Raw genomic sequence first — 55,222 nt, 5'->3', positions numbered from 1 at the left:
TCCTCGAAGACGGCCTGGTGGATGCCGAGGGAGACGGCCGTGAGGTTGGGGCGGCCGTAGAGGATGCTGGAGGAGTAGGCGACGGCCAGGCCCTTGCCCTCGCCGCCGAGCAGATTCGCCGCCGGTACGCGGCAGTTGTCGTAGATGATCTCGCCGAAGCTGAAGCCGTGCAGCCCCATGGCGGGCACCTGTTCGCCGAGCGAGAAGCCGGGGCGGTCGGACTCGACGAGGAAGGCCGACAGTCCCTTCGAGCCCTCGCCGGTGCGTACGACCACGCCGTGCACGTCGCCGACGTGGCTGTTGCCGACGAAGACCTTGCGGCCGTTGAGGATGTAGTCGTCACCGTCCCGGACGGCGGTGCTGCCCATCCCCAGCACATGGCCGCCCGACTCCGGTTCGGTGACGGCGATGGTCGGGAGACAGTCGCCGGCGGCGATGCGCGGCAGCCACTTCCGCTTCTGCTCCGCGTTCCCGAAGTGAATGATCTTGGCCACACCGAGCTGGGAGGCCTGAACCATGGCTCCCATAGCACCGCATACACGGGCGAGTTCTTCGATGGTGATGGTCTTGGCCAGGTGCCCGGCGCCCATTCCGCCGTACTCTTTGCCAATGGTCACGCCGATCCAGCCCTGCCGGGCGATGAGACTGGACAGCTCGTGCGCCACCGTGCGCGACTTCTCCATCTCCGCTATCCGCGGACGTACCTCACGTTCGGCGAACTCGCGCACCCGTTGGCGCAGGTCCTCGTGCCACCCGCTGGTGAAATAGCGTTCCACAACCCCTCCTGCACGCTGCCTCCGTGTCCGGCTTGATCCGGAGGTCGTTCGTCGGGCAGTGGTTCGTCGCCCTTGGGCGCCTGCCCGAAATATTGTCTACTTGTCGACCCATCTCAGCCAAGATCACCTTACGAGGTTGACTGAAACCCGGCGCCTTGAGGGAATCCCAACTGTGCGATATGGGCCACGACATGGTCTCATCCGGCCATGTCACGAAGAGAAACCAACCAAGGGCGAACAAGGTGCACCCAATACGGACAGAGGCCTGCCCACCAGGCACATGCCGGACAGACGTAGCACAGCTCACATCGACAATCAGTCACGTTCCGGCTGACCGATAAGTGGGCCTGCCCGGTTTCCTGACCTACGTTCAACCGACGAACATCAGCCACATCCGCGGGGAGGAGGCGAAGGTTCCGTCGCACCAACCTGCACTTACGTCACTCCAGCCCCACGGCTCACACGACGAACCGTTCGGTCGCACGGCAGGGCAGGCCCACCTCGCCCCGCCCGCGAGGGCTCGGCTCAGCACTGCTGCTCGTACTGGAGGCCCGCGTACCGCCGCGCGGCGATGTCCTCCCGTGTGCCCACGATCAGGTTCATGGTGAATACGTCGTAGTCGATCGCCTGCCCGGCCAGCTGAGCGAGGAGCACGAGATCGCCCTCGTCCGGTGCCATGTCCCACGGGTCGGAGAACCCGCCGATCCGCACGCAGACCCCGGGGCGACGCCCGCCGAAGGCCAGGTCGAGGACGGCCTCCTCGAAACCGTCCAGCGCGTCCTCGTCCCCCTCACCGTCCAGGAACGCGCTGGTCTGCGGGCCCCCTTCCCACTCACCGTCGAAGGTCAGGCCGGACACGGGATACAGGGTGCGTGGTTCATAGACCCTGGACTCCACGGCCTCACCGTTGAGTTCATACGTCGCGGAGCGCTCCGTGGTGCGGACTCCGGCAGGTATGTGGAGCACCGCGGACGACTCCGGCGGGTACTCGATCTCGGTGAAGAGCAACAGGTGCCCATCGGCAGGCAGTTCGATGTCCAGGACGCCGTGAGGCAGGGCCGCACAGTCGACGCTCAGCACCAACGGCTCTCTCCCGTCAGGCCAGTTCACCCCGTCCGGCAACGCGGGAAGCCCACCCGTCCGTGCGGCGGGGCGGGCGTTCTCCCGACGGGACTCAGGCACTTCGTCGTACGGCACCAGATAGAGGCACGACCGCGACCGGACCATCAACTCCCTTACGACAGGCCCCGGAACGCCGTGCTTGGCGGCCGCCTCCAGAAGGAGCCGTTCGTCGATCGATGTCATGCCGGCGATCGTGCCATGGGTCACTGACAGGCCTCGGGTCGCCATGAGGGTGACGTCGTTCCGCTGAGCGGACCCGTGAACGACACACCTCCGACAGTGCATCACGCTGGCCACCGGGCCCTGACGGCCATGGGCCGGCCCGACGGCACAGGCCACTCGGCATGCGGGGAACAACCACAAGGGGGAGTCATGAGAGAAGCATCGAAGCCGGCACGTCGTCGCGTGCTCGCCAGGGCGACCGCCGGGCTACGGACGGCCCGCTCGCCCAAGGCGGCGGTACTGGTCGCGGCGGCGCTGTTGGCCACCGCCTTCGCGGTGACACCTGCCTACGCGGACGATCCCGGGCTGAACTGCGCGGCCACGGCGACCGCCTCGATATCGGTGACGCCGTCACCCGTGCTCTACGGCCACAACGCCCTGGTGCAGTGGAGCGCGGACTGCGTCTCCAACACGGCCGAGGACTCACTGGAGATCAGCGGGCCGGGCTTCGACCCGTCGACCACGGTCTTCCCGGTCGGCGGCGACTCGCAGTCGGTGTTCATCGACCGGACCGGAACCGTCGGCTGGAGTGTCACGGTGGTCGACACGTCGTCGGACACCGGCTTCAGCAGGGGGCTGGCCTCCGTCTCGGCTTCGGTCACCGGCGTCACGACCGTCCCCGACGTACTGGGTGACACACGGGCGCAGGCCGGCCAGGAACTCTCGGCCGCCGGATACGTGCTCGGCGTCGTCGGCAGCGTCGTCGACTGCGACAACGTCAACCGGGTGAGCTCGCAGAATCCGAGTGTGGGCACCGTGCTGCTCCCGGGTTCCCCGGTCGCGATCACGATCGGCAGGAAGCCCTCCCCGCCTGCCCAGTGCCCGTGATCCTGCCGGATCCACACCCGCCCTGCTTCGTACCGGGCGAGCCGTCCGGATCCGCAGACGGTCCGATCATGTGTCCCGCCTGCGGAGGGACGTTTCGAAGAGGATCGAAATCGTTCTCACGGCCAGCCAACTTTGGGCAAGTCGGTCACCGACAACGGATACACGAACGACGTGTGGGTCAGCACCGGCAAGAAGGGCGACACCTACTCGTACTGGGTCGGCGCCGTGTACCTGAAGGGCGACAAGTACGCCAACACTGACTCAAGTACGCCAACACTGACTGGCTGGACAACTGCGGCAACCGTTGACGCCCTGAGCCGATGAGCACCGCACTCTTCAGCCGATGCGCGCTCCCGCGCCGCCCACACGGACCCGCGGGTCGCCCGCGCGCAGCGTCACCGTGAGTTCGCCGGGACGGCCGAGGTCCTCGCCCTGGTGCAGGGTGAGGACGGCGTCCTCGGGGACCAGGCCGAGTTCCCGCACGTACGCACCGAACGCGACGGCCGCGGCGCCGGTCGCCGGGTCCTCGACGACACCGCCGACGGGGAACGGGTCACGGACGTGGAAGACGGTGGCCGACTCGCGCCACACCAACTGGACGGTGGTCAGGTCCAGGTGGTGCATCAGGGTTTCGAGGCGGGCGAAGTCGTAGGCGAGATCCGCGAGTCGGGCGCGCGTCGCCGCCGCGAGAACGAGGTGGCGGGCGCCGGCGAAGGCGATACGGGGCGGGAAGGCGGGGTCGAGATCGGCGGCCGGCCAGTCGAGCGCGGCGAGCGCCTCCGTGAGGTCGGCGGCGGTGATCTCCTCGATGTGCGGTTCGACGCTGGTGAGCGTGGCCCGGAGCGTCCCGCCCTCCTCGACCACCTCCACCGGCACGGTGCCCGCACGCGTCGCGAACACCAACTCCCCCGGGCCCACCCGCTCGGCGAGCGCGACGGCGGTCGCGACGGTGGCGTGCCCGCAGAACGGCACCTCGGCCTTGGGACTGAAGTAACGGATGCTGTACGCCCGCCCCTCGTCATCGCCGAGTCCCTCCGGGGGCGCGGTCAGGAACGCGGACTCCGAGTATCCGAGGTCGGCGGCGATGGCCAGCATGGCGCTGTCGTCCAGAGCGGTGGCGTCCAGGACGACGCCCGCGGGATTTCCGCCGGCCGGATCGCTGGAGAAGGCGGTGTATCGGAGAACCTCGGGCTGTGGCGCACTCGTCGTCATGCTCGTGGCAACCGGGGCGGGCCCGCGGCCATTCCCGCACGTGAGCGGAGACAGTGGCGCGCTGCGGAGGCGGTGCCGTACAGCAGCTACTGCTGCGGGAGAACCGCCGGCTGCACAGCGGAACACTGAAGGCGCTGGGCAGTGCACGAGGCTGTGCTGCCGGGAGCGCCTCCGGTTCGGTGCCGGGCGCCTGATCGAGGCTCGTCGGTCAGGCGCCCGGGCTGTCCGAAGTGACGATCACTTCTTGACGACGGACTCCACCCAGCTGATGAAGTTCGCCGTGGCGTCACCGGTGCGCTCGGCCATCGTGTGTGCCAGGGCCCACACCGTGGCGAAGTCGACGTCGCGGATGCCGTAGTTCTGCAGGGCCAACTGGAGGTTGAGCTCGGTCGTGTTGGCCGTGTCGCCCTGCATGATGCCGGTGCGGATGCGCCAGTGCCGCGCCACCTTCGACTGCCGGTAGCCGGCGAAGGCGGGCGAGAGGTAGTACATCGGGTTGTACGCCTCGGCCCGCCAGGTGATGTCCTTGCCGACGCTGTCCTTCTGCGCGAAGTCGCTGTCGTACGCCGCGGCGCCGTAGGCGGAGTTCCAGTCGGACTACGTGGCGTACGTCGTCTGGTTCGCCTTGATGACGTCACGCGTGAGCGGCGCGAAGTGCGACGGAGCGTTGAGCCCCATCGCCGTGCCCTCGGCGATTCCGAACGCGGCCAGGGCTGCGACGCCCGTGGCGCTCCGCATCACGGTTCTGCGGTTCATGTCCACCGGTAGACCTCCTTGTGCAGCGTGTTGCGTGGTCACAGCCGTACCTGGGCACCACCCGGGCGACACCGCGGGCAGGTCGGGCTGTGCGGCTCATACGAGTCCCAGACTGTAGGCCGGGAGCGTGAGCCGGACCCCAAGATTGTTAACAATTTTGATGATAATTCTGTTAGAAGAAGCGCCCCGAGGGTTCCGGGAGGCGCGCCGCCTCCTGCCGCCTACGTCGTCAGCGCGCCGACAGCTCGGTCGCGGTGAAGCGCTCGAAACCCGCGTGGTAGGCCGTGCCCCGCGGGTCGGTCGCGCTGTAGTGGAAGACGGCCACACCGCAGCCCCGCGCGTCGAAGGCGGCTCCGGTGTACGCGGCGACCCGGGTGCCGTCGACGGCGAGCTCCACCTTGATCCGGCCCTCGCCGGCCGAGGAGCAGGTCATCGACATGTCGACCTGCCGCTGGCTCTCCACCTTCAGGCCCACGTCCGCGAGGTCGACCTCGACGACCCGGTCGTGCTGGAACTTCCCCTTGAACCTGAACTCCCGCACGATCAGGGCTTCTTGATCCGTCGTCAGGTAAGTCGCCCAGCGGGAGCCCTTCAGGTAGTCCCCCGAGCCGTCGCACCACAGCCCGACCCCACCCTCGCCTCCGTACCACTCCGTCTGGGTGCTCAGCCGTACCGCGAACGAGGACGGCTCGAAGGGCGCCTGCGGCCACACCTCCAGCTCTGGCCGGGGATCGACCAGCATGGTCCCGCCCTTGTGCGTGATCTTCGCCAGGGTCGGGTCCTTGTACGACCAGTCGCCCGAGTCGGTCAAGTCATCGGTGTACGAGAGGAGTTGAGAGCTCGCAGATCTCGTCGACCTCCCGGACGACGAGACCGTCGAGGACACGGCGGCCGATCCATGGCCCTGCGGGCCGCCCTCCGTCGCTGATCCTCCCGAAGTGGTGCTGAGCACGATGGCGAGCAGCACCGCCACCGCGGCGCTGCCGGCCGCGAGCGCCCACAGCCGCACCTGCTTCGCGCTCGTGCCGCCGCCGCTCCTTCGTCCGGGCGGGTGCGATGGCGTACGAGGCTCTGTCCGCGCGTCCTCCGTCGCCCCCGCTAGCCGGGTCACGAGCTGGGCGGCGGTGGGGCGTTCCGCCGGGTCCTTGCGCAGACAGTCGGCGATGACCGAACGGACCGGCTCCGGCACCGCGGTGAGATCCGCGTCCCGGGTGCACACGGCGACGAGCACTTCGTAGTCGCTGTCCCCGTCGAAGGGATGCCGCCCCGTGGCGGCGAAGTACAGCGTGCCGCCGAGGGAGAACACGTCGGAGGCGGCGGTGACCGGCAGCGACTGGACCTGCTCGGGCGACATGTACGCGGGCGAGCCGAGCACGCTGCCCGGTGTGGTGAGCGCCGACTCCAGCAACCGGTCGTCGCGGGCGATACCGAAGTCGATGATCCGCGGTCCGTCCGGTGAGAGCAGGATGTTGGACGGTTTGATGTCCCGGTGCACGACGCTCACCCGGTGCACCTGCGCCAACGCGTGCGCGACGGCCAGCCCCAGGGACTGCAGCCGCCCGGAGGGCAGCGGACCGCTGGCGGCCACATGCTGGTGGATCGTGGGGCCCTGGACGAACTCGCTGACGATGTAGGGGTGCCGCCCGGACAGATCGGCGTCGAGGACGCGGGCCGTGGCGAGTTCACCGACCCGGCTCGCCGCGCCGAACTCCCGGCGTACGCGGGCGAGCGCGACCTCGTCGTACTCCATGCCCGGCAACAGGAATTTCACCACGACCTGACGCCCCGTCCGGTCCCGGGCGAGCCACACGACTCCCTGTCCGCCCCGGTCGAGCTCGCGCTCGCAGACGTATCCGGCCACCGACAACCGCATCCGCGGATCCATGCCCCCGCCCCCAGCCCCGCCCCCGGTTCATGGCTGTCCCTCAGCGTATCGGCAACACCGGGTCCCGACAGGCCCCTTGGCCAGTCACGGGGCACCCACTCCGCCCAACTCCGCGTTTCCGCAGGTCACTTCTCATTGACCGGGGGGGTTCGTCACCGCCCGCGAGGTCCCGCACACCAGTGCCCTCGGTTGGCCGCACGCCATCCCTCTCCATCGCCCTCGACACGGCGGCCACCGTCCTCGCCATGGACGACAGCACCCTCACCACGGTCTCCAACACCCGCTGCAACGCACGCGGTTACGACGTCCAGGCGGTCGTCCTTCCCCCCGCGCCCTCACCGGACGCGGTCGAATCAAACCGGGTCACCGAAGCCGCCACAACCTCTCCCCGCGATCGCCACCCCGTCCACATCAAGGAAGTGCGACGGTAACGGCCGGAGACAGGAATCGCACAGGCGAAGGAGCAACTCCCGGTCACGGAGGCGGAGTCGAAGCCTTCCTGCCCCAGCCGACACAAGGGCCACATCCCCCTGCCTGGCAGCTACTTCTCACCGGCCGTCAACGCCCCCCGAAAGCCACCCGGCTCCCCTCGCACTCGAAAGGCGCCTCACGTGAGCGCTCCCGCCCTTTGTGGAATCCCCGTGCGTCGTCTCGCGACAGCCCTGACCGCCTCCGCGTCCGCGCTGGCACTCACCGCGTGCGGCGTCATCGACGGGGTCGGCGGAGGCGACAGCTCCGCGTCTCCGAAGAAGGGCGACGACATCACGGTGGGACTGCTCCTGCCCGACAAGGACACCGCACGCTTCGAGAGCTTCGACCACCCCGTCATCAAGAAGGAGGTCGCCGCCCTCACCAACGGCAAGGGCAAGGTCGTCTACGCCAACGCCGACGCGAGCCAGGACAAGCAGAGCCGGCAGTTCCAGCAGATGGTGGACCAGAAGGTCGACGTCATCCTGGTGGACGCGCTGGACGCCAAGGCCATCGCGCCGGACGTCCAGAAGGCGAAGGACGCCGGCATCCCCGTCATCGCCTACGACCGGCTCGCACAGGGCCCGATCGCCGCGTACGTCTCGCACGACAACGAACTCGTCGGCGAGATCCAGGCCCGCGCCATCATCACGGCGCTCGGCGGCAAGGCGGCATCCAGCAAGATCGTCATGATGAACGGCGACCCTTCGGACACGAACTACGCGAAGTTCAAGGAGGGCGCCCTCGGCGAACTGGAGAACAAGGTCCGGATAGCCAAGGAGTACGACACCGCCAAATGGTCGCCGACGGTCGCCAAGGCGAACATGAAGAACGCGATCAAGGCCATCGGCCTCGACAACATCGCCGCGGTCTACGCGGCCAACGACGGCCTGGCGGGCGCCGTCATCGAGGCGCTGAAGGACGCGGGCGCCACCAAGATCCCACCGGTGACCGGCCAGGACGCGAACCTGGACGCGGTGCAGCGGATCGTCGCGGGCGAGCAGTACATGACCGCGTACAAGCCGTTCCCGGAAGAGGCCACCCGCGCCGCTGAGATGGCGGTGTACAAGGTCCAGGGCCGCGACATCCAGTTCGACTCCCTGACCCGCGACACGGTCGACAGCCCCACGGAGAAGAAGATCCCCACGATGCTGGTACCGGTGGTCGCCCTCACGAAGGACAACATCGAGGACACGGTGATCGCGGACGGCATCTACACCGTCAAGGACATCTGCACCCCGGAGTACGCGACGGCCTGCGCCGCGATCGGCCTGAAGTAGCAGCCACACTCCGTGCGGCTGACGTCTACGGTTCCCTCCGGCGGTCCCTTGGCGGCGGGGGGAACATCCTCGTGGTCGCGATGCGTGTTCCGGTACGGCAGCCACGGGCGAGGCCTCACGGCCCGGCGATCTCGGGACGGGCAGGCACGGTGCTGGACGAGCGGAGCCGTACAGGGCATCGACAAGAGCAGGAAACCGCATCGGGCCGACACGTCCACAGACGCACTCCGAGAGAACGATCCAGGAAACAGGTGCCGCCGCCCACCCACCCTCGGCTTCCGCCGCCGAGCACGACGAAGGGCGGTCCGCACCCATCGCCGCTCTTGTCCCGGCACCCGGATCCCACCTAACCTGAATTTGTGCCGCAAATAAACAAACCCCGAACGCACAACGTCGTGCCGGGCACCCCCACCGACCTCACCCGGCTCCGCATCACCCTCACCGCCTTCTTCGCCCTCGACGGCTTCATCTTCGCCGGCTGGGTCGTCCGCATCCCCGCCATCAAGGCACAGACCGGCGCCTCGGCCAGCACCCTCGGCCTCGCACTCCTCGGCGTCTCCGCCGGCGCCGTCATCACCATGATGCTCACCGGCCGCCTCTGCCACCGCTACGGCAACCACCAAGTCACCGTCGCCTGCGCCGTGTTGCTCTCCCTCAGCGTCTCACTTCCGCCGCTCACCCACTCGCCGCTCACCCTCGGCCTCGTCCTGCTGATCTTCGGCGCCGCCTACGGCGGGATCAACGTCGCGTTCAACAGCGCGGCAGTCGACCTGGTCAGGGCCATGCGACGGCCGATCATGCCCAGCTTCCACGCCGCGTTCAGCCTCGGCGGCATGGTCGGCGCCGGGCTCGGCGGACTCGTCGCCGGGGTCCTCACCCCGACCCAGCACCTGTTCGGCCTCACCGTGATCGGCCTGTTCGTCACCGCCGTCGTGGGCCGCAACCTGCTGCGCCTCCAGCCCCCGGCGCCCCCGGCATCACCCGCCCCACTGGCTCCACCCCCGGACTCACCGACGGAACCGAAGCAGGAGACGGCCTCCCGTGTCGAACCGAAGCAGGAGGCCGCCCCCCGTCGCCTGAACACCCGCACCCGCGGCCTCGTCTTCACCTTCGGCCTGATCGCCCTCTGCACCGCCTTCGGCGAAGGAGCCCTGGCCGACTGGAGCGCCCTGCACCTGGAGCAGGACCTCGACGCCACCGCCGGTGCCGCCGCCAGCGGCTACTCCTGCTTCGCGCTCGCCATGACCGCCGGCCGACTCTCCGGCACCCGGCTGCTCGAACGCCTGGGCCGCACCCGCACCCTCGTCTCCGGCGGCACGACCGCCGCCCTCGGCATGCTGCTCGGCGCCCTCGCGCCCACCCTGTGGGCCGCCGTCCTCGGCTTCGTGATCACCGGGCTCGGCCTCGCCAACCTCTTCCCCGTCGCCGTCGAACGCGCCGGCACCCTCGCCGGCCCCGACGGAGTCGCCATCGCCTCCACCCTCGGCTACGGCGGCATGCTCCTGGGACCGCCCGCCATCGGTTTCATGGCGGACTGGTACTCCCTCCCCGCCGCCCTCACCAGCGTGGCCGTACTCGCCGCCGTCGCTGCCCTCATCGGATTCCTCACCCGGCACGCCGCAGAGGGCTGATTCCGCGTCACCGGGCGCACCGAACAAGCCAACGAGCGGGCCGGTACGTGCGGTTGGGGCCGACGAGGCGCACGAGTCGCGCCACGGGGGAATAACGTGGGTGTCCACGGCCGATCTTCGACGGTCCGTGGTTCTCACCGCGTACGCACAGGAGCGTCCATGACCGAAGCGGCAGACAACTCCGAGCAGGATGCGCTCGCCAGGTTCGACACCACCGTGCCCCAGTCGGCCCGGATCTGGAACTACTGGCTGGGCGGCAAGGACAACTACGAAGTGGACCGTGTCGCCGGTGACGCGTTCCGCGAGATCTTCCCCGGGATAGAGACCGGAGCACGTGCCGCCCGGTACTTCCTCGCCCGCGCCGTCCGTCATCTGGCCGCCGAGGAGGGCATCCGGCAGTTCCTGGACATCGGCACCGGACTGCCCAGCGTGGACAACACCCACGAGATAGCCCAGCGGGTGGTCCCCGAGTGCCGCATCGTCTACGTCGACAACGACCCGCTGGTGCTGGCCCACGCCCGCGCGCTGCTCACCAGCTCCCCGGAAGGCGTCACCAACTATGTCGACGCCGACCTGCGCGACCCGGTCACCATCGTGCGGGAGGCCGGCAAGACGCTCGACTTCGACAAGCCCGTCGCCCTCATGCTGATGGGCATCCTGGGCCACATCGAGGACTACGACGAGGCGCGCTCGATCGTACGGCGACTGGTGGACGCCCTGCCCTCCGGCAGCTACCTCGTGCACTACGACAGCACCGACACCAGCGAGGCCTACGTCGACGCCATCCGCCAGTACAACGAGGGCGGTTCGATCCCGTACATCCTGCGCAGCCCCGAGCAGATCGCGGGCTTCTTCGAGGGGCTGGAACTGCTCGAACCGGGCGTGGCCTCCTGCTCGCGCTGGCGTCCCGACGACAGCGCCTGGGGCCTGCCGGCGGAGGTGCACCAGTACGGCGGTGTCGCCCTCAAGCGCTGACCCACGCCACCTCAAGCGCCGAGCCCCGCCCCCCGTCTCAACCCCGCCCCCCGTCGGCCCACGTCCTCCCGGATCAAGTCCCCTGGAGGACCGGCCGGTTCAGGTCTCCTGAAGGATGCGATGCAGGATCGTCGGAGTCTCCTCCGGCGGTTCCGCCTCCACCACGAGCCGGTTCATGACGTCCCAGTAGCACTCGATCTCGGTCGGCCGGTCGGGATACAACGCGGTGACCCTCTGCTCCAGGTAGACCATGTCGGGCAGTCGGCCCCCGGGCAGTCGCAGGATGGTCACCGGCCCGGCCTCCGCCGCGTGCCCGCCCGCGAGGAACGGCATCACCTGGACGGTGACCTGCGGGAGCCGGCAGATCTCGATGAGATGCCTCAACTGGGCGCGCATCGTGCCGATACCGCCCACCGGGCGACGCAGCGCCGCCTCGTCGATCACCGCCCAGAGCTGTGCCGCCGGTCGCCGGCGCAGAATCCGCTGCCGTGTCATCCGTAGCTTGACCCGCCGGTCGAGTTCCGCCCCGCCCGCACCCGCGTGGGCGAGCCGGAGGGAGGCGCGGGCGTAGTCCGGGGTCTGCAGCAGGTGGGGAACGCGCTGGACCTCGAAGCAGCGGACCAGACTCGCCGCCTGTTCGGCCCCGAGGTAGGCCCGCGTCCACGTGGGCACCACGTCGTTGAAGTGCTGCCACCAGGCAGGGGAGTTGGCCTCCTCGGCGACGGCCAGCAGGGTGGCTCGCTCGGCCTCGTCGGTGACGCCGTAGAGCGTGAGCAGGTCGGCCACGTCACGGGGTTTGAAGCGGTGGCGGCCTGCCTCCAGGCGGCTGATCTTGGAGCGGGAGGCGCGGATCGCCTCACCGGCGGCCTGGCGGGAGATGTGCCGCTCTCCCCGCAGTTCACGCAACCGCGCGCCCAGTACCAGCCGCGGCACCACGGGGCCGCCCGACAGCCCGTCCAACGGCGTGGTTAAGACCTCATCGGAATCCATGCGCAATCTCCCTGCGGTGAACTGCCCTTGCACGCCCGCGACTTGTACGTCTGCGACTTGCCGCCTGCGAACGCTGAAGCCAGCCATCCTAGAGGGCTGCCGGGCACGCGATCTTCGAGTTGCGGGAATGATCTGTACCTTTACGGCCAGGCCGACACGAAGGCATTTCCTATACGATTTAGCGCGCAGCCGGGCCGGGTGAGAGGCGGGAGCGGGAGCCGCCGGACCCCCAAAACCCTCATCCACCAGACCGGTTCGTGCCGCAAGCCTTGACGCGCCCGGCTTCCTCCCCCACGATCGCCGCATCGATTTCCTATCTGATTCCTATCTGAATCCGCAGGGGTGGGTCATGCGCTTCCCAACCAGATCTGTCCTGCCCGGAGTTGTCGCAGTCGTGCTGCTGGCAACGGGGACGGCGGCCTGCACCTACAAGAACTCTGGTGCGCAGTCCGGCGGTCAGGCCGCGCCGGCCGCCCGGACCGGCGGCGGCGCCGAACTCGGGGACGCCTCCGGGACCAAGGTCGCCCTCGTGCCCGGCGGCGCCCACCCGTACTTCCAGCCCTGGAAGACAGCGGGTGCCGCCGCGAAGAAGACGTACGGCCTCGGAGCCGTCGCCTTCGACGAGACGGCGGAGTGGGACCAGCAGAAGCAGAACAACCTGCTGTCCACGCTCGCGGCGCGCGGCTACAACGCGTTCGGGGTGTTCGGCGTCTCCCCCACGGACATCAACTCGACGTTCGCGGACCTCAAGTCGCAGGGTTTCCCGGTGGCTTCGCTGGGTTCGTGCCCCGCGGGTGACAAGGACGAGGCCGACTTCTGTCTCTCCACGGACGTCCAACTCGCCGCCTACAAAGCCGCGAAGGCGGCGATCGCGGCCATGGGCGGCCACGGCACCCTGGTCCATCTGACCGGCAACAACGTTGACGCCAATACCCAGTTGAGGATCAAGGGCGTCGCCCAGGCCGTGAAGGAGACGGGCGGCAAGGTGAAGCTCCTGCAGACCATCACCGACATCGACACGGACCTGCAGACCGCGCAGAAGGCGGTGTCCGACCTGATGGCGGCCAAGGGCGACCAGATCACCGGCATCGTCGCCACCGCCTACAACCCGGCCGTCGCCGCGGCCGACGTCGTCAGGACATCCGGCTCGAAGGCGAAGGTCATCGCCATCGACGACGACGCCAAGATCCTCAGCGGCATCAGGCAGGGCACGGTCACGGCCACCGTCGTGCAGAACCCGGTCGGCCAGGCCGAGATCGGGATCTGGGCGCTGGCGCTGCTCCAGACGAAGCAGTGCACGGTGCGCTCTCCCGGGGTGGAGGTGGACTCGGGTTCGTTCGTCGTCACCAAGGCGAACGTCGCCGGCTACGACACGGCGCGGCAGGCGAAGACCGCCGAACTGAAGAAGCGGTTCGCGGACAAGATCCTCTCCTGCGGCTGACGGCCGACCACCGCTGACGGCCAAGCACCGCTGATGGCCAACTCCCACGACAGAAACCGGAATTGCCGAATGAGCAGCATCATCACGGCCGCGACCGCCAGGCTGGCCGACATCGCCGTCGAGCAGGACCGTACCGACGCGGTGCAGTCCTTCGTGAAACAGGAAACGGTCCTGGTCGACCTGGAGACGGCGGACGGCCTCGCGGGAACCGGCTACTCCTACACGATCGGCACCGGCGGCACCTCCGTACTCGCCCTGCTGCGCGACCACTTGCTGCCCGTGCTCGTCGGACAGGACGCCCGCAACGTCGAGGCGTTGTGGCAGCGGCTGTTCGCACTGACCCGGGCGACCACCACCGGCGCCATCACCTCGCTCGCCCTCGCCGCCGTGGACACCGCCCTCTGGGACGTGCGGTGCCAGCGTGCGGGCGAACCGCTGTGGCGGCTGGCCGGCGGACACCGCCAGGAGGTGCCGGTCTACGACACCGAGGGCGGCTGGCTCCATCTGAGCGCCGAGGAACTGGTGAAAGGCGCCCTGCGCGCACAGGAGTCGGGGTGGGCGGGCGTCAAGATCAAGGTGGGCCGGCCGCACCCCGCCGAGGACGCGGAACGCCTGCGCGCGGTCCGCGAGGCCGTCGGCCCCTCACTGCACGTCATGACCGACGCCAACCAGTCCCAGACGGCGTCCTCCGTCCTGCGGCTCGCCGCCGCACTGGAGCCGTACGACCCGTACTGGCTGGAGGAGCCGCTGCCCGCGGACGACATCAGCGGGCACGCGCGGCTCGCGGGCGCGACCCGGATCCCGGTCGCCGTGGGTGAGTCCATGTACTCGCTGATGCAGTTCCGCAGCTATCTGGAGGCCGGTGCCGCCTCCGTCGTGCAGGTCGACGCCGCGCGGATCGGTGGCATCACGCCGTGGCTGAAGGTCGCGCACCTGGCGGAGAGTCACAACGTCATGGTCTGCCCGCACTTCCTGATGGAACTGCACGTCAGCCTCGCCGCCGCCGTACCCAACGGCCAATACGTCGAGTACATACCGCAGTTGCGCGCCGTCACCCGCACCGAACTGACCATCCGCGACGGCATGGCCGTGGCCCCGGACGTACCGGGCATCGGCATCGACTGGGACCGGGACGCGCTGGACGACCGGAGGGTGGCATGACGACCTCCGTCAGCCCGCCGGACACCGTCCCGGAGGAGAGGACCGCACCTCACCGCATGCCGTTCTGGGTCAACCAGCGGCTCGGCCTGCTGGTCCTCGTCATCGCGCTCAGCGTCCTGTTCGGCGTGCTCCGACCGGCTTTCCTGGGCCAGCAGTTGGTGCTCTTCCCGCTCCTGCGCGATGTCGCCACCCTCACCGTGGTCGCGCTCGCGCAGATGGTCGCCCTGTCCGTCGGCCACATGAACCTCGCGGTCGGCCGCATGGCAGCCTTCGGCGCCATGTTCGCGGGCCTCGGCTACGACCGTCTCGGCCTCCCCGTGCAGGTCGGGCTGCTCCTGTGCCTCGCCGCCGGTGCCGCCATCGGCGCGGTCACCGGCTGGCTCATCGCCCGTACCGGAGTGAGCTCCTTCGTCGTCACCCTGGCCATGGACTTCGCCCTCCTGGGCCTGGTGTCCCTCATGTACTCGTCCCTCACCGACGACGCCGCCTTCACCACCCACCCCTCCGGCATCGACGCCCTGCGCTCCTACTCCCTCGCCGACATCTGCGCGGGCCCCATCTGCGGCTCCCCCGCCGTCCCGCAGATCGCCCAGTTCACCGTCCTCGCGATGCTCGCCCTCGGTTTCCTCTACGGCTGCACGCGCATCGGCCGGGAACTGCTGCTCACCGGCGCCAATCCGGCCGCCGCGGAGCTGTCCGGCATTCCCACCGGGCGCCGGGTCCTGCTCGCGCACACACTCTCGGGGCTGCTCGCGGCACTCGCCGGGTTCATGGCGGCGGCCGGCACCGGAACCTTCCGCGCCTCCATCGGCGACGACTTCATGCTGCCCTCCTTCCTGGGCGCGGTGCTCGGCGGCACCCTCCTCACCGGCGGGGTGGTGTCCGTGCTGGGCACGCTGCTCGGCACCGCGCTGGTCGGTGTGATCCGCAAGGGGCTCGACCTGCTCGGCGTCGGCCTGGAGAGCCTGAACATCTATCTCGGCTGTGTCCTCCTGCTGGCCCTGTCGGCCGACCGGATCCGCACGGTCGTGTCCTATCGCAAGGTGGTGCGCTCGACATGAACCGCTTGAACGCGTTGCGCGGTCAAGGGAGTTGGGGCGGCGGCGAGACGCTGCGCCGGTTCTCCCGTTCCACGGCGGCGATGCTGCTGTGCGTGGTCGTGGCGGGATACCTGGCGCTGGGAGTGGCCTCGTCCGGCTCCTTCTTCGAGGGCCCCTCGGTGCGGGTCTTCCTCCAGTACCTGGCCACTCCGATTCTCATCGGGCTGGCCCAGATGGTGGCGCTGTGCGTGGGTCAACTCAACCTCGCCGTAGGCGCCTTGGGCGGTTTCACCGCCTGCCTGATGGGCGTCCTCATGGCCGACCACGGGGTGCCCGCCGGAGTCGCCGTGATCGTGGGCCTGTTGACGGCGACGGCCATCGGCCTGGCGACCGGCGTCGCCATCGTGGCCACCCAGATCAACGGGTTCATCGTCACCCTCGCCACGATGACGATCCTCCTGGGCGCGCAGTACCGGCTCACCGGCACCCGTACCGTCGACGGCTACTCCCGTACGCTGCGTGACTTCGGCACGGCGGCGCCGCTGGACATCCCCCTGGTCTTCGTCACCGCGCTCGTCGCGGCGGCGCTGCTGGCCGCCTTCATGTACCGCACGGTCGCGGGCCGGCGGCTCCTCGCCGCGGGTGGCAACCCCCTCGCGGCCCGGCTGTCCGGTATCTCCACCGACCGGCAGATCGTGGCCGCGCATACTCTGTCGGGGCTGCTGATCGGTGTGGCCGCCGTGACCTCCACGGCCTCGCTGCCCGGCGTCAACCGCAGCGTCGGCGGCGACTGGCTGCTGCCGAGCTTCGCCGCGCCGATCATCGGGGGCGTGGCCCTCACCGGCGGTTCAATCGCCGTACTCGGCACGGTCCTTGCGGCCTTCGTGACCCGGCTGATCGACGCCGCGCGAGCCCAGTTCTCGCTGGACCCGAGCTGGGTGAACCTCCTCATCGGCCTGGTCGTGCTCGGTACGGTCGCCGGTGGCCGACTGCACCAGACGCGCCTGGAGAAGTCCGCGACGACCGACGGCGCCGTCCTGCCCCAGACCGGAGGTGCCCAGTGAGCGGCACGGTTCTTCTCGAATGCCACGACCTGGTCAAGGTCTTCCCCGGCGTCCGGGCGCTGGACGGCGTGGGGCTACGGCTGACGGCCGGCACCGTGCACGCGCTCCTCGGCGAGAACGGCGCCGGCAAGTCGACCCTCATCAAGGTCCTCACCGGCGTGCACTCCCCCGACGGCGGCGAACTCACCTGGAACGGCCAACAGATCCAGCTGCGCTCGCCGTTGGAGGCGACCCGTACCGGCATCGGTGTCGTCCACCAGGAACGCAACCTGATCCCGGGCTTCTCGGTGGCGGAGAACATCACCCTGCAGAACCCGCCCTCCCACCGCGGCCTGGTCGACCGCGAGGCCATGACCGCACCGGCCCTGGCCTGCCTCGCGGAACTCGGCGTCGACCTCGACCCGGAGCGGCCGGTGCGTGAACTCTCCGTCGCACAACAGCAGTTGGTGGAGATAGCCAAGGCCCTGTACACCGAGAGCCGGGTGCTGCTGCTGGACGAGCCGACCGCGTCCCTCTCCCCGCAGGAGACGGAACGCCTCTTCGAGGTGATCCGGCGACTGGCCGACCGCGGCGCCTGCGTCGTCTTCGTCAGTCACAAGCTGGAGGAGGTCTTCGCGGTCTGCGACACCGTCACCGTGCTGCGCGACGGCAAGTCGGTCCTGGAGTCCTCGCCCCTGTCGGACCACACCCACGACGACATCGTCGGCCTCATGGTGGGCCGAGCCCACGCGGCGACGGAGATGCGCCCGCGTACGGTCGACCGCACCTCCACCCCAACTCTCGTACTGGACAAGGTCTCCACAGCCGGCGGCCACCGTGACATCAGCCTGGAGGTCCGGCCGGGCGAGATCGTCGGCCTGTACGGACTGGTCGGCGCCGGGCGCAGCGAACTGGTGAAGGCGGTGCTCGGCCTGGACCGCATCACGGGCGGCGAGGTCCGCGTGCACGGCAGTCCGGTCCGGATCACCTCGCCGCGCCAGGCCCTGCACGAATTCGGCATCGGCTACGTCACCGAGAACCGCAAGGAGGAGGGCGTCTTCCTGGAGCAGCCCATCGTCCGCAACATCACGGTGACGGTGTGGAGGAGACTCGCCAAGGCCCTCGGCTTCGTCTCGGCGCGCGAGGAACGGGACGTCGCGCAGGATCTCGTCGACCGGCTCGGCATCCGCGTCTCGGGGCTCGGGCAGAACGCGGGTGAACTCTCGGGCGGGAACCAGCAGAAGGTCAGCCTCGCCAAGTGGCTTGCCGCGGATACCCGGTTGCTGGTCATCGACGAGCCGACGGTGGGCGTCGACGTGCGCACCAAGCGCGCCTTCCACGAACTGATCTGGGACCTGGCGCGCGACGGTCTGCCCATCCTCCTCATCAGCAGCGACCTCGCGGAGATGGTCACGCTCGCCGACCGCATCGTCGTCATGACCGACCACCGCATCCGCGGCGAGATCGACAACGACCGCGACTACGACCGCATGAGCGGCCGGGTCATCCGCCTGATCCACGACCGCGACGCGGTGCGCTCATGAAGCGCGTGGCCCAGGTCATCGCCGTACTTCCGGAAAAGCTCGACGAGTACCGGGAGTTGCACCGCGGGGTGCCGGAGCCGGTCCTGAACCGGCTCCGACGCTGCCGCATCGCCAACTACTCGAACCATCTGCTCGGCGACCGGCTGTTCGCCTACTTCGAGTACCACGGCGACGATCTGGCGGGGGACCTGGCACTGATGGCCGCAGACGAGGCGACCCGGGAGTGGTGGCGCCTCACCGCGCCCTGTCAGACACCGGTTGCGGAGGCGGCGCCCGGCGCGTGGTGGGCGACGGCGGAGCAGGTGTTCCTCATGGAGTAGCCGGCTCGTCGCCGCCGTCCTCGATCTGCCGTTCCAGGCTGCGCGTGAGGTGCTCGGTCATCGCCTCGGCCGCCCGCTCGGGGTTGCGGCGCAGCACCGCGCGGACGATCCGCTCGTGCTCGGCGACGGTCGGTCCCCAGGCGCCAACCACCTTGCTGAGCCTGAAGATGTGCAGGTGCGCGTGGAGTCGTTCCACCGCGTCCGCCAGCAGCGGTCGGTGCGCGGCCTGTCCGATCGCCTCGTGGAAGCGCTGGTCGAGGGCGGCGAAGTCGCGGTACGACGCGTACCGTTCGTTCGGGCTCGGGTGGGCCTGCATCTCCTCGACGATCCGCTCGATGCCGTCGAGCTGTGTCTCGGTGGCGTGCACGGCGGCCAGCGCGGCTGCCCTGGGCTCCAACAGCAGCCGCATTTCGAAGAGTTCGTCGAGACCCTGCCGGGTGAGCAGCTGCGTGGCCCGGTATCCGGAGAGCGCCCGCTTCACCACCAGGCCGTCGGACTCCAGCCGGGCGAGTGCCTCCCGGACGGGAGTCGGCGACACCTTGAGGGTGCGGGCGAGGGCTTCGATGCCGACGCGGGCGCCGGGGGCGATCTCGTGGTCCATGACCATCGCCTTGATGCGCTCGTACACACTCTCCGACAGCGCCTGCCGGACGGGCGGCACACTCCGCTCGTCGCCCTCGTCCGGAACCCCGGCCGCGGAAGGACTGTGCGGCGGCATCCCGGCTCCCCCTCAAGGCACTTGGCGTTCCCGACAGTTTACCCAGGTAGACGGGTTGAGAGGGTCTCCCGCGGAACATCGCCGTCTGGTTCCGCCCGTCACCCCGCCTCCGCGGCTACCGTCGCCGCTCCGCCGCTCTTCTCGTTCAGGTCGAGGCTGCTGCGCAGGCCGACCGGCTTCAGCCGGATCGCGGCGATCACCGCGAGGAGGGCAGCCCCGGCCGAGAGGAGGAAGACCCGCGCGGTGGCGTCGCCGTAGGCAACACGGATGATCTCCTGTACGGCGGCTCGACGGCCTGTGCGACGACCTGATCGCCGAAATGCTGCCCGACCCGTACCGGATCAGCGACGACGCCGCGGACCTCGCCGTCCAGGCTTTCCAGATCGGTAAGCGGCAGGCGGAAGGCGAAGCTGCGGCGATCCAGGCCGCCTGGACCTTCTGACGACGTCACCCGCGATTGATGTGAGGGCCCGTCGGCCTGGCCCGCTCACATGGCTCGTCGGCGGCACCTTGCCCCGGGTATGGATGCCGCGCGGTGAGTGTCGGCCGCCGGCCGTTTCCATTCATCACGACAAAGACCGTTGCGGTACTAACGTCTCGCGGTGCGGCCGTCGTACTCCTCACGGGCGGCGAGGACTTCCTCGATGTGCCCCCCGACCACTCAGTGAGCGCCCTGAGGGGACCTCGCAGCGTCTGGCCGAGCGGGGTCAACTCGTACTCCACCCGGGTCGGCACCTCCGGGTACACCGTCCGCAGGACCAGCCCGTCGTGCTCGAGGGTGCGCAGCGTCTGGGTGAGCATCTACCCGACTGCCAGGGCGAGTAACGCCCCGGCGGTTACAGGCGGGACGCGGATCAAGGTGGTCTGCCTGTCACCGGTCGGGCTTGAGGCCCAAGTGGTCTCCGAGGCCCCCGCTACGGGAGGGCCGAGCCCGATGCGCGGGGTTTGCTGCGGATCGCGCGGGAAGGTCCGAAGTCGCGGAGATCACGCTCGGTTCCGGCGCTGGTCGCCGCTGTGCTCGCGGAGCAGGTCGGTGTGGCGGGCGACGCCGTCCACGCGCGCCGCGAGGTCGGGGTGGTCGGACGCCAGATACGCGTGCGTAACCGTCAGGGGGCCGACGAGGGCGACCGCGTCGTTGTCGGCGAGGGCGGCGGTGAGCTCGACGAGAGGGGTGCGCGCGGCGGCGGGCAGGTCGGTGAGCGCGGTGATCTGGCCGGCGAGCTGGCGCAGGTCCGCCGCGTTGGTGCGGGCCCAGGTGGTGACGCTGCGATCGGCGGCGCGGCGGTCGCGGGTGGCCCGTACCCGCTGCTCGCCCGTGGACCCCGGGTTTCCGGGGCGTACGCGCAGGTAGCGGCGTTCGGCGGCCTGGCGGCTGGAGACGCCGAGGGGGCGGGCGAGGTCGGCCCAGCTGGCGCCCGCCTCCCGGGCCTCTTCGATCAGGCCCGGTTCCCACTCGGCGAGCTGATCGCGCACTTCGCGCAGCAGCAGCAGCGCGGCAAGTGCCTGCTCCGAGCCGACCTGGCCGGGCTCGGGGTGTTCTGTGTCCCGCGATGCCCGGGCGGCGTGCAGGGCCTCGTGGATCGTGTTCAGCGCTGCGGCGGCGAGGAAGGACGTGGGGGTGAGACCGCGGGCGCGGGGGGTGGGCTCATCGTCCATGGTCATGGAGTCTCCAATCGTGGTGTCGTCATCTCGACGACGCTCTACTTGTCATCACTTGGATGACATGTTACAACGATGGCAGGTGACCGCATTGGCGGCAAAGTGCCTGACCTGAACACTGGAGGTGTTTCACGATGTTGATGCGCACCGACCCGTTCCGTGAGCTTGACCGGCTCACCCAGCAGCTCCTGAACACGACCGGCACGTGGTCGCAGCCGACGGCGATGCCGATGGACGCCTACCGAGAGGGCGAGGAGTACGTGATCGCCCTCGACCTGCCCGGTGTCTCCACGGACGCGATCGACATCGACGTCGAGCGGAACATGCTGACCGTGAAGGCCGAGCGGCGGCCCGTCAGCAAGGCGGACGACGTGCAGATGGAGCTCTCCGAGCGGCCTCTGGGCGTCTTCTCGCGCCAGGTCGTGCTGGCCGACACCCTGGACGCCGACCACATCGAGGCGGACTACGACGCGGGTGTGCTGACCCTGCGTATCCCGATCGCCGAGCGCGCCAAGCCCCGCAAGATCGCCATCGGTGGCGGCTCCGCGCGCAAGGAGATCAGCGGCTGAGTTCCCCCTGTCAGCCGCGCCGGAGACGGGGAGACGGCCTTCCCTGCGGCCGTCCCCCGTCCCCCGTCCCCCGTCCCCCGTCCCCCGTCCCCCGTCCTCCGCTTGTCGCCGCACGCAAGGGAGTAGCTATGGCTATGCGATGGGAGGCGTTCCTGGACCAGGTCAAGGAACGCGGCAAGTACGAGACCACCGAGGAAGCCGCGCGAGCGGCCCGCACGGTGCTGGCGCTGCTGGGCGCGCACTTGGTGGGCGAGGTACGGGCGGAACTGGCCGCCCGCCTGCCGGAGGAACTGGCACTCATCCTGCTCAATCCGCTCCAGGCGTACGAGCCGCTCTCCCCCGAGCGCTTCGTACGGGCCACCGCGGCATGGATCGAGGGAGCCACGGAACAGACCGCGGCCTGGGACGTGAGCGCTGTGCTCAGCGTGGCCGCGGACGCCGCGGGCGAAGAGCTCACCCGCCGCATCCTGCTCCAGCTCCCGTCCGGCTACGACTTGCTGTTCGGCCACCCTCAGCGCGGATGACCCACAGGCAGCGACTTCGCTTTCCCTGACGGAACGACACCGGTGGCCGGCGGGCGACCCCCGGCCACCGGTGCAGACGAGAAAGGCAACCACGTCAGCGATGATTACCCAGCAGGAGCCGTGCCCGTCCACCGTGGGCATGACGTTCGAGCAGATGCTGGAAAGGGTGCGGTACGAAGGCGCGTACCCCACCCGCGCACAGGCCGAGGAGACCGTGCGCGCCGTACTGTCCGCCCTCGGGCGCCAGGTCACGGGCGATGAACGCGTGGAGCTCGCGGCCAGGCTGCCGCACGAGGCCGCCGTCACCTTCACATCCGAGATCCCCGCCACCGAACCCCTCACCGGCTGGGACTTCGTCAGGGACCTGGCCTCCCGTACCGGCGGCACGGTGGCCACCACCCGCTGGGACACCGGCACCGTCTTTCACATCGTGGCCCAGCTCGCCGGCAAGGAGCTCCTCAGCCGCATCCTCGCCCAACTCCCGTCCGGCTACGCCCTGCTGTTCGGCCGCGCCGAGCTCACCCAGCCGGCCTGACGCGGCAGCGGCGATACTCCGCGACGGGCGGTCGAGCCCCCTGCGGCAGCACAGCACACCCCACCGCAAGTCCTTGTGTGACGTCAAAACGAGCCGACATCGCAAACCCGGTCAGGAGGTGCCTCCCACAGTCACGTCGAAACGGCTTCCGCCCTCGGATACAAAGCCGGTGAGACGTAGTCGCGGACGACTTCGACGTCGACCGCGGGGAGGCGCCGGCCGGGGTTCCCGTCGGCCATCACGATCGGGACGCCGGGAGGCTCGTCGTGGGCCCGCGCCGCCACCGAGCACCTGCTCTCCCTGGGACACACCACGGTCCGGCACCTCGCGGGCCCGCAGGACTCCTACTCCGCCCGCCACCGGGTCACTGCCTGGCACACGACGCTGAAGGAAGCCGGAGCCCCCGTCCCGCCGGTCAGCCACGGCGACTGGAGCGCCGAGTCCGGCTACGCCATCGGCCGTGAACTCGCCGCCCGGGACGACATCACCGCCGTCTTCGCCGGCAACGACCACATGGCGATCGGCCTGATCCGGGCCCTGACCGAAGCCGGTCGCACCGTGCCGGACGACGTGAGCGTCGTCGGCTTCGACGACATCGCCGAGGCCGCCTACCTCCAGCCACCACTCACCACCGTGCACCAGGACTTCGAGGAGATGGGCCGCGCCTGCGTCGCCGTACTGCTGCGGCAGATCGAGGGCGGCGAGTCGATCGCGGGACTGATCGACTCCGTCGAACCCCGACTCGTCGTACGCGCGAGCACCGCGCCTCCGCCGACACAGCCGAGGACGAAGAAGCCGTAGGAGCCCGTCAGAGCCCTGCCCGGGGACCCTGATACCCCAGGCGGTCTGCCGCCGAGCGACGAGACACCCTTACCGGCCATGGGGACCAGCGGTACAGCCGTTGGCGCCAAGGGCTTGATCTTGGTCGTCCAGCAGTCTGCGGACGCCGCGCGACCCGGACGCGGTCGAACTCGACGACGAAGAGGAGCGATCGTGTGGCCCGATGCGCCGGCACCCCGTCCGGGGCCGGTCAGTCTTCGAGTTCGTGGCGAACACGTCGGGACGGGCTGAACGTGTAGAGGTCGAGGATGTCGGGCGCCTCGGCGAGGCCGGGCCCGCCGTTCTTGATCCAGACAGTGATGTCGGCAGCGGCGCCGGGGTCGTTGACCTGCCCGAGCCAGACCGGGCGTCCGCCGGCCTCGCGGCCTTCGGCGGAGGGCTGGATGACGATGACGTTGGCGCGCTCGCACGCGTCGAGGCAGTCGGTTCGCCGGACCGTCGCGACTCCGGCCAGTTGGGCGCGCAGGTCGGTGAGCTGGGCTTCGTGGTCCAGCCGCGGGACCTTGGCCGGGGTGCCGCAGCAGCAGCCGCGACAGACGGTGACGGTGGGCCGGGCTGCCCCCGGCGCGGGGGCGGTCTTCTTGGTGCGGCGGCTCACCGCATGTCCTGTGCTGCGCGGTTCCAGGCTGCGTCACGCAGCAGACGCAGCCCGTTGAGGCCGACGACGACGGTTGAGCCCTCGTGGCCGAGAACACCGAGCGGCAGCGGCAGGTGGCCCACCAGGTCCCAGACGACCAGGCCGGAGATGAACACCGCGGCGATGACCAGGTTCTGCACCACCAGGCGGCGGGCCGCCCGCGAGAGGGCGATGACCTTGGGGACGGTGGCGAGTTGATCACGGACGATGACGGCGTCGGCGGTCTCCAGGGCGAGGTCGGAGCCGGCGCGGCCCATGCCGATGCCGGTGTGGGCGGCGGCCAGGGCGGGGGCGTCGTTGACGCCGTCGCCGATGACCAGCACCTTGCGTCCGCCGGCCTCCAGGCGCCGTACGACTTCGACCTTGTCCTGGGGCAGGAGGCCGGCGTGGACCTCGTCGCCGGTGATGCCGACCTCGGCGGCCAGGCGGGCGGCGGCGCGTGGGTTGTCGCCCGTCACCAGCATCGGGGTGCTGCCGGTCAGCGTGGTCAGGGCGGCGACGGTCGCGGCGGCGTCGGGACGCAGCCGGTCGGCGACGCCGAGCACCCCGACGGGGACGCTGTCGCGCAGGACCAGGACAGCCGTGCGGCCGCCGTCCTCCAGGTCGGCCGCCACCTCGGCGGCGCGGGCCGAGCCGGTGTCGTCGTCTCCGTCGAGGAGGCGGGCGGGTGCGCCGACCGCAACCGCCTGGCCCTCGACGGTGGCGGTGACACCGACGCCGGGCGTGGAGGTGAAGTCCCGCATGCCGACGATGGCCAGGTCGCGGGTGCGGGCGGCGTCGACGACGGCGCGGGCCAGGGGGTGTTCGCTGGGGTGCTCGGCGGCGGCCGCCAGCGCCAGCAGGGCGTCCTCACTCAGCCCGGAGCCGTCCAGGGGGCGGATGTCGGTGACGCGGGGGGTGCCCTCGGTCAGGGTGCCCGTCTTGTCCAGGGCGACCGCGTCGATCTGCCCGAGACGCTCCATCACCACGGCGGACTTCACCAGGACGCCGTGGCGTCCGGCGTTGGCGATCGCCGACAGCAGCGGCGGCATCGTCGCCAGGACCACCGCGCACGGCGAGGCCACGATCATGAAGGTCATCGCCCGCAGCAGCGCGCCGGTCAGGCCCGCGCCGAACGCGAGGGGGACCAGGAAGACCGCCAGGGTCGCGAAGACCATGCCCAGGCTGTACCGCTGTTCGACCTTCTCGATGAACAGCTGGGTGGGCGCCTTGGTCTCGGAAGCTTCCTCGACCATGGCCACGATCCGGGCGATCACCGAGTCGGAGGCGTCCCGCTCGACCTTCACCCGCAGGGCCCCGGTGCCGTTGAGAGTGCCGGCGAAGACCTCGTCCCCGGCCTCCTTCGCGACCGGCAGCGGCTCCCCGGTGATGGTGGCCTGGTCCACCTCGCCGGCCCCGGTGAGGACACGGCCGTCCGCGCCGACCCGCTCGCCGGGGCGGACCAGGATGGTGTCCCCGACCACCAGGTCCTCGGTCGGAACCGTCGACTCGCTCCCGTCGTAGGCAAGCCGGGTGGCGACGGTCGGTGCGAGGTCGAGCAGACCACGCACCGCATCCCGTGTACGGGTGGTGGCCAGAGCCTCCAGGGCGCCGGAGGTGGCGAAGATGACGATCAGCAGCGCGCCGTCCATCACCTGCCCGATCGAAGCCGCGCCGATCGCGGCCACGATCATCAACAGGTCCACATCCAGGGTCTTCTCACGCAGCGCCGTCAGCCCGGCCCAGGCCGGTTCCCACCCACCGGTGACGTAGGCGGCGGCGTAGAGAGGGCCCCACGACCAGGCGGGTGCGCCGGTCAGCTGGATCGGCAGGGCGATCAGGAACAGCACCAGCGCGGCGGCCGCCCAGCGAGCCTCGGCCAGAGCGAACACCCGCGTACGCCGCTTCGACGCCGTACGCGGAGCGGCAGGAGCTGCCCGATCGGACCGCTGGATCAGGTCAGCAGACATGACAAAACAACCCTTCGCGGGTGGAAGACGGCGACACATCCACCGTACAGGAACATCTGAACAGGTCTTCATACGTGACCAGTAGGATGGGCGGCATGGGCCACGGAGCGGACGACAAGCACCACGCCACCCCTCGCGAGCGCCTGGATGCGGCGGGGGCCACTGACGTCGCCGCCACCCTTCAGGCCCTGGCGACCCCTTCGCGGCTGTACATCCTGGCCCGCCTCCAGGAAGGCCCCTGCGCGGTCGGCGACCTTGCCGAGGCCGTGGGCATGGAGGCCTCCGCCTGCTCCCACCAGCTCCGCCTGCTGCGCAATCTCGGGCTCGTCACCGGAGAACGCCGGGGCCGTTCCATCGTCTACGCCCTCTACGACAACCACGTCGCCGAGCTTCTGGAACAGGCCCTCTTCCACGTCGAGCACCTGCGGCTCGGCCTGCGTGACGCCCCCACGACCGAAGCGGCGCCGACCGCTGTCCGGCGGTAGGCCGGTCACGTTCCGCGACTCTCACAAGTGAACAGCTGTGAGAGTTCCGCGAGAGCCCCGAAAGCGCCCGCGTTCCCGCAGGTCGCCGTCGCCGCTCGCAAAAGCCCGCCCTCTCGGAACCGGCATGTTGTGGAGCACTTCTGAGAGGTCGGTCATGGCGATGTGAATCATGGACGTGGCATGCGCCGCTGCCGCTACCGGGGACAGCCGAAGGCCCACCTTCAGCATGTGCTCACAGACATCGCCGTGAACATCGAGCGTTTCAGCGGTCTGTCATCGGCCGACGGAGTACTCCGACAAGATCAGGCTGAGGCGACGTCTCGTTCCGGCCAGATCCACCGCGAGATGGAAAATAGAGGCACGGTGGCAGGCAATGGGTGACGCTGATGTGCACCGTCCCTCATACGGTCCACAGGCACAGGAGGTTGCGGTATGCACCACGCGCCCAACCAGGGCCAGGATGTGCTGAAGTTCCGGACGACGGATGTGGACGAGGCTCGGCAGGCCCTCCAAGAACGCTTCTACGCCAACTTCATCGACGTGCCCGACGGCAGCGCCGAGTTCACGGCCCGGTACGACATCGCCGCATTCGGTCCGCTCACACTCGGACGTCTGGCTTTCGGCGCGGAGGTGCGCATACGGTTCGGGGAACTCGGCTCTTACCACGTGGACATCCCCCTGGGCGGCCACCTGGCCTGGCGTCAAGGAACGCACACCAATGCGGTGGCGACGACCACGAACGCCGCCGTCTTCCAGCCGCACGGCGACACGGCCCTGGATCGAGTGAGCACCGACTGCTCCATGCTGGCCGTGAAGATCGACCCCAAGGCCCTCAACGATCAACTCGAACGCCTTCTCGGCCGACCGCTGCGCACCCCCGTCGTCCTCAGGCCCGAACTCGACGTCGCGCACGGCGCGGGCCTCAGCTGGGTCCGGATGATCCGCGCGGTGTTCGACGAGATGCGGGCCGGCGGGCTGCTCACCCGGCCGATGGTCGCCCGCCCGCTCCAGGAGGCCCTGCTGACCGGGCTCCTCCTCGCCACCGGCCACCGCTACCGCGACGAGCTCGACCGACCAAAACCCGCGCTGCGCCCGGGCCCCGTCAAGCGTGCTGTCGAGGCCATGCACAGCATGCCGCAACACCCGTTCACGGTAGGAGAGTTGGCCGTGCTCGCCGGGGTGAGCGTGCGGCGACTCCAGGAAGCCTTCCAGCAGTACGTCGGCATGACCCCGCTGGCCTACCTCACCGACGTCCGCCTCACCCGCGCCCACGACGAGCTGCGCCGCGGCACACCGGGCGAAGTGAACGTGAGCGAGGTCGCCCATCGCTGGAGCTTCGACCACCTGGGCCGCTTCGCGTCCCGCTACCGAGCGCGCTTCGGCGAGTTGCCCTCGCAGACACTGCGTTCCGGGTGACCACGGCCCACACCATCGCCCCGCGCTGTGCGGACAACAGCCGCGCTCAGTGGATCGTGCGCGGCGGCTACCACGCGCTAGATTCCTGGAGTTCGCGCGTCCGCCTCTTCGGTCCGCCGCGCGGACATCGGCCGGCCCATCTCCACCCCTTCGGGCCGGTCACCGCCCGTCGGCGCCCCCCAAAATAGCCGCGGGCGGGTCGGCAGCGCACACGCGGCCTGGACCCCGCCACGGTGTGCTGCCCGACACCGGTGAAGGTCCGGGCCGGGGTCGGCGCCGGCCCGGACCTTGACCGTACCGAAGCCATACCGATGAGGCAGAACCCCGCGTCCGGTCCTCGGACGGTCCCGGGTTCGCGGTCATCACAAAGAAGTTGAAGAAGTTCAAGAGCGTTTTGTCCTGGCGATGGCGTTTGGTTCGAAGTCAGGTGTCGCGCCAGTTCGGGGTGGATTCGCGGGTGAGGCGTCTGCTGATGACGTGGATCATCGCGAGGCGGATCATGGCTTCGGAGCGGTGCGGGTGGGTCTTGTAGTCGCGGGCGAGGCGGCGACGGTGCATGAGCCGGCCGAAGGTTCGCTCGACCGTCCAGTGTTTCGGGATCGGGGTGAATCCCCCGGCCCCTGGGGCGCGTTGGACGATTTCGAGGTCGATGCCGAGGGCGGTTGCCTACTCGACGAGGTGCTGGCGGTAGCCGCCGTCGACCCAGACCTTGCGCGAAATGGGGTGGCCGGTGGCGGCCTGTTCCAGGAGGGGTCGGCCGACGGCCCGGCCTGCCGCAGTGACGAGGTCAGAGCGAGGCCCGCCGCCCAGGAGCCGATGGCGATGCCCACGTTGGACGACGAACTGCTCAGTGCGCCGGCGAGAGTGGGAGCGGAACCGGCGAAGCGCATGACCAGCGCGCCGAGCACCGGGGTCGCGGCGAAACCGGTCACCCCCATGACCGTCACCAGAACAACGGTCGCCACGGGGCTCGTGGAGAAGAACACCAACAAGAGCAGGACCAGTGTGCTGGCGGCGGCGGCCGTGATGAGGGTCGCGAGTGGCCGGCGGTCGCCCAGGCGCCCACCGAGCGTGGTGCCCAGCAGGGCGCCCAGACCGTAGCCGGTCAGGACCAGGGCCACGGCCGCAGTGGCGATCCCGGCCCGTTCGGTGAGCAGCGGCGAGATGTAGGTGTAGGTGGCTAGGAACCCGCCCAGGAGCAATGCGATGGCACTCAGCGCCAGCCAGACCCGGGCCCTGGCGCAGGGCGGTGAACTCGGCCCGGACGGAGCGTACTTCGCCCCGTTCCTCGTCGGGGATGTACCGGCCGATGACCGCCGCGGCGCAGGCTGACAGGGCGGCCAGTACCCAGAACGGTCCTCGCCAGTCCGACGCCTGCCCCAGCCACGCGCCCAGCGGCACTCCCGCGACGTTGGCCACGGTCAGGCCACCCATCAGCAGGCCCGGGGCTCGTGACGTCGCGGCCGGGCCGGCCGCGGTCGTCGCCACTACCGCGGCGACACACCAGAAGGCGCCCGTGGCCGGCGCGGTGACGACACGGGCCGTGAGCACGACCGCGAAGGACGAGCTGAGCGCGGCGACCACATGGCCGAGGGCGAAGACGACGAGCGCGAGGACCAGCGTGGACCGCCTCGGCAGGCGCAGCGTCGCGATCGCCATCGCCGGTGCGCCGACGATCATGCCTACTGCGAATGCCGTGATCAGCAGGCCCGCGTGGGACACGCTGCCGCCCAGATCGTCCGCGATCTCGGGCAGCAGGCCCGCGACAACGAATTCGGTGGTGCCCATCAGAAAGGTCCCGGCGGCGAGTACCCAGGCGACGAAGGGCAGCTTGCCGGACCGGTTGTCGGTCACGGGTGACATACGGTGGCGTTCTCTTTCCGGAGCGGAGTACGGCTGCCGCAGAGGGACGCCGCACAGCATTGCACCGCGAATGCGTTCTGTGAGGGGGAGGATTCTCTCCCTTGACGGATGCGGAGCGCATGCGTATGTCCCGCCGCTTCGGACTTCCATCAAACGGCTGTTGACCGAGCATCAAGTCAAGAGGGGTGCAGGTCAGAAGCCGCTTCGGTACGCCTGGCCGCCGGTTGAGCAGGTGACCGCTCTGTCGGGCCTATCGGCACTTTTCGCGCAGCGAGTGCAGGTAGGCGCTGGAGCGGCGGGCGAAGCTGAGCGAGTCGGGCGGGCTGTCGTACTCGGCCTGCCAGTGGTGGGCGAGGCGTTCGCCGCGCAGTCGGGTCACGGCGGAGATGAACCGTTGGTAGTCGATGTCGCCGTCACCCACGTCGACCATGCGGTAGCCGAACTGGTTCGTCGGGTCGCTCACGCCGTCCTTCACGTGGAAGAGCGGGTAGCGGTGGGGCTGCTTCAGCACATAGTCCAGGGGCTCGAACGGGGCGGGCGTTCCGTCCGGCCGCTTCGAGAAGCGGAACCGGCCCGCGTAGGCCCAGAAGATGTCCATCTCCAGGTACACGAGGCCGGGGTCGGTCTCGGCGAGCAGTACGTCGTAGAGGCGCACGTCGGGCCGGTCGGTCGCGAAGCCGAACTCGTCGGAGTGGTTGTGCTGGTAGAACTTCATGCCTCGCTTCCTGGCCGCCGCGCCGAACACGTTGAACTCCTCGGCGGCGCGCTTCCACGCGTCGACGGTCGAGCCGTAGCGGCCCGGTCCCGAGGCGGTGCCGATGTGTTTGAGACCGAGGGCCTCGGCGTCGTCGAGGACCTTGGTGAGGTTGTCGGCGAAGGTGTACGCGGTCGGGTCGTCGGCGTAGTAGCCCACGTGGCTGCCGATCGGGTTCAGGCCGTGGTTCCTTGCCAGCCGCCTGAGTTGGGCCAGGGTGATCGGGCCCGCCGACCCCTGCGTGTAGCCGGCGAACTCGACTTCGTCGTAGCCGTACTTCTCCAGCTCGGCGAAGACGGGCGCGAAGCCCAGCGTGGAGACCTTGTCGCGCAGGCTGTAGAGCTGGATGCCGAGCCGGCCGGGCGGCAGGAGCGGACGGCCGCGGCCCGAGACGCCGGCCGGGGTGTCGGTCGCCGCCGCTGCGGGGGACGGGACGGTGGCCAGCAGTGCGGCGGCGGTGGCGCCCGCCGCCACGCCGAGCATGCCTCGTCTGGTGAGACGCTGGGTGAGTTCGGGATCGGTCCGGGAGATGCGGCTCATGTCTGAAACTCCTTGATGCCGGGGGGCGTTGTCGGTCTGGAGGGACTTCACGTCGGTGGTCACGAGGTGGTCGCCGTGCCGAGCCGATCCATGAGCGGCTCGACGGGACCGTTCCGGGATTGCGGTGGGTCCGGACTGTGTGAGGCCGGGCGCGCGGGCGTTATCGAGCCGGGTCGTAGTACGTGAACCGGGCGTCCGGTTCCGAGGCGGTCGAGCGCGATCCGCGTGGTGGCGAGAGCGAAGGAGTTCAGTTGCCGAAAGCCGCGTCGAAGGAGGCCGACGGCGCCTCGAAGTCAAACGTCTTGAGGCGTCGCAGCGCCTCGGGAGCGCCCTGCAGCCGGTCCATGCCGGCGTCCTCCCACTCCACGGAGATCGGGCCCCGGTAGTCGATGGAGCCCAGCATCCGGAAGACGTCCTCCCAGGGGACGTCACCGTGTCCGGCGGACACGAAGTCCCAGCCCCGTCGGGGGTCGCCCCAGGGCAGGTGGGAGCCGAGGCGCCCGTTTCTGCCGTCGAGGCGCTTGCGGGCCTCCTTGCAGTCGACGTGGTAGATGCGGTCGCGGAAGTCCCACAGGAACCCGACCGGGTCGAGGTCCTGCCACACGAAGTGCGAGGGGTCGAAGTTGAGGCCGAAGGCGGGACGGTGGCCGACGGCCTCCAGGGCGCGGTGGGTGGTCCAGTAGTCGTAGGCGATCTCGCTGGGGTGAACCTCATGTGCGAAGCGCACGCCCTCGGTGTCGAAGACGTCGAGGATCGGGTTCCAGCGCTCGGCGAAGTCGTCGTATCCGCGCTCGATCATCGGCTGGGGGGCGGGCGGGAACATGGCGACGAGGTGCCAGATCGCGGACCCGGTGAAACCGATGACCGTGTCCACGCCGAAGGCGGCCGCCGCTCGGGCGGTGTCGGCGATCTCGGCCGCGGCCCGCCGGTGCACGCCTTCCGCCTCGCCGTCGCCCCAGATGCGGGCGGGCAGGATGGCCTGATGGCGTTCGTCGATGATGGCGTCGCAGACGGCCTGGCCGACGAGATGGTTGGAGATCGCCCAGCACTTCAGGCCGTACTTGTCGAGGAGTTGGTGTCGCGAGCTGATGTACGTCGGGTCCGCGAGGGCCTTGTCCACTTCGAAGTGGTCGCCCCAGCAGGCGAGTTCGAGGCCGTCGTAGCCGAAGTCGCGGGCGAGGCGGCAGACCTCCTCCAGGGGCAGGTCGGCCCACTGGCCGGTGAAGAGCGTGAAGGTGCGCGGCATGTGCGGGCCCTCCTCAGATGGCGATGGGGGTGTAGACGGAGTTCTTCTCGGCGCTCTCCTCCACCGCGGCGAGCACGCGCTGTACCTGCAGCCCGTCCGCGAAGGAGGGCTCGGGCACACGGCCCGCGGCGATCGCGTGGACCAGGTCACGGGCCTGGTGGACGAAGGTGTGCTCGTAGCCGAGTCCGTGGCCCGGGGGCCACCAGGCGTCGAGGTAGGGGTGGTCGGGTTCGGTGACGAGGATGCGGCGGAAGCCCGCGTGGGTGCCGGGCTCCGTGCCGTCGTAGTACGACAGTTCGTTGAGCCGCTCCAGGTCGAGGGCGAGTGAGCCGCGGTCGCCGTTGAGTTCGATGCGCAGGGCGTTCTTGCGTCCGGTGGCGTACCGGGTGGCCTCGAAGGAGGCGACGGCGCCGGAGGCGAAGCGGCCGGTGAACAGGGCCGCGTCGTCGACGGTGACCTGGCCGGTGCCGGCGGCCGGGCCGGCGGGCAGCGGGCGTTCCCGGACGAAGGTCTCGGTGAGCGCGGAGACTCCGGTGAGCGGCTCCCCCGCCAGGTGCTGTGCGAGGTCGACGATGTGTGCGCCGAGGTCGCCGAGCGAGCCCGATCCCGCGTGCTCCCGGCGCAGCCGCCAGGTCAGCGGGAACTCCGGGTCCACCAGCCAGTCCTGAAGGTATGTCACCCGTGCGTGCCGCAGCGTGCCGATCCGACCCTCGGCGACCATCCGGCGGGCGAGCGCGGCGGCGGGCACACGCCGGTAGTTGAAGCCGACCATGGCCAACTGCCCTTGCTGGTAGGCCACTTCGGCGGCGTCCGCCATCGCCGCGGCCTCCTCGACGGAGTTCGCGAGGGGTTTCTCGCACAGCACGTGCTTGCCGGCGGCCAGTGCGGCGAGGGCTATCTCGGCGTGGCTGTCGCCGGGGGTGCAGATATCGACGAGGTCGATGTCGTCCCGTGCGATCAACGCCCGCCAGTCGGTCTCGGCTTCAGCCCACCCGTGCCGGTCGGCCGCCTCGCGCACGGCGGTTCGGTCGCGTCCGCAGAGTACGGCCAGGACCGGGCGTCGGGGCAGGTCGAAGACGCGGCCCACGGTGCGCCAGCCCTGGGAGTGGGCGGCGCCCATGAAGGCGTAACCGACCATGCCGACGCGGAGCGGGGGCTTCGCGTCCTCGGTCCCGTCCGATCGCTGCGGCTGTCCCATGCGGAATGTGCTCCTCGTCCTCGGGGGGTGGTGCCGTGAGGGGTGCGGGCGGAACCCCTCACCGGAAACCGGCGGACATGTACGTGTCGACGTTGGTCTTGTCGACGACGGCCGAGTAGACCGTGATCGACGCCGGGATCTCGTACTCGGCGAGGCCGCCGACACCCTTCCCCTGGACGAGCGCGCGGGCCAGGTCGATCGCGGAGGCGGCCATGGTCGGCGGGTAGAGGACGGTTGCCTGCAGCACACCGTTGCCCTGCTTGATGGCCTGGAACGCGGACAGGGCGCCGGCTCCTCCGACCATCAGGAAGCCGTCCCGCCCGGCCTGGTCGATGGCGCGCAGCGCGCCCACGCCCTGGTCGTCGTCGTGGTTCCACAGCGCGTCGAACTTCGGCTGGGCCTGGAGGAGTTGGGCCATCTTGGCCTGTCCGGACTCGACGGTGAAGTCGGCGGCCTGGCGGGCCACCTTCTTGATGTTGGGGTAGTTCTTGAGGGCGTCGTCGAAGCCCTGGGTGCGCTGCTTGGTCAGCTCCAGGTTGTCCAGTCCGGCGAGCTCGACGACGCGGGCGTTCGCCTTCCCCTTGAGTTTCTCGCCGATGTAGTGGCCGGCGTTGAGGCCCATGCCGTAGTTGTCGCCGCCGATCCAGCACCGGTACGCCTGCGGGGTGTTGAAGATCCGGTCGAGGTTGATCACCGGAATGCCCGCGCGCATCGCCTTCAGGCCGACCTGGGTGAGTGCCTTGCCGTCGGCGGGCAGCACCACCAGGGCGTCGACCTTCTTGTTGATGAGGGTCTCGATCTGGCCGATCTGGGTCGCGGTGTCGTTGGAGCCCTCGGTGACCTCCAGTGTGACGTCCGTGTATTTCTTGGCGCGGCTCTGGGCGTTGTCGTTGATGGCGTTGAGCCAGCCGTGGTCGGCCTGCGGTCCGGCGAAGCCGATGGTGACGTGCTTGCCGGGCTTGTCGTCGGCGGCGGACTGGCCGGCCGAGGCGGGCGCCTCGTCCTTGGAGGCGTTGCTCGTGCATCCGGTGAGGAGGGCGCCGGCGGACACGGCGGCCGTCCCGAACAGCAGTCCTCTGCGACTGGTCAGCTGTGGCATGGTGGTGAACCCTTTCCTCAGGTCGTGCTCGCGCTACGGCGCTGGACCAGCACGGCGGCGACGATGATCGCGCCCTTGGCGATCTGCTGGACGTCGGTCTGCAGATTGTTCAGGGCGAAGATGTCGGTGATCGTGGTGAAGACCAGGACTCCGAGCACGGAGCCGGTGATGGTGCCGCGCCCCCCGGTGAGCAGGGTGCCGCCGATGATCGCGGCGGCGATGGCATCGAGTTCGTACAGGTTGCCGTTGGTGTTCTGGCCCGAGCCGGACAGGATGACCAGCAGGAAGGCGGCGATGCCGCAGCACAGTCCGGACAGCAGGTAGAGGTACAGCCGCTGGCGGCGTACGTCGATGCCGGCGAGCCGGGCCGCCTCCGCGTTGCCGCCGACGGCGACCGTGCGGCGGCCGAAGGTGGTGCGGTTGAGCAGCAGCCAGCCGATGACCGTGACGAGGGCGAAGACCAGCACGAGCGGTGGGATGCCGAGCACGTAGGAGTCGCGGTCGCCGAGTCGCAGGACGCTGTCGACCGTGACGATCTGCGTCCTGCCGTCGGTGATCTGCAGGGCGAGTCCGCGCGCCGAGGCGAGCATGGCGAGGGTGGCGATGAACGGGACCATCCCGCCGTATGCGATGAGCAGTCCGTTGACCAGGCCGCAGCCCAGGCCGACGACGGCCGCGGTGAAGAGGATGCCGGCCAGGCCGTACTCCTGGGTGGCGACCGTGGTCGCCCACACCGAGGCGAGTGCGACGATCGCGCCGACCGACAGGTCGATGCCGCCGGAGGTGATGACGAAGGTCATGCCGACGGTGACGACGCCGATCACGGAGGCCTGGGTGAGCACGAGTTGGAGGTTGCGGATGTCGAGGAACTCGTCCGGCTTGGTGATGCCGCCGATGAGGATCAGAACGGCGAGCACACCGACCAGGGACAGGGTGCGGAGATCGGCACGGGCCACGAACGCGCGCCACGCGGGCGGCTCGGGCACCGGCGCCGCCTTATTGGTGTTGTCCAAGGGCGGGGACACGGGTTGCGTCATGACGCCGGGCTTCCTTCCATGACCAGGTCGAGTACGCGGTGTTCGTCCAGTTCGCGGGCGGGTGCCTCGTGTACGACGCGGCCCTCGCGCAGGACCAGGACGCGGTCGGCGAGGCCGAGCACCTCCGGCACCTCGCTGGACACCAGCAGGACGGCGAGTCCGTCGTCGGCCAGTCGGCGGACCACTGCGTACAGTTCGGCGCGCGCTCCGACGTCGACTCCCCGCGTCGGTTCGTCGAGCAGCAGGACACGGCAGCCGCGCAACAGCCAGCGCGCGAGGACGGCCTTCTGCTGGTTGCCGCCGGAGAGCGTGCGCACGGGCGCCGAGGGGTTGTCGGGGCGCAGCGAGAGTTCGCGGGTCGCGGCCCGGGCCGCGCCCTGTTCGGCGACGCGGTCGATCCAGCCGCCGCGGGAGAAGCGGGACAGGGAGGAGACCGACACGTTGCGGGTGACGGACTCCAGCATCAGCAGCGCCTGGGCCTTGCGTTCCTCGGGGGCGAGGCCGACTCCGGCGCGGACGGCTGCACGGACGCTGCCGGGCCGCAACGGGCTTCCGCCGACGAGGACTTGGCCGCCGGTGGGCTTGCGGGCTCCGTAGATCGTCTCCAGGATCTCGGAGCGGCCGGAGCCGACGAGTCCGGCGAGGCCGACGATCTCTCCGGGGCGCACGACCAGGTCGAGCGGTTCGAACTCACCGTCCCGGGCCAGTCCCCGGACCTCCAGCAGCGGCGTGCTCTCCGGCCGCGAGGCCGGTCGCTCGGGGAACACGTGGTCGACATCGCGTCCCGTCATCAGTGCCACGACCTCGCGGGTCGGCGTGGTCTTCGCGGGCAGCCCGCCCGCGACGGCCCGCCCGTCCTTGAGGACGGTGACGCGGTCGCCGATGCGGCGGATCTCCTCCAGACGGTGCGAGATGTAGACCACCGCGACGCCCTCCGCGGTGAGGTCGGCGACGATCCGGAACAGGTTGTCGACCTCGTCCGGGTCGAGGGCCGCGGACGGCTCGTCCATCACGATCAGCCGTACGTCGTGGGAGAGCGCCCGCGCCATGGACACGATCTGCCGCTGCGCCGCCGACAACTCCCCCACGAGCCGTGCCGGGTCGATCTCGGGATGCCCAAGTCGCTTGAGCAGCAAGCCTGTTGAGACCCGTGCCGCCTTACCGCGCACGATGAAGCCGACGGCGGTCGGCTCGTGGCCGAGGTGGACGTTCTCGGCCACCGACAGGTGCTCCACGAGGTCGAGTTCCTGGTAGATGGTGGCGATGCCGAGACGCATGGCGGCGCTGGGCGAGCGCAGTGCGGCGGGCTCGCCGCGCCAGTGGATGGTGCCGGTGTCGGGTTGGTGGGCACCGGCGAGGACCTTGATGAGGGTGGATTTCCCGGCCCCGTTCTGACCGAGCAGGCAGTGCACCTCACCGGCCTTGACGTCGAGGTCGACGCCGTCGAGGGCCCGGACTCCGGGGAACGACTTGGTGATGTCGGACATGCTGAGCAGCGGTGGTTGTGGTGCCATGTGGGTTCCCCTCGGCGGGCGTGCGAAGCGGGTTCCAGAGCGAAAACGCCTGTGGGGAGCGGCGTTTCGGGCAGAGCAGAGCCGAGCGCTGTGCTGGTGGTCTCGTGGAAGGTGCGTCTGTTACGCGGGTGCGAACAGGTGGTCGCTGATGAGGCGGGCGGCGCCGATGACTCCGGCGTTCTGGCCCAACTCCCCCAGAACGATCGGCAGGTTGCCGGTCGCGAGGGGCAGTGACTGGCGGTAGACCTGGGTGCGGATGGCGGCGAGCAGGGTGTGGCCGGCGCCGGTCACCCCGCCGCCGATCACCACCAGGCCGGGGTTGAAGAAGGAGACGAGCCCGGCGATGACCTGTCCGGTGCGGGTGCCGCCCTCCCGGATCAGGTCGAGCGAGGTGGCGTCGCCGGCGGCGGCCGCGGCGGCGACGTCGACGGCGGTCAGCGTGCCGTTCGCCGCCAGTCTGTCCGCGAGCTGCGCCGACAGCCCCTGCTGGGCTGCCTCCAGCGCGTCGCGGGCCAGCGCCGCGCCACTGAAGTGGGCCTCAAGGCAGCCCCGGTTGCCACAGGCGCACGGACGTCCGTCGGGCACGGCCTGGATGTGCCCGATGTCGCCCGCGCTGCCCGTCACCCCGCGGTGGACGTCCCCGCCGACGACGATGCCGCAGCCGATACCGGTGCCGATCTTGATGCAGAGGAAGTCGTTCACGGAACGTGCCACCCCCGCGTGCTGCTCTCCCATCGCCATGAGGTTCACGTCGTTGTCGACCATGACCGGGCAGCCGAGTTCCTGGCTGAGCGCCTCCCGCACGGGGAAGCCGTCCCAGCCCGGCATGATCGGCGGAGAAACCGGGACGCCCTCCGGGAAGCGGACCGGTCCCGGCACGCCGATGCCGGCGCCGTCGAAGCCCTCCGCGAGCCCGGACTCCTTCAACTTCGCGGCCAAGGAGAGGACTTGCTCGAAGACCGCGACCGGTCCCTCGCGCACGTCCATGGGCTGGTTGAGGTGGCCCAGCACCTCCAGTTCCGCGTTGGTGACGGCGACGTCGATCGAGGTCGCGCCGATGTCGACGCCGAGGAAGCGCAGGCTGGGTGCGAGGCGGATGTTGTGGGACCGGCGGCCGCCGCGCGAGGCGGCGAACCCGTCGGCGACGACCAGCCCCGTCTCCAGGAGCCGGTCCACCTCCACGGCCAGCTTGGACCGGGACAGGTCGACCTGTTCCCCCAGGTGCGCCCGGGAGTCGGGACCCCCGTCGCGCAACAGCTTGAGCAGTCGGGCCTGATGACCGTTCGCGGGACGTGCCGTCATGCGTCTCACGTGTCCCTCCCCGCCTCGGTCAGGCCGTTCGTGGCGTGCTTTCGAGGGGAACGTAGCAGCGGCTGCCGAGGCTGGGAAGAAGTCGCACAGGAATCTCGCCGACTTTCTCCACTCAGAGGACAAAGTGCGGAGCTCGCCGAACTCGACGGCACAGCACCGGCCAGGGGCAAGGCCGCGGCCACGACCGTCACACGGCCGTTCGCCGCGAGAATGGTGACGGGTGCGGCCCGGGGCGGTGAATGGGCCCTGCCCCGTGCGACAGAGGCAGGCCGGTGCCCCGGTTGGCGCGGGCGATGATCTCCGCGGAGATGGAGATCGCCGTCTCCTCGGGTGTGCGTGCGCCGAGGTCGAGGCCGATCGGGGAGTGCAGACGGGCGAGCCTGCCCTCCGGTACGCCCGCGTGCCGCAGCAGGTCCAGGCGGCCGGCGTGGGTGCGGCGGGAGCCCATCGCGCCGACGTAGCCGACCGGCAGATCCAGAGCCAGGCGGAGCAGCGGAATGTCGAACTTGGCGTCGTGGGTCAGGACGCAGACGGCGGTGCGGGCGTCCACGTCGGTGTGTTCCAGGTAGCGGTGCGGCCAGTCGACGACGACCTCGTCGGCGTAGGGAAGACGAGCCGGGGTGGCGAAGACGGGCCGTGCGTCGCACACCGTGACGCGATAGCCGAGGAGGTTTCCCGCCCGGCTCAGCGCGACGGCGAAGTCCACGGCCCCGAAGATCAGCATGCGCGGGCGGGGCGCGTTGGCGTGGACGAGGACGGACAGCCGCTCGGGGCAGGTGTCGGCGTCACCGCCGAGCTCGATACGGCCGGTGCGGCCCGCCCGCAGAAGTGTGTGGGCCTGTGCCGCCACCGCCCGTTCCACCTGCTCGCTGCCCAGGCTTCCGTCACATGCCCCGGCGTCGCCGAACACGCAAAGGGTGCGCCCGAGGAGTTCTTCCGGACCGTCCACGATCTGGGCCACGGCCGCGGGACGGCCCTGGGCCACCGCTTCGAGGGCGGCGGCCAGGTGGGGCCGGTCCGCCGGCTCCACGCGCTGCACCAGTACGTCGATCTCGCCGCCGCACGTGAGGCCGACGGCGAAAGCGTCGTCGTCGGAGTAACCGAACCGGGCCCGTGACGGGGCGCCGCCGTCTTCCAGCACCTGCCGGCACAACTCGTAGACCGCCCCTTCCACACAGCCGCCGGAGACGCTGCCCACCACAGTGCCGTCGGCGTCGACGGCGAGTGCGGTGCCGGGTGGCAGGGGCGCGCTGCCGCTGACCTGGACGACCGTCGCGAGGGCGAAGGGGCGCGCCGCGCGGCACCAGTCGTACAGCGTGTCCGCGATGTTCAGCATGGAGGGTCTCCCGTGGCGGGCGTCTACAGCTTGGGCGGGCCGCCGCCGCGCCCGCGGGGGATCGGGTCACGGCGACGGCCCTGGTGTCCGGCAACGGTGCGTGGCCGGTCGCCGGACAGTCGTGGGCGAGCACCCCGGGCGGCCGTCTCGCCATGAGACCGGCCGCCCGGAGTCTCGTATCGGTGCCTCGGCTCAGAGCAACGCCTCGGCGGTGATGGGCAGTTCGCGGACACGGCGGCCGGTGGCGTGGAAGACCGCGTTGGCGATGGCGGGTGCCACACCCACGTGGACGACCTCTCCGAGGCCCTTGACGCCGATGGGGTCGGCCTCGGGGTCCTCGCCGTCGAGGTAGATCGCCTTCAGATCGGGGACGTCGGCGTTGACGGGGACGAGGTAGTCGGCGAGGTCGGCGTTGACGATCCGGCCGTCGCGGTGATCGGTGACCGTGTGCTCAAGCAGGGCCGTGCCGATGCCGCCCACCATGCCGCCGAGCGCCTGGCTGTCGGCGAGTTTGGGACTGATGATCCGGCCCGCGTCGTACACACCGAGCAGGCGCCGGACCCGTACGAGCCCGAGTCGGGCGTCGACGGCGACCTCGGCGAACGTCGCGTTGTAGGCGAACATGGAGAAGCGCGCCTCGGCGGGCGTGTAGGACCCAAGGGTCTCCAGGTGACTCCGGTTGTTGCGGGACAGGAGCTGCCGGTACGTCTCTCCGCGCGCCGGGTCGTCCTTCACGTGCAGTCGACCGCTTCGTACGACGATGGTGTCGGCGTCGGCTCCGTACAGCGGCGAGTCCTCGTCCTCGACAGCCAACTCGATGGCCTGCTCGCGCAGTTGGTCGCAGCCCAGCTGGACGGCCGAGCCGACGCTGGCCATGGTCATGGAGCCGCCGTGCGCGGGGTCGGCGGCATGAGGGAGTCGCCGAGCCGGAAGGTCACGGTGCGCATGGTCAGGCCGAGGGCGTCCGCGGCGACCTGGGTCTGGGAGGTGTACGTGCCAGGGCCCATGTCGCTGGACGCCGCCTCGACCAGCGCCGTACCGTCGGCGTCCAGCCTCACCCGGGCCTGGGCCGCGACCCGCACGGTGTCGTAGACCCCCGCCGCCATGCCCATGCCGATCAGCCAGTCCCCTTCGCGGGTGGAGCGCGGCTCGGGATCGCGCCGGTCCCAGCCGAACTCCCGGGCCCCGGTGGTGTAGCACTCGCGCAGCCGCCGGGTGGAGAACGGCAGCCCGCTGGACTGGTCGTCGTCGGGTTCGTTGCGTCGGCGCAGCTCGATCGGGTCCACGCCGAGCTCGTGGGCGAGTTCGTCCATCGCCGACTCGATGACGAAGGAGGCGGTGGCGTAGCCGGGGCCGCGCATGTAGAGCGGGGTGTGCACGTCCAACGGCACTGTGCTGTAGGCCTGTTGGACGTTGGGCATGCTGTAGAGCATTTGCCCCGGCACCAGCACGGCCTCCGTGAACGTCTCGTACGACGACGTCTCGGCACGCACGTCGTGCGTCATCGCGGTCAGCCGGCCGCGCCGGTCGCTGCCCAGGCGCACCTTGTACTCGTACGCGGGCCGATAGCCCGTGCCGAAGTACAACTGGCGTCGGGTGAGGACGAGTTTGACCGGCCGGCCCGTCTCTCGTGCGGCCAGGGCGGCGATCGTGGTGTGCGGCCAGGTCCGCAGAGCACTGCCGAAGCCGCCGCCCACGAACGGTGAGATGACGCGTACCGACTCCAGCGGGATTCCGAACACGGCCGCGAGTTCCGTCTGGGTGCCGCCGACGACCCACTGGGTCTTGTCCCACACCGTGAGCTTGTCGCCCTGCCAGCGGGCGATGGTGGCGTGCGGCTCCATCGGGTTGTGGTTGTTGCGGGCGGCCCGGTACGTCATCTCCAGCCGTACGGCGGCGGATTGGAGAGCCTTGTCCGCGTCGCCGCGCGCGTACGTCGTCGGCTTGTCGGCCTGCGCGTCCGTCAGGTCGGTGGAGGGTTTCTCCGCGTCGTAGGAGACGTTCACCAGGCTCGCGGCGTGCTGCGCGCCCTCCAGGGTGGTGGCCACGACGACAGCGACCGGCTGGCCGTGGAAGAGGACCTTGTCGTCCTGGAAGACACGAAGTCGTCTGCCCGGTGGGTTGTTGGAGCCGGCGTTGTCGCGGTACGCCAGCTCGGGCGCGTCGAGGTGGCTGATCACCTTCAGGACGCCCGGCTGGGCGAGTGCGGCGCGGGCGTCGATGCCGGTGATCCGGCCGCGGCCGACACTACTGTCGACAATGACCGCATGAACCGCTCCCTCGATGTTGTGCTCGGCGGCGAAGGTCGCCCTGCCCGTCACCTTCAGCCGCCCGTCCACCCGGGACAGCGGCGCGCCGACGGCTGCCTGCGGCTGCGGGCTCACTGGGTACCTCCTACGATGCGCAGCTGGCGTTCGACAGTGCGTTTCAGCAACTCGGCCTTGAAGCCGTTGTGTTCCAGCGGGCGGGCCCCGTCGGCGGCACGCTCGGCCGCCGCGGTCCACAGGGCCTCGGAGGGCCGCTCACCGATGAGGTGGCTCTCGACGGCGGGCAGCTTCCACGGCACGGTGCCCACGCCTCCGGCGGCGATCTTCGCCTCGCGGATGACTCCGCCGCGGATGTGCAGGGCGACGGCGGCCGAGGTCAGCGCGAACTCGTACGACTGCCGGTCACGCACCTTCAGGTAGCCGGACCTCAGCGGGCGCGGATGGGCGGGGATCTCTACGGCGGTGATCAACTCGCCTGGCCGGAGGGCCTGTTCACGGCTGGGGGTACTGCCCGGCCGCAGCAGGAAGTCGGCGAAGGGGATGCTGCGCTCGCCGTCCGGACCGAGCAGGTGCACACTCGCTTCCAGCGCGGCGAAGGCGACGGCCACGTCGGAGGGGTGCGTGGCCACGCAGGACTCGGTGGTGCCGAGGATCGCGTGGGTGCGGTTGAAGCCGTTCCGCGCCGCGCAACCGGAGCCGGGCTCACGCTTGTTGCAGGCGGCGGTCACGTCACGGAAGTAGGTGCAGCGGGTGCGCTGCATGATGTTGCCGCCGATGGTCGCCATGTTCCGCAGCTGGGCCGACGCGCTCAGCTCCAGCGCCTGGGAGATCACCGGGTAGAGGGTGCGCACCTTCGGGTGTGCGGCGGCCTCGGCCATCCGGACCAGGGCGCCGATGCGCAGGCCGCCGCGTTCGGTGACGGTGACCTCGCGCAGCGGCAGGGCGCTGATGTCGACGAGGGCTTCCGGTCGTTCGACGGTCTCCCGCATCAGGTCGACGAGCGTGGTGCCGCCGGCGATGTAACGCCCGCCGTGACGACCGGCGTTGAGGGCCTCGCGGGTGTCGGACGGCTTCGTGTACGAGAAGGGGTACACAGCGCTCACTTCCCGTTCGCGGTCTGCTCGACGGCCTTGACGATCTTGACGTAGCAACCACAGCGGCAGATGTTGCCGCTCATCCACTCCCGGATCTCCTCCGCGGAGCCGGTGTGGCCCTCCTGGATGCAGCCGACGCCGGACATGATCTGGCCCGGTGTGCAGTAGCCGCACTGGAAGGCGTCCTGCTCGATGAACGCCTGCTGCAACGGGTGCAGTTGGCCGTCGTTCGGGGCGAGGCCCTCGACGGTGGTGACCTCGGCGCCCTCCAGCCGTACCGCCAGCGTCAGGCAGGAGTTGACCCGGCGGCCGTCGACCAGGACCGTGCAGGCGCCGCAGGCCCCGGCGTTGCAGCCCTTCTTGCTGCCGGGCAACCCGAGATGCTCGCGCAGCAGGTCGAGGAGCGAGGTGCGGTTGTCGATCGTGACGGTGTGCCGCTGCCCGTTGACGGTCAGGGAAACGCTGCCGCTGGGCGGCGGCTCCGCGGCGGCTGCTTCCTCCGCTCCGAACGGTCCCGCGGTCAGCCCGCCCGCGACAACCGCACCGCCGACCGCGGTGGTCGTCGCGATGAAGGTGCGCCGGGACGGCGTCGGACGGGACTCGTCGGTTGGAGGTACGGCCGAGTCCGTGAGTTCAGTGGACATGCGTATGCCTTCGGTGGGCGGAAGGTGGGGGTCGCCCGCTCGCCTGTGTGCTGGGCGGCGTGGGCCCGCGTCGTCGTCAACCGGTGAACATCCTGGCCGGACGCGTCAGTCGGCGGGGTCGGACGCGGTCTGCTGGGGCTGGGGCGTGGAGGCCCAGGAGGAGAGGAAGCGCAGGCCGTCGTAGGAGGAGGTGCCCGGCTCCGCGGTCCAGATGATCAGTTGCTGGTCGGGGTCGGTGCTGCAGGTGAGGGTGTCCCATTCGAGACGGAGTTCGCCCGCCACCGGGTGGCTGATCGTCTTCGTGCCCACGGTCAGCGCGGAGACGTGGTGAGCGCCCCACCACTGGCGGAAGTGATCGTTCTGTATCGACAGTTCGCCGACCAGCGCGGTCAGCCTCGGATCGTCGGGGTACTTGGCGGCTTCGTTGCGCAACTGGGCGACGCAGCCGCGGCCGACGTTCTCCCAGTCCGGGTACAGCGCCTTGACGGCAGGGTCGGTGAAGAGCAGCCGAATATAGTTGCGCTTCTTCTCCGGGACTTTCGCGAAATCCGTGACCAGAGCGGCGGCCGTGGGATTCCACGCCAGAATATCCATACGGCGACCCAGAACCATCGCGGGTGTCGCCGTGAGGTCGTTCATCAGCCGTTGAAGCTGCGGCTGGACTTTCTGCACGCCACGTCGGCGCGGCCGGCCGGTACCTTTTCCTGCCAGCTCGAACATATAGTCCCGCTGGTCATTGCCGAGGTGCAGGGCGCGGGCAATGGCGGACAGTACGGGCGCGGACGCCGGGATGCGGCCCTGCTCCACGCGGGTGTAGTAGTCGGTGCTGATCGAGGCGAGCAGGGCCACCTCCTCCCGGCGGAGTCCGGCCACGCGCCGCGGTCCGCCCGTCTCGGGCAGGCCGGCCGTACGGGGGCTGAGCTCGGCACGCCGGGCCTTGAGGAATTCCCCCAGTTCGTTGAGATGGGCGTCACTGGTCATGCCCCTCAGTGTCGCATCGTTCGCCGTCCCGTTGGGAGGGAGAGTTTTGTCCCAGGATAGTTCTGACCCAGGAGAAATCCCTCCCATTTTCACGCGCGTGAGCTGATGGCATTGTCGATGTGGTGGCCGTGCGGCCCTCCGTAATTCCACCTAGGAAAGAGACCTTCACACCATGTCATCCCCGACCAATGAAAGGTCCGGCAAGCTCCCCCTCGTCGTATGGGTGATGTCCGCCGGAACGTTCCTGATGGGCACCACCGAGTTCGTCATCGCGGGTCTGCTGCCCGAGATGGCCGGCGACCTCGGGGTCAGCGTCGCCCGGACCGGTCTGCTGATCACGGCGTTCGCGGTCGGCATGATCGTCGGCGCCCCGCTGATGGCCATCGCGACGCTCCGCCTCCCCCAGCGGTCCACGCTGGTCATGGCCCTGGCGATCTTCTCCGTCGGCCATGTGATCGCCGCGCTCAGCTCCTCCTTCACGATCCTCCTCGCCGCCCGGGTGGTGACCGCCCTGGCCACCGGAGCCTTCTGGTCCGTCGGCGCGGTCGTGGCCACCACAGCCGCGGGCCCCGCCGCCGGCTCACGCGCCCTGGGCGTGATGAACGGCGGCATGACCATCGCCAACGTGATCGGCGTGCCGCTCGGCGCCTGGGCCGGACAGTTCATCGGCTGGCGCGGCCCCTTCTGGGTGCTGGCCGTCCTGTCGGCCGCCGCCGTACCGGCCGTCCTCCGGCTCATGCCCGCCGTGGAACGGCATGAAGTGCCCTCGATCCGGGCCGAGTTCGCCGCACTGCGCCAGGGCCGGATCTGGCTGGCGCTGAGTGCCGCCGCTCTGATCATGGGCGGTCTGATGGCCACCTACAGCTACATCTCGCCGCTGCTGACCGACCGTGCCGGTATCCCCTCGGGCGCCGTGGCGCTGGTCCTGGTCGGGTTCGGTGTGGGTGCCCTGTTGGGCACCACGACCGGTGGACGCTTCGGCGACCGCAGGCCCTCGGCGACCACCCTCACGGGCGCCGCCCTGACCGCGCTGGTCCTGCTCCTGCTGGTTCCGCTGTCCACCAGCGCCGTGGCGACCGTCATCCTGGTGGTCCTCATGGGCCTGACCGGCTTCACCGTGGTCCCCGTGGTCACCGCTCTGGCCGTACGCTTCGGCGGTTCCGCTCCCACGCTCGCCGCCGCGCTGACCGTGTCGGCCTTCAACACCGGTACGGCCGTGGGCTCATGGGCGGCGGGCATCTCGCTGGACTCGTCGCTCGGCCGGACCGGGCCGGCCCTGGTCGGCGCGGTGGTGGCGACCCTCACCCTGGTGCCGCTGACCGTCCTCGCCCTGCGGCGCACCCCGCGTACTCAGGAGTCCCGGCTCGTGCACCAGGGAACCGACCAGGAGGAAGGGACCGCCGACGACGCGGATACCCGTCGCGCGATGGTGTGAGCCCGTCTCCGGCAGACGTCCCGAATCGCCGCGTGGGCGGTGAGCCGGGGCCAGGTCAGCTGACCGCGTCGGCCCCGGCCTGCCCGATGTGGGTGGCCGCCCAGGAGGCAAGGAAGCGCAGACCGTCGTAGGAGGGCGTGCCCGGTTCGGCGGTCCAGACGAGGAGTTCCTGTTCGGAGTCCGTGCTGCAGGTGAGGGTGGCCCAGTCGAGGACGAGTTCACCGACGACCGGGTGGTGGAACACCTTGGTTCCCAGGGAGCGGGAGGCCACGTGGTGGCCTCCCCACCACTCCCGGAAGTTCGCGTCCTGCACCGACAACTCGCCGACAAGAGTCGCCAAGCGCGGGTCGTCGGGATATTGGGCAGCTTGCATGCGCAGGTGGGAGACGCACATACGGGCGTTGCTCTCCCAGTCCGCATACAGTGCTCGCACCTCAGGATCGGTAAAGAGCACCCGGACGTAGTTTCGCTGTTTCCCCGGAATCTTCGAGAAATCGGTCATCAATGCGGCAGCCAGTGGATTCCACGCCAGTACGTCCATTCGGCGGCCCGTGACCATACCGGGAGTAGCGGTGAGATCGTCGAGCAGCCGCTGCAACTGCGGCTGCACTTTCTGCACGGTGCGCCGCCTCGGCCCGCCGACTTCCTTTCCCGCCAGCCCGAACAGGTAGTCCCGCTGGTCGTCCTCCAGATGCAGTACGCGGGCAAGAGAGGCCAGCACGGACGCGGACGGCTGGATACGTCCCTGCTCCATACGCGTGTAGTAGTCCGTACTGATGGCCGTGAGCAGGGCCACCTCCTCGCGGCGAAGCCCGGCCACGCGCCGCCGCCCACCGGCGTCGGGCAGCCCGACCTCGCGGGGGCTGAGCTCGGAACGGCGGGCCTTGAGGAACTCACCCAGCTCATTGAGATGCGCGGCACTGGTCATGGCGACCAGTCTGGCACCCTCCGCAAGTCGGGTGGGGGGGAGAGTTTCCTCCCTGGATACTCCTCTCCCGGGATGGAATTCTCCCCTTTGCGGGCTCGCGTGAAGATGCAAAAGTCGAAGACGTAGCCGGGAGAAGCCGGCCAGAGAAATCGATCGGCCCGGCCCGGCAGACCCGATCGGTCTCGCCGACAGCCGCCGAAGCCCTGGCCTCCTCCGGCGACATCACGCGTCATCACCCCACACAACTGGGTGCCGATTCCGGCACTCGGAAGGAAATCCCTCATGAGCAAGGTCATTTTCGTCACCGGTGCCGGACGCGGTCTGGGCGCGGACATCGCCCGTGAGGCTCTCGCCGCCGGTCACCAGGTCGTCGCCACCGGCCGCCGTCCCGAGGACGTGGAGAACGCTCTGGGCGGACCGCAGGACAACCTGCTGGTCACCGGGCTGGACATCACCAGCCTGGAGGACGCGCGGGCAGCCGCGCAGCAAGCCGTCGACCGCTTCGGCCGTATCGACGTCCTGGTCAACAACGCCGGGAGCTTCCTCGCCGGCTACTTCGAGGAGATCTCGCCCGCGCAACTGCGCGGGCAGATCGAGACCAACTTCTTCGGCCCGCTGAACGTGACCCGTGCCGTCCTTCCCGTCATGCGTGGGCAGCGAGCCGGTCACGTCATCACGGTCTCCTCGTCCGCCGGGGTGGTCGGCGGAGAGTTCGGCGGCGCGTATGCCGCCTCCAAGTTCGCGGTGGAGGGCTGGATGGAGTCGCTGCGCCACGACGTGGCCCCCTACGACATCCGCACCACGATCGTGGAACCCGGCATGTTCCGCACGGAGTTGCTCGGGGACGCCTCCACCGCCTGGGCGGAGCTGTCCATCGACGACTACGCCCCGCGGACCGCCCCCACGGTCGAAGCCTGGAAGAGCATGAACGGCCGGCAGGCAGGCGACCCCGCCAAGCTCGCCCAGGTGCTGGTGGCCGTCGCGGGCCAGGACGAGCCGCCGCTGCGTCTCATCGCCGGCACGGACGCCCTCGACGCCGTCGAGGCCAAGGCGCACGAACTGCTGGCGCAGGCGAAGGCCTCCCGCGAGATCGGCGACCTGGCACACGCCGACACCGCCGCCTGAATCTCCCGTAGCAAACCCCTACGGCGTTGCCGCGCGGGCGCAAGGCCATCCGTGTGGGACCGCCCGCGTGTGCGCACCGGATCGCCCGCTGACCAGCCGATCATCACCATCACCACACCCACGAGGCGGGCCCGCCCGCCCCACCACACAGCAAGGAACAGTCATGCGTGGAGCCGTCATTCATGCCCCCGGAGACGTGCGCTTCGAGGAGCTCGCCGACCCGGAGATCGTCAACCCGACCGACACGATCATCCGTACCGTCGCCACCTGCGTGTGCGGCTCGGACCTCTGGGACTTCCGCGGCATCAACCCGGTCACCGAACCCCACCCGATGGGCCACGAGTACGTCGGCATCGTCGAGGAGGTCGGCGGCGACGTCACCTCCGTCAAGCCGGGCCAGTTCGTCATCGGGTCGTTCGCGACCTCGGACAACACCTGCCCCAACTGCCGTAACGGCTACCAGTCCTCCTGCCTGCACCGCGAGTTCATGAGCACCTGCCAGGCCGAGTACGTCCGCATCCCGAACGCCGAGGGCACCCTGGTCGCCACCGCCGGCCAGCCGGACGAGGCACTGATCCCCAGCTTGCTGGCGCTCTCCGACGTGATGGGCACCGGCTGGTACGCCGCCGTGGCCGCCGAGGTCAAGCCCGGCTCCACCGCGGTCGTCGTCGGTGACGGCGCGGTCGGCCTGTCCGGCGTGATCGCCGCCAAGGAGCTGGGCGCCGAGCGCATCATCGCCATGAGCCGCCACGCGTCCCGCCAGAAGCTCGCGACCGAGTTCGGCGCCACCGACATCGTCACCGAGCGCGGCGACGAGGGCATCGCCCGCGTCAAGGAGTTGACCGGTGGTATCGGCGCCGACTCGGTTCTCGAATGCGTGGGCACCCAGGAGTCCATGCTCCAGGCGCTGCGCTCCGCCCGCCCGGGCGGCAACGTCGGTTTCGTCGGCGTCCCGCACGACGTGGAGATCAACGGCGAGGAACTGTTCTACTCCCACGTCGGCCTGCGCGGCGGCCCGGCCCCTGTACGCCGGTTCCTGCCCGACCTGATCGAGCGGGTCCTGGACGGCCGCATCAACCCGGGCAAGGTCTTCGACCTGACCCTCCCCCTCGACCAGGTCGCCGAGGGCTACAAGGCCATGGACGAGCGCCGCGCCATCAAGGCACTGCTGCGCCCCTGACACACGAGCCCTCGGGCTGGCACCCGGCGGCCCGCCGGGCCCCTGCCCACCCCAGCGCACCTCGGCCACCAACCGGCTGACCGCAGCGCCTTTTGCCGCGATGAGCCTTCAACGACGGGAACCACCCACACCATGAATCCGACCTACGACTTCACCAGCCAGGTCGCGCTCGTCACCGGCGCGGCATCCGGCATGGGGCTCGTGACGGCCCACGCCTTCGCCGAGGCCAGCGCGGCGGTCGTCCTGGCGGACGTCGACAAGGACGCCGTGGAAGCTGCGGCCGAGGAGCTGACCGCGGCCGGGCACCAGGCGATCGGTGTCGCCTGCGACGTCACGGACGAGAGCCAGGCGGCCGCGGTGGTCGAACGTGCGGTCACGACGTTCGGCCGCCTGGACATGGCGTTCAACAACGCCGGTATCCAGGTGCCGCCGAGCGACGCCGCCGACGAGACGGCCGAGAACTTCGACCGTGTCAACGCGGTCAACCTGCGCGGCGTCTGGGCCGCCCAGAAGCACGAGCTGCGCCAGATGCGGACGCAGGGCAGCGGCGCGATCGTCAACTGCTCCTCGCTGGGCGGCCTCGTGGGCCTGCCGGAACGCGCGGCCTACCACGCGTCCAAGCACGGCGTGATCGGCCTGACCAAGAGCGCCGCGGTCGAGTACGCCCCCAAGGGCATCCGCATCAACGCCATCTGCCCCGGAGTGATCAACACGCCCATGGTCGCGGACATGCTCGAAGGCCAGGCCGAAGCCATGGCCGAGATCATGAGGGACCAGCCCATCGGACGGCTGGGACGCGCGGACGAGATCGCCGCGGCCGTTCTCTGGCTGTGCAGCCCCGGCGCGAGCTTCGTGGTCGGCGTCGCGCTGCCTGTCGACGGCGGCTTCACCACGCACTGACCGTCCGCCGTTCCGGGTTCCGGGTTTGGTGTCGGTCCGCCACGGCAACTCTCCTTCTCTCTCCGCCTCTGCATTCCAGGAGTTCACCCACGATGTCCGCCCCGCGCGCCGCGTTCCGGCTCACGGCTGTCGAAGCCGACGAACGGCGCGGCTCCGCCTCCGCCGCGCTCACGGCTGCCGTGCTCGGCTTCTTCGTCATCACGCTCGACGCGCTGGTGGTGAACGTCGCCCTGCCAGACGTCCGGGACGACCTCGGCGGAGGGATGACGGGCCTGCAGTGGGTGGTCGACGGCTACACGCTCATGTTCGCCGCGCTGCTGTTGTCCGCCGGATCCTTCAGCGACCGCATGGGCGCCCATCGCGCCTTCGGTACCGGCCTGACCGTTTTCATCGCTGCCTCGGCCGCCTGTGGCCTGGCACCGAACCTGGCCGTACTGGTCGCCGCTCGCCTGGTGCAGGGCGCGGGCGCCGCGATGATGATGCCGTCCTCGCTGACGCTGATCCGCGAGGCCTACCCCGATCCGGTCGAGCGCGGCCGGGCGATCGCCTGGTGGACCATCAGCGGCTCGGTGGCCGCCGCGGCCGGACCGGTCGCGGGTGGCGCTCTGAGCCTGGCCAGCTGGCGGATGATCTTCTTCATCAACCTGCCGGTCGGCGTGGTGGCACTGTTCCTGCTGGCCCGTGCGGCACGCTCACCGCGCCGCGAGGTGCCGTTCGACCGAACGGGCCAGATCGCCGCGGTGGTCGCGATGGGCGGGCTCACGTTCGGCGTGATCGAGGCCGGCGCCGACGGATTCGGCGTACCGAAGGTACTCATGGCCCTCGCGGTCGGGGTTCTGGCCCTGGCCGTCTTCGTCACGGCCCAGGCACGTGGCAAGCACCCGATGGTGCCGCCGGACCTGTTCCGCTCCCGGACCATGCTGATCGCCTCGGGCAGCGGCTTCGCGTTCATGGCCGGACTGACCGGCACGGTCTTCGTCTTCAGCCTCTACCTCCAGCAGGAGCGGGGCCTGTCCTCACTCGCCACCGGCCTGGTCTTCCTGCCGATGACCGCCCTGTCGGCCTTCCTGGGCGTGCCGACCGCCCGGCTCACCGAGAGGTTCGGCCCGCGGGTACCGATCGTCGGCGGCCTGTTCCTGATGGGCGTGAGCCTGACGGTGCTCGCCACCCTCCCCGCCTCCGCCCCGGCCTGGCTGCCGGCGACCGTGATGATCCCGGTCGGAATATGCGGCCCCCTGGCCATGCAGCCGACCACCGCGCTGCTCCTGGACAGCGTCCCCGCCCACCGTTCGGGCGTGGCCAGTGGCGTGTTCAACACCAGCCGCCAGATCGGCGGCGCCCTCGCCGTGGCCGTCTTCGGCGCCCTGCTCACCCACCACACGCAGCTCCTGCACGGCCTGCGCGAAAGCCTGATGATCGCCGCGGTGGTGGTCTTCTGCGCGACCGCCGCCAACCTCCTGCTTGAGCCCCCTCCACAGCCGAGGTGACGAGACAACCCACCCCGCACAACCCGCCCCACGCATCACTCTCGCCATAAAGGAGACGAACGGATGACGAAGTGGACGACTGACGAACTCAGCAGGATCGAAGCCGCGGACGAGTTGGAAGTGGCACCCCTGCGCCACGACGGCACGCTGCACAGACCGGTACCGATCTGGGTGGTCCGCGACGGCGACGACCTCTACGTCCGCTCCTACCGGGGCACCGAGGGTTCCTGGTACCGCACCGCCCGGACGAACGGCACGGGCCACATCCGTTCCGGCGGCGTCGACAAGGACATCACCTTCGTCGCGGAGACCGACTCCGGCGTCAACGACCGGGTCGACTCCGCGTACCGCACCAAGTACAGCCGCTACGGCGGAAGTTACGTGGAGGCCATGATGGCCTCCGGCACCCGGGCCACCACCCTCAAACTCCTGCCAGGCTGACCACGCCCCTGGCGCCGCCGGGCCGACCACAAGCCCAACCTCTACCCGCGAACCGGAAACAGGAGCCACTCATGACCACCATCGCCATCATCGGAGCCGGCCCCGGCCTCGGTGCCGCCGTCGCCCGGCAGTTCGGCCACGAGGGCTACGACGTCGCCCTCATCTCCCGCAGCCAGGACAACGCCGACGCCCTCGCCGACACCCTCACGAGCGAGGACATCAATGCCCGCGGTTTCGCCGCCGACGTACGTGACCCGAAGGCCCTCACCGCCGCCCTGGACGCGGCGACCGCGACCCTTGGCCCCATCGAGGTCCTGCAGTACAGCCCGGTCCCGCACCGGGACTTCATGCGCCCGGTGCTGGAGACCACGTCCGCCGACCTCACCGGCCCACTGGAGTTCTCGCTCCACGGACCTGTGACCGCCGTACGACACCTGCTGCCCGGCATGCGCGAACTCGGCCGCGGCACCATCCTCTTCGTCAACGGCGGCACCGCCGTCGTCCCCCGCGCCGCCCTCGCCGGCACGTCGATCGCCTTCGCCGCCGAGAGCGCGTACGCCCGACTGCTGCACGACGCCCTCGCCGACGAGAACATCCACGCGACGCAGCTCATCATCCCCGGCGCGATCACCCCCGGAGACCCGAAGAGCGACCCGGCCGTGCTCGCGCGAACCCTGTGGGCCATGCACCAGGACCGCAAGGAATTCCGGCACTTCGCCGACTCGCTCGACAAATGATCGGTAGCCCCGACATCGGCGCCGTCTTCGCGGGAGCGGCGGTCCAGGCCGTTGCTGCCGTGGGTCCGGCTCGATCACAGGGTTCACGGTCGTTGCGCTGGCTGAAGATCAGCGTGGTGCTCAGGCCCAGTCGCGGGTTCCCGCGGGCTCCGAGGCGCCGGAGTCCGCGGTCCGCATCGATCCGTGTCTTGACGTCGGCAGAGGAGCCGCTGCAGCGGACCACGCGGCAGGAACACCACATCATGGAGGGCATCACCGGCCTGCCTCCCCCAGAGCGGCACCTGGCGACGCTTCCGAGTAGGACCCGACGGCCAGGCTCAAGACCTCGACGGACTGGCGGCAGACTGGCCGCCAGCAGCAATCCCCGGGCCCGGTAAGGCCTGCGCGTGCCGGAGGTGCTCCTTGCTCTCGTCACGGACGACGCTCCGCATGGGCGGACGCGGAACTGGGGCGCTGCCGTCCGGGCGCCTGTCCAGCGGCTTGCGAACGGACTGACTTCCTTGCACGGCCGGACATAGGGCAGCCGGACGGTCGGCACGGGGCCCCGGCTTGGTCCAGCCGGGTGAGCGAGTCCCCGTCGACACCATTGAGCGGTGTGCATCGTGAAGTCGCAGGTCACGGGTCTGGCGTGAAGGGCGAGTCGGGCACTCGTACCGGTCGCGGCCGATGACCACGGCGTAGATTACCGGGCAGGCCCGGCTCCGGCGGGATGCCGGGGTCGGCTGCGCCCACGACCGGCCCCCGCCTACGATCCGTCAGCAGGCCGGCACACCGTGAGAACGCGGGAGGACGCGCCAGGACCACCCGATGCGGCAGATCGCCCAACGCATCGAGAGCCTCCAGACCGAGCACGGCCGGGCCGATACCGAGCAGCGGCCGAGAGGATACTCAGTGCCCTGGCGGGGGCCTCAGTCGCTCTGGGCGACCGGCTCGGGACCGGCGTCGAGCGCATCGACTTCGAGCATCGGCTCGCCCATCGCGTACAAGGTGGCGAAGAGGTCGTCGACGGCGCGGGGCAGCGTGGCGATCCCGGGATCCGTCGGCGGATCGGCCCTCCGCCGAGCGGGACGGGTCCCATCTGCCGTCCGGCAGGGCGGGCCCGCCCGGAGGAGGTCGGCGAGCTGATGCCGTTCCCGGCGCCGGGCGCCGTATGTCACGGGCGGCGGAGTTCACCGTGGATGGCGGGTCGACGACAGGGTGATCGCCTTGTGGATCAGTGGCGGTCGGTGAAGTACACCGAGCGCAGCTTGAGGCGGTCCGTGGCGGGATGTCCGTGGGGGCGCAGCGTCCAGGAGTCGCCGGTGCAGCCGTCCTCGGTGAACACCATGGCCCAGGTGTCGGTGTCGTTGTGCGGCGCGAACGCGGGCTCGGAGGCGTCCGGGTCCGCGACCTCGGGGAGTGTGATGCAGGCGGGGCTGTCAGGGTCGTGGAGGGTGACCGACTGGGGCGAGCCGTCGAGGCCCACGATCTTGTAGGAGAAGTCGCCGGTGGCGGCGCTCGCGGAGGCCGACAGGGTGACAACGAGGGCGAGTGCGCCGAGGGTCGCGGTGATCGTGTGGCGAAGGTGCATGGTGTTCTCTTCCGTTCGGCGCCGGACGTGGGATGTCCAGGTGCCTGGCTGGGAGTTGACGGTTACGGGGGCGCCCTCCCCGGCCGACGGTCCGTGGATGCGCGGTGTCACTCCTTCGAGGCCGCCGTATCGATCTTTCGTAGGCCGTGTGGGTGTTGCCCGATCATCGGTGTAGCGCACCGATGACATCCCGGCTCCATGGTCGAGGCGGTGCACCGGCTTCGACGCGGGGCGACACGGCGTCAGGTGTTGGAGGGCCCGGCCTGTCGCCACGGCGACTGATCCGGACATCGCAGGCTCACCCTCACACCTCACTCATGCCCGCGCCGCAGTTCAAGGACGAAAAGACCGGACGGCCCTGTATGGCGATGCCTCGTGCGGGGTACCCGGGGTCGGACCAGGGTCCGGCCGAGAGAGGGAGAGCACCGTGAGCGTTCACCGTCCGGGGAGTCACGGGGACGGCGAAGGGCGGGAGACCAAGCCCGTGCCGAAGGACATGCCCGACCAGC

General features: G+C 70.0%; 53 protein-coding genes and 4 pseudogenes (1 of these 57 cut by a window edge). 27 read left to right on the top strand and 30 right to left on the bottom strand.

Annotation, left to right across the window (positions count from 1 at the left end; translation table 11 throughout):
* Together ACFWP5_RS02670 and ACFWP5_RS02665 are read right to left on the bottom strand one after the other, a co-directional pair.
* Positions 1 to 776 carry the 5' portion of an acyl-CoA dehydrogenase family protein gene (locus ACFWP5_RS02670; RefSeq protein WP_384149183.1) on the bottom strand. 460 nt of this gene lie to the left of the window's left edge, so only the first 776 of its 1,236 coding nucleotides appear in the window; it begins with the start codon at positions 774 to 776; its stop codon lies off the left edge, out of view.
* 525 nt (positions 777 to 1,301) lie between these two features.
* The gene (locus tag ACFWP5_RS02665) at positions 1,302 to 2,081 is read right to left on the bottom strand and encodes a DUF1963 domain-containing protein (protein ID WP_384149181.1); all 780 of its coding nucleotides are present in this window, start codon (positions 2,079 to 2,081) and stop codon (positions 1,302 to 1,304) included.
* 189 nt (positions 2,082 to 2,270) lie between these two features.
* On the opposite strand from ACFWP5_RS02665, the gene ACFWP5_RS02660 reads away from it, so the two are divergent.
* Entirely contained in the window at positions 2,271 to 2,948 is a 678-nt protein-coding gene (locus ACFWP5_RS02660; RefSeq protein WP_384149179.1) for a PASTA domain-containing protein, read from the top strand.
* A gap of 336 nt (positions 2,949 to 3,284) precedes the next feature.
* Here ACFWP5_RS02660 and ACFWP5_RS02655 read toward each other — a convergent pair whose 3' ends face one another.
* From ACFWP5_RS02655 to ACFWP5_RS02640, 4 genes are all read right to left on the bottom strand, one after another.
* On the bottom strand, positions 3,285 to 4,160 hold the full coding sequence (locus ACFWP5_RS02655; RefSeq protein WP_384149178.1) for a PhzF family phenazine biosynthesis protein: 876 nt from the start codon (positions 4,158 to 4,160) through the stop codon (positions 3,285 to 3,287).
* A 237-nt stretch (positions 4,161 to 4,397) separates the two neighbouring features.
* Positions 4,398 to 4,652, bottom strand: coding sequence for a hypothetical protein (locus tag ACFWP5_RS02650; protein ID WP_384149176.1), 255 nt, complete (start codon positions 4,650 to 4,652; stop codon positions 4,398 to 4,400).
* Between the two features lie 105 nt (positions 4,653 to 4,757).
* Positions 4,758 to 4,916, bottom strand: coding sequence for a hypothetical protein (locus tag ACFWP5_RS02645; protein ID WP_384149174.1), 159 nt, complete (start codon positions 4,914 to 4,916; stop codon positions 4,758 to 4,760).
* A 229-nt stretch (positions 4,917 to 5,145) separates the two neighbouring features.
* The gene (locus ACFWP5_RS02640) at positions 5,146 to 6,801 is read right to left on the bottom strand and encodes a serine/threonine-protein kinase (RefSeq protein WP_384149172.1); all 1,656 of its coding nucleotides are present in this window, start codon (positions 6,799 to 6,801) and stop codon (positions 5,146 to 5,148) included.
* Positions 6,802 to 7,046: 245 nt separating this feature from the next.
* On the opposite strand from ACFWP5_RS02640, the gene ACFWP5_RS02635 reads away from it, so the two are divergent.
* From ACFWP5_RS02635 to ACFWP5_RS02620, 4 genes are all read left to right on the top strand, one after another.
* Positions 7,047 to 7,232, top strand: a complete 186-nt coding sequence (locus ACFWP5_RS02635; protein WP_384149170.1) for a hypothetical protein — start codon at positions 7,047 to 7,049, stop codon at positions 7,230 to 7,232.
* Positions 7,233 to 7,442: 210 nt separating this feature from the next.
* Positions 7,443 to 8,549, top strand: coding sequence for a sugar ABC transporter substrate-binding protein (locus ACFWP5_RS02630; RefSeq protein WP_384149168.1), 1,107 nt, complete (start codon positions 7,443 to 7,445; stop codon positions 8,547 to 8,549).
* 395 nt (positions 8,550 to 8,944) lie between these two features.
* Positions 8,945 to 10,180, top strand: a complete 1,236-nt coding sequence (locus tag ACFWP5_RS02625) for an MFS transporter (protein ID WP_384149166.1) — start codon at positions 8,945 to 8,947, stop codon at positions 10,178 to 10,180.
* A gap of 159 nt (positions 10,181 to 10,339) precedes the next feature.
* The gene (locus ACFWP5_RS02620) at positions 10,340 to 11,155 is read left to right on the top strand and encodes an SAM-dependent methyltransferase (RefSeq protein WP_384149164.1); all 816 of its coding nucleotides are present in this window, start codon (positions 10,340 to 10,342) and stop codon (positions 11,153 to 11,155) included.
* Positions 11,156 to 11,254: 99 nt separating this feature from the next.
* On the opposite strand, the gene ACFWP5_RS02615 is transcribed toward ACFWP5_RS02620, so the two are convergent.
* A complete protein-coding gene (locus ACFWP5_RS02615; RefSeq protein WP_384149162.1) occupies positions 11,255 to 12,145 on the bottom strand; it encodes a helix-turn-helix domain-containing protein in 891 nt (296 codons plus the stop codon).
* A gap of 349 nt (positions 12,146 to 12,494) precedes the next feature.
* On the opposite strand from ACFWP5_RS02615, the gene ACFWP5_RS02610 reads away from it, so the two are divergent.
* From ACFWP5_RS02610 to ACFWP5_RS02585, 6 genes are all read left to right on the top strand, one after another.
* Positions 12,495 to 13,586 (top strand): sugar ABC transporter substrate-binding protein, encoded by a 1,092-nt coding sequence (locus tag ACFWP5_RS02610; RefSeq protein WP_384149160.1) that lies wholly within the window; start codon positions 12,495 to 12,497, stop codon positions 13,584 to 13,586.
* A gap of 69 nt (positions 13,587 to 13,655) precedes the next feature.
* On the top strand, positions 13,656 to 14,747 hold the full coding sequence (locus tag ACFWP5_RS02605) for a mandelate racemase/muconate lactonizing enzyme family protein (protein ID WP_384149159.1): 1,092 nt from the start codon (positions 13,656 to 13,658) through the stop codon (positions 14,745 to 14,747).
* Complete coding sequence (locus ACFWP5_RS02600) at positions 14,744 to 15,808, top strand: ABC transporter permease (RefSeq protein WP_384149157.1); 1,065 nt, start codon at positions 14,744 to 14,746, stop codon at positions 15,806 to 15,808. The genes ACFWP5_RS02605 and ACFWP5_RS02600 overlap by 4 nt, the downstream gene beginning before the upstream one ends.
* Positions 15,805 to 16,851 (top strand): ABC transporter permease, encoded by a 1,047-nt coding sequence (locus ACFWP5_RS02595; RefSeq protein WP_384149155.1) that lies wholly within the window; start codon positions 15,805 to 15,807, stop codon positions 16,849 to 16,851. The genes ACFWP5_RS02600 and ACFWP5_RS02595 overlap by 4 nt, the downstream gene beginning before the upstream one ends.
* A complete protein-coding gene (locus tag ACFWP5_RS02590; protein ID WP_384149153.1) occupies positions 16,848 to 18,374 on the top strand; it encodes a sugar ABC transporter ATP-binding protein in 1,527 nt (508 codons plus the stop codon). The genes ACFWP5_RS02595 and ACFWP5_RS02590 overlap by 4 nt, the downstream gene beginning before the upstream one ends.
* Positions 18,371 to 18,694 carry an L-rhamnose mutarotase gene (locus ACFWP5_RS02585; protein ID WP_384149151.1) on the top strand — a complete coding sequence of 108 codons (324 nt, stop codon included), beginning with the start codon at positions 18,371 to 18,373 and terminating at the stop codon, positions 18,692 to 18,694. Before ACFWP5_RS02590 ends, ACFWP5_RS02585 begins: the two co-directional genes overlap by 4 nt.
* Here the strand turns inward: ACFWP5_RS02585 and ACFWP5_RS02580 are convergent.
* Entirely contained in the window at positions 18,684 to 19,412 is a 729-nt protein-coding gene (locus ACFWP5_RS02580; protein WP_384149149.1) for a GntR family transcriptional regulator, read from the bottom strand. The genes ACFWP5_RS02585 and ACFWP5_RS02580 overlap by 11 nt on opposite strands.
* A gap of 319 nt (positions 19,413 to 19,731) precedes the next feature.
* Here ACFWP5_RS02580 and ACFWP5_RS02575 point away from each other — a divergent pair, with 319 nt between their 5' ends.
* Positions 19,732 to 19,854 carry a hypothetical protein gene (locus tag ACFWP5_RS02575; protein WP_384149147.1) on the top strand — a complete coding sequence of 41 codons (123 nt, stop codon included), beginning with the start codon at positions 19,732 to 19,734 and terminating at the stop codon, positions 19,852 to 19,854.
* A 5-nt stretch (positions 19,855 to 19,859) separates the two neighbouring features.
* Here ACFWP5_RS02575 and ACFWP5_RS02570 read toward each other — a convergent pair whose 3' ends face one another.
* Entirely contained in the window at positions 19,860 to 20,213 is a 354-nt protein-coding gene (locus ACFWP5_RS02570) for a winged helix-turn-helix transcriptional regulator (RefSeq protein ID WP_384149145.1), read from the bottom strand.
* Between the two features lie 183 nt (positions 20,214 to 20,396).
* Positions 20,397 to 21,074 carry a type III effector protein gene (locus ACFWP5_RS02565; RefSeq protein ID WP_384149143.1) on the bottom strand — a complete coding sequence of 226 codons (678 nt, stop codon included), beginning with the start codon at positions 21,072 to 21,074 and terminating at the stop codon, positions 20,397 to 20,399.
* Between the two features lie 131 nt (positions 21,075 to 21,205).
* Between ACFWP5_RS02565 and ACFWP5_RS02560 the strand changes: the two genes are divergently transcribed.
* The 4 genes from ACFWP5_RS02560 (at position 21,206) to ACFWP5_RS02545 (ending at position 23,500) form a co-directional block, all read left to right on the top strand.
* Complete coding sequence (locus ACFWP5_RS02560) at positions 21,206 to 21,640, top strand: Hsp20/alpha crystallin family protein (RefSeq protein WP_384149141.1); 435 nt, start codon at positions 21,206 to 21,208, stop codon at positions 21,638 to 21,640.
* 128 nt (positions 21,641 to 21,768) lie between these two features.
* Positions 21,769 to 22,164, top strand: coding sequence for a DUF2267 domain-containing protein (locus tag ACFWP5_RS02555; RefSeq protein WP_384149139.1), 396 nt, complete (start codon positions 21,769 to 21,771; stop codon positions 22,162 to 22,164).
* Positions 22,165 to 22,264: 100 nt separating this feature from the next.
* Positions 22,265 to 22,699, top strand: a complete 435-nt coding sequence (locus ACFWP5_RS02550; protein WP_384149137.1) for a DUF2267 domain-containing protein — start codon at positions 22,265 to 22,267, stop codon at positions 22,697 to 22,699.
* Positions 22,700 to 22,936: 237 nt separating this feature from the next.
* Complete coding sequence (locus ACFWP5_RS02545; protein ID WP_384149509.1) at positions 22,937 to 23,500, top strand: substrate-binding domain-containing protein; 564 nt, start codon at positions 22,937 to 22,939, stop codon at positions 23,498 to 23,500.
* A 229-nt stretch (positions 23,501 to 23,729) separates the two neighbouring features.
* Here the strand turns inward: ACFWP5_RS02545 and ACFWP5_RS02540 are convergent, their stop codons facing one another.
* Positions 23,730 to 24,137, bottom strand: a complete 408-nt coding sequence (locus tag ACFWP5_RS02540) for a (2Fe-2S) ferredoxin domain-containing protein (protein ID WP_384149135.1) — start codon at positions 24,135 to 24,137, stop codon at positions 23,730 to 23,732.
* Entirely contained in the window at positions 24,134 to 26,125 is a 1,992-nt protein-coding gene (locus tag ACFWP5_RS02535) for a heavy metal translocating P-type ATPase (protein WP_384149133.1), read from the bottom strand. Before ACFWP5_RS02535 ends, ACFWP5_RS02540 begins: the two co-directional genes overlap by 4 nt.
* Before the next feature lie 95 nt (positions 26,126 to 26,220).
* Between ACFWP5_RS02535 and ACFWP5_RS02530 the strand changes: the two genes are divergently transcribed.
* The 3 genes from ACFWP5_RS02530 to ACFWP5_RS02520 all read left to right on the top strand — a co-directional run bounded on the left by ACFWP5_RS02530 (position 26,221) and on the right by ACFWP5_RS02520 (position 28,026).
* On the top strand, positions 26,221 to 26,610 hold the full coding sequence (locus ACFWP5_RS02530; RefSeq protein WP_384149131.1) for an ArsR/SmtB family transcription factor: 390 nt from the start codon (positions 26,221 to 26,223) through the stop codon (positions 26,608 to 26,610).
* Positions 26,611 to 26,772: 162 nt separating this feature from the next.
* Positions 26,773 to 26,991 (top strand): transposase, encoded by a 219-nt coding sequence (locus tag ACFWP5_RS02525; RefSeq protein WP_384149129.1) that lies wholly within the window; start codon positions 26,773 to 26,775, stop codon positions 26,989 to 26,991.
* A gap of 51 nt (positions 26,992 to 27,042) precedes the next feature.
* Entirely contained in the window at positions 27,043 to 28,026 is a 984-nt protein-coding gene (locus ACFWP5_RS02520) for an AraC family transcriptional regulator (RefSeq protein WP_384149127.1), read from the top strand.
* A gap of 423 nt (positions 28,027 to 28,449) precedes the next feature.
* Here the strand turns inward: ACFWP5_RS02520 and ACFWP5_RS02515 are convergent.
* Positions 28,450 to 28,812 (bottom strand): annotated as a pseudogene (locus tag ACFWP5_RS02515) (IS5/IS1182 family transposase); the annotation flags it as partial.
* 59 nt (positions 28,813 to 28,871) lie between these two features.
* Positions 28,872 to 29,228, bottom strand: a pseudogene (locus ACFWP5_RS02510) (MFS transporter); the annotation flags it as partial.
* A gap of 4 nt (positions 29,229 to 29,232) precedes the next feature.
* Between ACFWP5_RS02510 and ACFWP5_RS02505 the strand changes: the two are divergent.
* The gene (locus tag ACFWP5_RS02505) at positions 29,233 to 29,358 is read left to right on the top strand and encodes a hypothetical protein (protein WP_384149534.1); all 126 of its coding nucleotides are present in this window, start codon (positions 29,233 to 29,235) and stop codon (positions 29,356 to 29,358) included.
* Here ACFWP5_RS02505 and ACFWP5_RS02500 read toward each other — a convergent pair.
* From ACFWP5_RS02500 to ACFWP5_RS02440, 13 genes and pseudogenes are all read right to left on the bottom strand, one after another.
* Positions 29,341 to 29,814, bottom strand: a pseudogene (locus ACFWP5_RS02500) (MFS transporter); the annotation flags it as partial. The gene ACFWP5_RS02505 and the pseudogene ACFWP5_RS02500 sit on opposite strands and share 18 nt — an antisense overlap.
* A gap of 325 nt (positions 29,815 to 30,139) precedes the next feature.
* The gene (locus ACFWP5_RS02495; protein WP_384149125.1) at positions 30,140 to 31,183 is read right to left on the bottom strand and encodes a sugar phosphate isomerase/epimerase family protein; all 1,044 of its coding nucleotides are present in this window, start codon (positions 31,181 to 31,183) and stop codon (positions 30,140 to 30,142) included.
* 247 nt (positions 31,184 to 31,430) lie between these two features.
* Positions 31,431 to 32,429 carry a sugar phosphate isomerase/epimerase family protein gene (locus ACFWP5_RS02490; protein WP_384149123.1) on the bottom strand — a complete coding sequence of 333 codons (999 nt, stop codon included), beginning with the start codon at positions 32,427 to 32,429 and terminating at the stop codon, positions 31,431 to 31,433.
* Between the two features lie 13 nt (positions 32,430 to 32,442).
* Positions 32,443 to 33,627, bottom strand: coding sequence for a Gfo/Idh/MocA family protein (locus ACFWP5_RS02485; RefSeq protein ID WP_384149121.1), 1,185 nt, complete (start codon positions 33,625 to 33,627; stop codon positions 32,443 to 32,445).
* Positions 33,628 to 33,685: 58 nt separating this feature from the next.
* The gene (locus ACFWP5_RS02480; RefSeq protein WP_384149119.1) at positions 33,686 to 34,726 is read right to left on the bottom strand and encodes a substrate-binding domain-containing protein; all 1,041 of its coding nucleotides are present in this window, start codon (positions 34,724 to 34,726) and stop codon (positions 33,686 to 33,688) included.
* 17 nt (positions 34,727 to 34,743) lie between these two features.
* Positions 34,744 to 35,763, bottom strand: a complete 1,020-nt coding sequence (locus tag ACFWP5_RS02475; protein ID WP_384149117.1) for an ABC transporter permease — start codon at positions 35,761 to 35,763, stop codon at positions 34,744 to 34,746.
* Entirely contained in the window at positions 35,760 to 37,277 is a 1,518-nt protein-coding gene (locus ACFWP5_RS02470; RefSeq protein ID WP_384149115.1) for a sugar ABC transporter ATP-binding protein, read from the bottom strand. The genes ACFWP5_RS02475 and ACFWP5_RS02470 overlap by 4 nt, the downstream gene beginning before the upstream one ends.
* Positions 37,278 to 37,397: 120 nt before the next feature.
* Entirely contained in the window at positions 37,398 to 38,579 is a 1,182-nt protein-coding gene (locus ACFWP5_RS02465; RefSeq protein WP_384149113.1) for an ROK family protein, read from the bottom strand.
* A 196-nt stretch (positions 38,580 to 38,775) separates the two neighbouring features.
* The gene (locus ACFWP5_RS02460) at positions 38,776 to 39,924 is read right to left on the bottom strand and encodes an XdhC family protein (protein WP_384149111.1); all 1,149 of its coding nucleotides are present in this window, start codon (positions 39,922 to 39,924) and stop codon (positions 38,776 to 38,778) included.
* A gap of 192 nt (positions 39,925 to 40,116) precedes the next feature.
* A pseudogene (locus ACFWP5_RS02455) lies at positions 40,117 to 42,308 on the bottom strand (xanthine dehydrogenase family protein molybdopterin-binding subunit).
* On the bottom strand, positions 42,305 to 43,285 hold the full coding sequence (locus tag ACFWP5_RS02450) for an FAD binding domain-containing protein (RefSeq protein ID WP_384149506.1): 981 nt from the start codon (positions 43,283 to 43,285) through the stop codon (positions 42,305 to 42,307). The pseudogene ACFWP5_RS02455 and the gene ACFWP5_RS02450 overlap by 4 nt, the downstream one beginning before the upstream one ends.
* A gap of 5 nt (positions 43,286 to 43,290) precedes the next feature.
* Positions 43,291 to 43,929, bottom strand: a complete 639-nt coding sequence (locus ACFWP5_RS02445) for a (2Fe-2S)-binding protein (RefSeq protein ID WP_384149109.1) — start codon at positions 43,927 to 43,929, stop codon at positions 43,291 to 43,293.
* A 105-nt stretch (positions 43,930 to 44,034) separates the two neighbouring features.
* Positions 44,035 to 44,910, bottom strand: coding sequence for a helix-turn-helix domain-containing protein (locus ACFWP5_RS02440; RefSeq protein ID WP_384149107.1), 876 nt, complete (start codon positions 44,908 to 44,910; stop codon positions 44,035 to 44,037).
* Positions 44,911 to 45,082: 172 nt separating this feature from the next.
* Between ACFWP5_RS02440 and ACFWP5_RS02435 the strand changes: the two genes are divergently transcribed.
* Positions 45,083 to 46,345, top strand: a complete 1,263-nt coding sequence (locus ACFWP5_RS02435) for an MFS transporter (protein WP_384149105.1) — start codon at positions 45,083 to 45,085, stop codon at positions 46,343 to 46,345.
* Positions 46,346 to 46,400: 55 nt separating this feature from the next.
* On the opposite strand, the gene ACFWP5_RS02430 is transcribed toward ACFWP5_RS02435, so the two are convergent.
* Complete coding sequence (locus ACFWP5_RS02430; RefSeq protein ID WP_384149103.1) at positions 46,401 to 47,273, bottom strand: helix-turn-helix domain-containing protein; 873 nt, start codon at positions 47,271 to 47,273, stop codon at positions 46,401 to 46,403.
* Between the two features lie 282 nt (positions 47,274 to 47,555).
* Between ACFWP5_RS02430 and ACFWP5_RS02425 the strand changes: the two genes are divergently transcribed.
* From ACFWP5_RS02425 to ACFWP5_RS02400, 6 genes are all read left to right on the top strand, one after another.
* Positions 47,556 to 48,398, top strand: coding sequence for an SDR family oxidoreductase (locus ACFWP5_RS02425; protein ID WP_384149102.1), 843 nt, complete (start codon positions 47,556 to 47,558; stop codon positions 48,396 to 48,398).
* A 163-nt stretch (positions 48,399 to 48,561) separates the two neighbouring features.
* Positions 48,562 to 49,578 (top strand): zinc-dependent alcohol dehydrogenase family protein, encoded by a 1,017-nt coding sequence (locus ACFWP5_RS02420; protein ID WP_384149100.1) that lies wholly within the window; start codon positions 48,562 to 48,564, stop codon positions 49,576 to 49,578.
* Between the two features lie 132 nt (positions 49,579 to 49,710).
* On the top strand, positions 49,711 to 50,478 hold the full coding sequence (locus ACFWP5_RS02415; RefSeq protein ID WP_384149098.1) for a glucose 1-dehydrogenase: 768 nt from the start codon (positions 49,711 to 49,713) through the stop codon (positions 50,476 to 50,478).
* Between the two features lie 92 nt (positions 50,479 to 50,570).
* On the top strand, positions 50,571 to 51,965 hold the full coding sequence (locus ACFWP5_RS02410) for an MFS transporter (protein ID WP_384149096.1): 1,395 nt from the start codon (positions 50,571 to 50,573) through the stop codon (positions 51,963 to 51,965).
* Between the two features lie 63 nt (positions 51,966 to 52,028).
* A complete protein-coding gene (locus ACFWP5_RS02405) occupies positions 52,029 to 52,406 on the top strand; it encodes a DUF2255 family protein (RefSeq protein ID WP_384149094.1) in 378 nt (125 codons plus the stop codon).
* Positions 52,407 to 52,477: 71 nt separating this feature from the next.
* Entirely contained in the window at positions 52,478 to 53,143 is a 666-nt protein-coding gene (locus ACFWP5_RS02400; RefSeq protein ID WP_384149092.1) for an SDR family NAD(P)-dependent oxidoreductase, read from the top strand.
* A 908-nt stretch (positions 53,144 to 54,051) separates the two neighbouring features.
* Here the strand turns inward: ACFWP5_RS02400 and ACFWP5_RS02395 are convergent.
* On the bottom strand, positions 54,052 to 54,300 hold the full coding sequence (locus ACFWP5_RS02395; RefSeq protein ID WP_384149090.1) for a hypothetical protein: 249 nt from the start codon (positions 54,298 to 54,300) through the stop codon (positions 54,052 to 54,054).
* 56 nt (positions 54,301 to 54,356) lie between these two features.
* The gene (locus ACFWP5_RS02390) at positions 54,357 to 54,713 is read right to left on the bottom strand and encodes a hypothetical protein (RefSeq protein ID WP_384149088.1); all 357 of its coding nucleotides are present in this window, start codon (positions 54,711 to 54,713) and stop codon (positions 54,357 to 54,359) included.
* Between the last annotated feature and the right edge of the window lie 509 nt (positions 54,714 to 55,222).

Source organism: Streptomyces sp. NPDC058469 (genome assembly GCF_042721125.1).
In the GTDB taxonomy this organism is placed as follows: Bacteria; Actinomycetota; Actinomycetes; order Streptomycetales; family Streptomycetaceae; genus Streptomyces.
Note: the sequence above shows the minus strand (reverse complement) of the source record. Positions and strands in the feature narration are given on the sequence as shown.

Bases quoted from the DNA above. Each gene is read 5' to 3' on its own strand.
- ACFWP5_RS02535 (WP_384149133.1), bottom strand. From the start codon at position 26,125: ATGTCTGCTGACCTGATCCAGCGGTCCGATCGGGCAGCTCCTGCCGCT.
- ACFWP5_RS02390 (WP_384149088.1), bottom strand. From the start codon at position 54,713: ATGCACCTTCGCCACACGATCACCGCGACCCTCGGCGCACTCGCCCTC.
- ACFWP5_RS02415 (WP_384149098.1), top strand. From the start codon at position 49,711: ATGAATCCGACCTACGACTTCACCAGCCAGGTCGCGCTCGTCACCGGC.
- ACFWP5_RS02470 (WP_384149115.1), bottom strand. From the start codon at position 37,277: ATGGCACCACAACCACCGCTGCTCAGCATGTCCGACATCACCAAGTCG.
- ACFWP5_RS02620 (WP_384149164.1), top strand. From the start codon at position 10,340: ATGACCGAAGCGGCAGACAACTCCGAGCAGGATGCGCTCGCCAGGTTC.
- ACFWP5_RS02615 (WP_384149162.1), bottom strand. From the start codon at position 12,145: ATGGATTCCGATGAGGTCTTAACCACGCCGTTGGACGGGCTGTCGGGC.
- ACFWP5_RS02660 (WP_384149179.1), top strand. From the start codon at position 2,271: ATGAGAGAAGCATCGAAGCCGGCACGTCGTCGCGTGCTCGCCAGGGCG.
- ACFWP5_RS02650 (WP_384149176.1), bottom strand. From the start codon at position 4,652: ATGTACTACCTCTCGCCCGCCTTCGCCGGCTACCGGCAGTCGAAGGTG.
- ACFWP5_RS02600 (WP_384149157.1), top strand. From the start codon at position 14,744: ATGACGACCTCCGTCAGCCCGCCGGACACCGTCCCGGAGGAGAGGACC.
- ACFWP5_RS02665 (WP_384149181.1), bottom strand. From the start codon at position 2,081: ATGACATCGATCGACGAACGGCTCCTTCTGGAGGCGGCCGCCAAGCAC.
- ACFWP5_RS02655 (WP_384149178.1), bottom strand. From the start codon at position 4,160: ATGACGACGAGTGCGCCACAGCCCGAGGTTCTCCGATACACCGCCTTC.
- ACFWP5_RS02570 (WP_384149145.1), bottom strand. From the start codon at position 20,213: ATGCTCACCCAGACGCTGCGCACCCTCGAGCACGACGGGCTGGTCCTG.
- ACFWP5_RS02445 (WP_384149109.1), bottom strand. From the start codon at position 43,929: ATGTCCACTGAACTCACGGACTCGGCCGTACCTCCAACCGACGAGTCC.
- ACFWP5_RS02635 (WP_384149170.1), top strand. From the start codon at position 7,047: ATGGACGACAGCACCCTCACCACGGTCTCCAACACCCGCTGCAACGCA.
- ACFWP5_RS02645 (WP_384149174.1), bottom strand. From the start codon at position 4,916: ATGAACCGCAGAACCGTGATGCGGAGCGCCACGGGCGTCGCAGCCCTG.
- ACFWP5_RS02475 (WP_384149117.1), bottom strand. From the start codon at position 35,763: ATGACGCAACCCGTGTCCCCGCCCTTGGACAACACCAATAAGGCGGCG.
- ACFWP5_RS02425 (WP_384149102.1), top strand. From the start codon at position 47,556: ATGAGCAAGGTCATTTTCGTCACCGGTGCCGGACGCGGTCTGGGCGCG.
- ACFWP5_RS02610 (WP_384149160.1), top strand. From the start codon at position 12,495: ATGCGCTTCCCAACCAGATCTGTCCTGCCCGGAGTTGTCGCAGTCGTG.
- ACFWP5_RS02435 (WP_384149105.1), top strand. From the start codon at position 45,083: ATGTCATCCCCGACCAATGAAAGGTCCGGCAAGCTCCCCCTCGTCGTA.
- ACFWP5_RS02595 (WP_384149155.1), top strand. From the start codon at position 15,805: ATGAACCGCTTGAACGCGTTGCGCGGTCAAGGGAGTTGGGGCGGCGGC.
- ACFWP5_RS02640 (WP_384149172.1), bottom strand. From the start codon at position 6,801: ATGGATCCGCGGATGCGGTTGTCGGTGGCCGGATACGTCTGCGAGCGC.
- ACFWP5_RS02520 (WP_384149127.1), top strand. From the start codon at position 27,043: ATGCACCACGCGCCCAACCAGGGCCAGGATGTGCTGAAGTTCCGGACG.
- ACFWP5_RS02605 (WP_384149159.1), top strand. From the start codon at position 13,656: ATGAGCAGCATCATCACGGCCGCGACCGCCAGGCTGGCCGACATCGCC.
- ACFWP5_RS02560 (WP_384149141.1), top strand. From the start codon at position 21,206: ATGTTGATGCGCACCGACCCGTTCCGTGAGCTTGACCGGCTCACCCAG.
- ACFWP5_RS02555 (WP_384149139.1), top strand. From the start codon at position 21,769: ATGGCTATGCGATGGGAGGCGTTCCTGGACCAGGTCAAGGAACGCGGC.
- ACFWP5_RS02480 (WP_384149119.1), bottom strand. From the start codon at position 34,726: ATGCCACAGCTGACCAGTCGCAGAGGACTGCTGTTCGGGACGGCCGCC.
- ACFWP5_RS02585 (WP_384149151.1), top strand. From the start codon at position 18,371: ATGAAGCGCGTGGCCCAGGTCATCGCCGTACTTCCGGAAAAGCTCGAC.
- ACFWP5_RS02575 (WP_384149147.1), top strand. From the start codon at position 19,732: ATGCTGCCCGACCCGTACCGGATCAGCGACGACGCCGCGGACCTCGCC.
- ACFWP5_RS02580 (WP_384149149.1), bottom strand. From the start codon at position 19,412: ATGCCGCCGCACAGTCCTTCCGCGGCCGGGGTTCCGGACGAGGGCGAC.
- ACFWP5_RS02485 (WP_384149121.1), bottom strand. From the start codon at position 33,627: ATGGGACAGCCGCAGCGATCGGACGGGACCGAGGACGCGAAGCCCCCG.
- ACFWP5_RS02465 (WP_384149113.1), bottom strand. From the start codon at position 38,579: ATGACGGCACGTCCCGCGAACGGTCATCAGGCCCGACTGCTCAAGCTG.
- ACFWP5_RS02565 (WP_384149143.1), bottom strand. From the start codon at position 21,074: ATGACCATGGACGATGAGCCCACCCCCCGCGCCCGCGGTCTCACCCCC.
- ACFWP5_RS02505 (WP_384149534.1), top strand. From the start codon at position 29,233: ATGGCACTCAGCGCCAGCCAGACCCGGGCCCTGGCGCAGGGCGGTGAA.
- ACFWP5_RS02495 (WP_384149125.1), bottom strand. From the start codon at position 31,183: ATGAGCCGCATCTCCCGGACCGATCCCGAACTCACCCAGCGTCTCACC.
- ACFWP5_RS02410 (WP_384149096.1), top strand. From the start codon at position 50,571: ATGTCCGCCCCGCGCGCCGCGTTCCGGCTCACGGCTGTCGAAGCCGAC.
- ACFWP5_RS02490 (WP_384149123.1), bottom strand. From the start codon at position 32,429: ATGCCGCGCACCTTCACGCTCTTCACCGGCCAGTGGGCCGACCTGCCC.
- ACFWP5_RS02530 (WP_384149131.1), top strand. From the start codon at position 26,221: ATGGGCCACGGAGCGGACGACAAGCACCACGCCACCCCTCGCGAGCGC.
- ACFWP5_RS02430 (WP_384149103.1), bottom strand. From the start codon at position 47,273: ATGACCAGTGCCGCGCATCTCAATGAGCTGGGTGAGTTCCTCAAGGCC.
- ACFWP5_RS02440 (WP_384149107.1), bottom strand. From the start codon at position 44,910: ATGACCAGTGACGCCCATCTCAACGAACTGGGGGAATTCCTCAAGGCC.
- ACFWP5_RS02420 (WP_384149100.1), top strand. From the start codon at position 48,562: ATGCGTGGAGCCGTCATTCATGCCCCCGGAGACGTGCGCTTCGAGGAG.
- ACFWP5_RS02460 (WP_384149111.1), bottom strand. From the start codon at position 39,924: ATGCTGAACATCGCGGACACGCTGTACGACTGGTGCCGCGCGGCGCGC.
- ACFWP5_RS02550 (WP_384149137.1), top strand. From the start codon at position 22,265: ATGATTACCCAGCAGGAGCCGTGCCCGTCCACCGTGGGCATGACGTTC.
- ACFWP5_RS02405 (WP_384149094.1), top strand. From the start codon at position 52,029: ATGACGAAGTGGACGACTGACGAACTCAGCAGGATCGAAGCCGCGGAC.
- ACFWP5_RS02400 (WP_384149092.1), top strand. From the start codon at position 52,478: ATGACCACCATCGCCATCATCGGAGCCGGCCCCGGCCTCGGTGCCGCC.